Source organism: Pseudomonas sp. MF5691 (assembly GCF_016405645.1).
Lineage (GTDB): Bacteria > Pseudomonadota > Gammaproteobacteria > Pseudomonadales > Pseudomonadaceae > Aquipseudomonas > Aquipseudomonas shahriarae.
In genome coordinates this window covers 1-54,483 of sequence record NZ_JAEKDC010000017.1, presented here as the reverse complement: position 1 = coordinate 54,483, position 54,483 = coordinate 1, and the positions used below count along the sequence as shown (strand labels likewise).

Sequence of the window (54,483 nt, the reverse complement as noted above, 5' to 3'; positions counted from 1 at the left end):
GCGAACACCGTGCGTTGCTCAACCTCCTGCTTGAGGGTCGCATCGTCCATGGCTTCGATATCCACGCCGAGCAGCGGCTCGCCAGGCTCCAGGCCAACCTGGCGGCAGATGGTGCGGGTGACCACGGCGTTATCACCGGTCAGCACTTTGACCGCGACTCCGATCTCTTGCAGCGCAGCAATCGCCGGGCCGGCGGTTTCCTTCGGTGGATCGAGGAAAGTCAGGAAGCCGTGGATCACCAGGTTGCGTTCATCGGTGGGGGTGTATTGCTGGCGCGCCAGGGCCTTGGGAATGTTGCGGGTGGCCACCACCAGCACGCGGAAGCCGTCCTCGTTGAACTCGTTGGCGGTGTTCAGCAGTTCCTGGCGACGACGCTCGTCCAGGGCCACGGCGCTCGCGCCTTCCATCACATGGGTGGCAATAGCGAGCATTTCTTCCACGGCGCCCTTGCACACCAGCAGGTGATCGCCGTGGCTGTCCTTGACCACAATCGACAGGCGCCGACGAACAAAGTCGAAGGGCAGTTCATCGACCTTGCTGTAGGCAAACGGCACCTGGAACTTGGGGTTGTGCTGGGAAAACGCGAGCACCGCCTGGTCCATCAGGTTCTTCATGCCGCTTTGGTGATGGCTGTTGAGCCAGGCCAGGGACAGTACCTGGTCGTCCCGCTGGCCGAAGGCGTTGACGTGGTGCTCGAGGATGATTTTGTCCTGGGTCAGGGTGCCGGTCTTGTCGGTGCACAGCACGTCCATCGAACCGAAGTTCTGGATCGCGTTGAGGCGCTTGACCACCACTTTGCGCTTGGCCATGGCATTCGCGCCCTTGGCCAGGTTGGCGCTGACGATCATCGGCAGCATTTCCGGGGTCAGGCCCACGGCCACCGCCAGGGCAAACAGGAACGCGTCGCCCCAGTCGCCCTTGGAAAAGCCATTGAGGAAAAACACGATGGGCACCATCACCAGCATAAAGCGGATCAGCAGCCAACTGACGCTGTTCACCCCACGGTCAAAGGCGGTCTGCACCCGGGAGCCGACGATGGCCTTGGCCAGCGAGCCGAAATAGGTGCGTGGCCCGGTCGCCACCACCACTGCCTGGGCGCGGCCGCTGACCACGTTGGTGCCCATGAAGCAGATGTTGGGCAGATCCAGCAGGTTGCTCTGGTCGGCGGCGCTGAGGGTGGCGGATTTTTGCGTGACGTCGCCCAGGGTGTCGTATTTTTCCACGGGCAAGGCTTCGCCGGTCAGCACGGCCTGGCTGATAAACAGGTCGCGGGACTCGATCAGGCGGATATCGGCCGGGATCATGTCGCCGGCCGACAACTGCACGATATCGCCGGCCACCAGTTCACGCATCGGCACTTCGCGCAGGATGGGTTGGGCGCCGACCTGCTCGCGGCGCAGCACCGTGGCGGTGGTGCGCACCATGGCCTTCAGCGCCTCGGCGGATTTGGCCGAGCGATGCTCCTGCCAGAAGCGCAGCAGGCTGCTCAGGGCGACCATGGTCATGATGATAATGACCTTGGTCAGGTCGACGTCCTCACCGGCGCGCAGCGGCAGCCAGTAGTCGGTGACAAAACTGATCACCGCCAGGGTCAGCAGCACATAGATAAAAGGGTTGTTCAGGGCCTGGAGGAATTGCACGACAGCGTGTGGCGGCTTGTCGTGGGCCACTTCGTTATAGCCTTCGCGTTGCAGGCGGGCGCTGGCATCCAGTTCGGTCAGGCCGTCCTTGGTCGCCCGGACGTTGGCCAGGGTGGCCGCCAGGCCGTTTTGCGCTTCGCGGGCGGCACGCATCGACAGTTTGCTGTCATGGGTGGCGCGGTGCTTGTTGGGCAGTTGCGTGGTTTTTACGGCGCTCATAGTGTGTACTCCTGTCGACATACTCATTACTTGCCTGGTGGGCAGGCGAGCACGAACATGCCGAGTCGCAATTTTTTGCGATCAGTTCTAATAACTTTAAAGAGGTGAGTTAATTAACGGGCGCGCAGAAAACTGCCGCTGGCTTAGTTCGCAAAGAACGCCAGTTAATTAATTGACCAACTATCAGGAAGTTGCTGTTTCCAGTCGGCTTATGCCGCGTGCGCGCTCAACAACAGGCGCACGTGAACAGGCAGGCTGGAAACGTTCCGTCTCTGTGGATCTTGAGGGTCGGCATGGTCCCATTGCTGGACCAGGTGGCCGGTGGTGGGGCACAGGCGCCAGTGAGCACGCAGGTGCACCGGGCTGATACGCGGGGAGGGGCAGGCGAGGGCCGTGCGCGCGGGGGCAATGCCCCGGGAAACACGGCACGGCGTGGCACGCAGGGCTGAAGCCAGCGTGCGTACATCAGGTAGAACAAGGGTCTGGAAATTCATAACACACCTCGGGACCGGACTGGCGCCGGCTCAAGGCAGTTACGTTGGAGCATCAAGCTCTAGCGCAGCTAACCCGGCCTGGAAGGCGAGTCCCGTCTTTACTCTGGGTTTGGCGTCCGCCCCCTGTATTCACGGGGAGCGGACAGCGACTAGATACTGTGTCCATTGGCTTCTTTTGTGAGGTTGAAATAAGGCCCGAGTTGCAGGCACGGGCAATCTACTCAGGCAGGTAGGGGATGTCAATCAATAATGAACTTGTTTGGGCGCTTGTTCAGACTTCATTCAGATTGGCGTTATATATAAGTTCATACACTGTAGGCGGCCAATAACGCCAGATACATCAATACCAGGCCGCAGGCGCCATGGCTGATTCGCTGCCAAGTTGGCGAGGCGTTCTTTCGCAAGACATTCACCAAGCCCGCAATCAGAAAACACGACAGGATCGACGCCAGCATAAAACCGGCGAAAAACATCAGGGTCTGACCGTGACTCGGGGTGGTGCCGACGATGCCTGCCAGGGCACTGCCCAGGGCGCCCCAGTACACAATGTTCTTCGGGTTGGCCAAGGAGAGGGTTGCGCCGACCATCAGCGCGTTGCGCCCGGTGCTGGCCGGGGCGCTGTCGGGTTGCGGCAGGTGCCAGGCATCCAGCAGGCTGCGCAGACCGAGCCAGGCCAGGTACAGCGCGCAAACGGCGGTCAGGGGCACGCGTACCGCGTCGTGCTGGATCAGCAGGGCCATGCCGGTCAGGCCGATCACCGCCCAGGTCGCATCGCCCACCAGCGACCCGACCTGCACCAGCAATGCCGGGGCGAACCCATGCAGCAGGCCGCGGCGCAGGGTTTCTGCCAGCACTGCGCCAGGGGACAGGCAAAATACAAAGCCGAAGACCAGCGCGGAAAAAAAGATTGTCAGCATCACCCCCCCAAAATCAATCACGCACCTTCGCCGACACGTCGGCTGCTACAGGTCAGTTTGCGGCTGCGGGCGCTGAGTTGTCTTGGGCCGGATTGCGCTCTGATAACGGCCAGGGGTAATACCATACGCCGCACGGAAGTGCCGGTTGAGGTGGCTCTGGTCGGCAAAGCCCACTTCATGGGCGACTTCAGCGGCGCTCAGGCCGCTGCGCAGCAGGCCTTTTGCTCGGCGGGTACGCAACTGCATGGCCCACTGCCGGGGGCTCAGGCCGGTTTCTTTCTGAAAGGTGCGCAGGACGTGGAATTTCGACAGGCCCAACTCGTCGCCCAGGGTATCCAGCGCCACGCCTTGATGTAACTGCGCAGCGAGTAGTTCCTGAGCCTGGGCCACCATCCCCGACCCGGCGCTGGCGCTACTGGGCAGGCGCACACCACTGAGCCTGACCACTTCGCCCAGCAGCAACACCAGGGCGTCTTCACTCAGCCCGCAAACCAGTGGGTCGGCGCTTAATGCGCCCTTGGCGGCCTGGGCCAGTTGCGCCGCCAGTTCCGGGGCAAAGCACAGCGCACGATCGAACTCCAGGTGCGCCAGCCCAAGGTCGGTGGCCAGGCGATCGGCCCCGGCGTACAGGCTGACAAAGTGCCAGGGTGCCCCCTCGGCCGCGCCGCCGCCCTGGATCTGGCCGGGGTTGTACAGGGTGATACTGCCCGGCCCGGCCTCGAAGGTGCGCCGGTCCAGCCACACCTGCTCGGCGCCGACCAGGTTGACGCCAATCACGCACTCGTCGTGGCTATGCCGGGCAAAGGTCAGGCCGGTGCAGGTGGTGCTGCTGATTTCGTAAGGGCCCAGCCAGGCGTGGTGCAGGGAACTCATGGGGTGGGCTCAGTGGCATCGGGTGCAGCAAAGCATACGCGTTTACCTGCGTTCAGATCGACCGTTGATTGACCCGGTCAGAGAGCGATTGAGCATCTTCCTTGCGCTCAGAATAGCGCTGCACCAGTTCCGGATGCTCACGCACCAGCAGGGTGAACTTGACCAACTCTTCCATGACATCCACCACGCGATCATAGAGGGCTGAAGGTTTCATCCGGTCCTGATCGTCGAACTCCATGAAGGCCTTGGGCACAGATGACTGGTTGGGGATGGTCAGCATACGCATCCAGCGCCCCAGGACGCGCAGTTGGTTGACAGTGTTGAAAGACTGCGAGCCGCCGCAGACTTGCATCACCGCCAGGGTCTTGCCCTGGGTTGGGCGGATGGCACCCAGTGCCAGGGGTACCCAGTCGATTTGCGCCTTGAACACTGCTGACATCGAGCCGTGCCGTTCCGGTGAGCACCACACCTGGCCTTCGGACCATTGCATCAAGGCCAGTAGTTCCTGGACCTTGGGGTGATCGTTCGGAGCATCGTCCGGCATTGGCAGGCCGGCGGGGTTGAAGATCCGTGTCTCGGCGCCTAGATGCTGAAGCACGCGCGCCGCTTCTTCCACCAGGAGTCGGCTGAAAGAGCGCGTACGGTTGGAACCATAGAGCAGGAGAATCCGTGGCCGTTGTGCGGTGTCAGCGTGGAGTGGGGTGCTCAATGTGAGGTCGAGGTTGGGTAGGGTGGTCATGACATTCTCCGCTTATAACAAGCCAATACGATCCAGCTCAGCCTTGATCTGTGCCGCATCGAGGCGGTTGAACGGGAGGTCGAACAGCGCCCGGCAGCGGGTTTCGATGATCTGCAGGGTGGCCTGGAAGGCGGCGTCAATCTGCGCCTCGTCGCCGTGTAGGTCCGACGGGTCCTCAAGCCCCCAATGGGCCTTGATTGCCGGGCCAAAGTACACCGGGCAGGCTTCCTGGGCGGCTTTGTCGCACACGCTGATCACAATGTCGGGTGGGCTGTCTGCAAAGGCCTCATTGCCCTTGCTGTACAAACCGTCGGTGCTGATGCCCGCGGCCTGCAATGTACTCAGGCTGCGTGGCAGGACCTGGCCCTTGGGAAAGCTCCCGGCGCTGATGGCATGGAACCCTGGCGGGGCCAGGTGGTTGAACAGGGCTTCGCTGAGGATACTGCGGCAGCTGTTGGCGGTGCAGATGAACAGGACTTTCATGACAATTCTCCGTTAAACACTCAGGCGCAGGGCCAGCGCCGCCAGGGTAAGCAATAGCACCGGCAAGGTCAGGACGATGCCGACCTTGAAGTAGTACCCCCACGTAATACGGATGCCCTTGCGCGCCAGGATATGCAGCCAGAGCAACGTCGCCAGGCTGCCGATAGGGGTGATTTTCGGGCCCAGGTCGCTGCCGATCACGTTGGCGTAGATCATCGCCTCCTTGACCACGCCCACGGCATGGCTGGCCTCGATGGACAGCGCGCCGATCAGCACCGTCGGCAGGTTGTTCATCACCGAAGACAGCAGCGCCGTCAGCAACCCGGTGCCCAGGGCCGCGCCCCACACGCCGTAATCGGCGAAGGTGTTGAGCCAGGTGGCGAGGTAAGTGGTCAGTCCGGCGTTACGCAGGCCGTAGACCACCAGGTACATGCCCAGGGAGAAAATCACGATCTGCCAGGGCGCTTCCTTGAGCACCTTGCGTGTGGAAATCTTGTGGCCTTTGGCGGCGATCACCAGCAGGAGCAGGGCGCAGGCGGCCGAGATGGCGCTGATGGGAATACCCAGGGGTTCGAGGGCAAAGCAGCCGACCAGCAGGATGCCCAGCACCCACCAGGCCGCGTGGAAAGTTGCCGGGTCATGAATGGCACTGGCCGGTTCAGGCAGGTCGGCGGGGTCATAACTGTGCGGGATGTCACGACGGAAGAACCACAGCAGCACGGCCAGGGTAGCGGCGACGCTGACCAGGTTGACTGGCACCATCACTGCCGCGTACTGGTTGAAGCCGATGTTGAAGTAGTCCGCCGAGACGATATTCACCAGGTTGGAGACCACCAGCGGCAGGCTGGCGGTGTCGGCGATAAACCCTGCACCCATCACGAAGGCCAGGGTGGCGGCGGGTGAGAAGCGCAGGGCCAGAAGCATCGACATGACAATCGGCGTCAGGATCAGGGCCGCACCGTCATTGGCGAACAGTGCCGAGACCAGCGCCCCCAGCAGCACCATATAGGCGAACAGCCGGCGGCCACGGCCGCGCCCCCAGCGCGCGACATGCAGCGCGGCCCAGGCGAAGAAGCCGGCCTCGTCGAGGATCAGGCTGATGATGATCAGGGCGACGAAGGTGCCGGTGGCATTCCAGATGATCTGCCACACCACGGGGATATCCGCCAGGCTGATGACGCCGCAAGCCAGGGCCAGGATCGCGCCTATGGATGCGCTCCAGCCAACCCCCAGGCCTTTGGGTTGCCAGATGACCAAGACAATGGTGACGAGAAATATCGCGAAGGCGATCAGCATAAAAGTGTTCTCCAGGGGTCAGCAGCAGGTGCTGGCGCGTTGCGGTCGGTCACCCATTGCCGCCAGGCGCTGTGCGTCGCTTTGCAGCCAGGCTTGATTGGCTTGCAAGGTGGTCTCCAGCACCGTGCTCACCCATTGCGGCAACTGGGGATTTAGGCGGTAGTAAATCCACTGGCCCTGGCGACGGTCTACCAGCAGCGCGCAACTGCGCAGTTGTGCCAGGTGACGGGAAATTTTTGGCTGGCTGTCATCCAGGGCATGGATCAGCTCGCAGACGCACAGCTCGCCTTCGCGCAGGATCAACAAGATCAGCCTGATGCGTGTCGCATCGGCCAGGCATTTAAAAACGTCTGGGGGGGAGAACGGATCGCTCATGATCGGCGCCACTAAACATATGAGGATGCGAATATACGGATATCCATATGTAGTGTGCAACGAATATCCCGTTGATCCAGGTCAAGGGTCTGGGGATTGCCGGCAAGTGACTGAAATTAAAATGAAACACAACTGTCCTAAAGTGCCCGCCATTGATGAAAAAGGAAGTAACCGTGTGACCCGTGCCACTCGCAACCTGCGCAAGACCCTCGATTCCGTCGCGGACAACAACGAAACCGCGGCCTTCGATTTGATGCGCGCTGTCGAAAAACTCAGCGATGAAGTGCTGCGCCAGCGCCTGCTCAACACCATCCACCGGCTCAACCAGGATGCCCACGAACTGCGTGAGGCCAGGGATGCGGTGGAGCGGGTGTCGGTCAAGCTGGCCTGAATCGGCGGCTTAGCCGCGCGCAAGATCATTCAAGACAATCGCTGCGCTGGCAGGCATGCTTACGGGCTGTTTGCCGATGAGCCTGTTGTCCATGCCTACTGCCTTACCGCATTACGCTTTCGCCCGTGGCGCGATTGCGGTTATTCCCCTGTCGCTGGCCTGTGCCCCATGGGGCCTGTTGGCCGGTTCCCTGGCGATTGACGCCCAGTTCACCCCGCTGGAAAGCCAGGGTCTGTCGGCCATTGTGTTTGCCGGTGCGGCGCAGTTGGTGGCGATTGGCATGGTCAAGAGCGGCGCGAGCCTGATCGCCATTTTGCTCACCACCTTGCTGCTGACCTCTCAGCATCTGCTGTATGGCATGCATATGCGCAGCACCCTGTCGCCTTTGCCGGCGCGGTGGCGCATGAGCCTGGGCTTTTTGCTGACCGACGAGTTCTTTGCCCTGGTCAGCCAATACGACCGCCAGACCTTCAACCGCTGGTATGCCCTGGGCGTGGGCCTGACGTTCTACGTGGCCTGGAACCTGTTCACCCTGGCCGGCATCGTGCTCGGCAAGAGCATCCCCAACCTCGATCAACTGGGCCTGGAGTTCTCCATCGCCGCGACCTTTATCGCCTTGATCACCCCGGTGGTGCGTGATGTGCCGACGGTGGTGTGTGTGGCGGTGGCCCTGCTGTTTTCGGTACTGCTCAGCTACTGGCACTGGGAGTGGGCGGTGGTGGTCTCGGGGTTGTTGGGCATGAGTGCAGGCTATGCCTGCAAGCGCTTGGGAGTGGGGTAGCGATGATTTTTGTGATGATTATCGGCATGGGCCTGGCGGTGTTTTTCAACCGTTATCTGTTTCTTGAGCCGCGCTTGCCGGTTCGCCTGAATCGCGGCGCCCGGGAGTTTCTCGGTTTTGCGGTGCCCGGCATGTTGACGGCGATCTGCGGGCCGATCATTTTCCTGGCCGAGCACAAGCTCAACCTGAGCCCCACCAACCCCTACCTGCTGGCCGGTATCTGCGCGGTGGCCTTGATGTTCTGGACGCGCAGCGTCTTGACCACGGTGCTATCAAGCATGGCGCTGTTCTATCTGTTTCGCTGGTTGTTGTAGGCAGTGGTACAGTCGCGTTTTTTTCAAGGAAGCGATGGCATGCGGAAGGTGGTGATAGGTGCGTTGGTCCTGGCGGCGCTGGCCGGTTGCGCAGGTTCGAAGATGAAAGACGCACGCGCAGGCGCGCCCTATAAAACCCTGGCCTCTGACAAGGCCGCGCTGGTCGTTGCCCAGTGCATCCAGTTCGGTTGGCAGGACGAAGCGGTGTTCGGCGTTGATGCCGGGGGCTTTATGGAGCCGGCGCAAGGCGGTGGTCATACGGTCTACACCACGGGCGGTGACTACTTTGTCGATGTGCGCAGTGCCGGCGCCAGCACCACCGTCAGTTACTACGCAGCCGAAGATAATTTCGCTGCCAAGCGTCGCCTGGCGGCCTTGGCGACCTGTCTGTAGTTTGTTTCCTTAGATTTCTTCAGAAATGCCCGGCGGACACACCGCCGGCTTTGCCTTAATATTCTCGCGCTCGCCCAACATCATGGCTCTTTACCAGTACATGGACGTCGAGGCCTTGTGTTGGGCGGGCACCTTTTCAGCGTGGCATATAACCCAAGTGCCAACGCCGTGGGATCTTCAGCGACAGCAGACCCAGTAGCGCCGACAGCAGGCCGCTGACCAGCAGGGCGCGAATGCCCATCTGATGCTCCAGCAAAGCGCCGATCACCGCGCCGACAAACATCCCGGCCCAGGGAATCAACTGTACGCGCCAGCCATCGCGACGCTCCCCCAGCATCCAGCGCCCCAGCCCCCGACCGAACCGCGACAACGCGCCGGTCACGTAAGTCAGCCCCACGGGCAGGCCATTGACCTGTTCCACCGCCGCATTGAGCATGCCCATGGCAATGATCGCGGCCAGCACGGCAGGCAATTGTTCGGCCAGCGGCCACGCTGCTGCCCCGCACAATAGCGTGGCAATACATAGCAACAGCGGCAACGCGTGGCGCTTGCTGATCCGACTGATGATCACACCCAGGGCGTTCCCCAGAATAAACGTCGCCACCAGCAGCGTCAGACGTCCGGTCAGCCCCAGGTCGCCTTCACTGATCGCCACCGCCAGCCGCGTGGTGTTGCCGCTCATGAACGAGACAAAATCGCCACTGGCCATAAAGCCAATGGCGTCAGTCATGCCGGCCAGTACCGAGAGGCTGGCTACCAGCGTCAGGCCAATGCGCCCGCGCCATTTGTGCTGATGCTGCAGGACGGTATTGACCAAGGGTTTCGGGGAGGAGGGCAGCACGGCGGGAGGTTCCTCAATGAGATTATCCGGCCACTACCGTAGGACGCTTTCCTCTGAACTGCAATGACTTGGAACATCTTCAGTTCACCTCCAAGCGCCAGCCCATGGCGTCCCAGGTCAGGACGTGAGTCGGCTTGAGTGCCTGCAGAAATGCCGCGTCATGGGAGACCGCAATCAGCGCGCCGCTAAACCCTTGCAAAGCCTGTTCGAAGGCCATTACCGACTCCAGGTCCAAATGGTTGGTGGGCTCGTCCAGCAGCAGCAATTGCGCCGGGGTCTTGCGCCATAAGGCAATCGCCATGGCGGCCTTCAACCGCTCGCCGCCACTGAGCTGGCCGATGGGTTGGGTTACGCGCAATGCGTCCAGTTGCAACAGGGCCAGGCGGGTGCGCAGCTCGGCTTCGGCCAGGGGCGTGTCCATCAGTTTGAGTTGTTCGACGATCGACTGCCGGTCATCGAGCAGCGTCAACTGTTGATCGAGATAGGCACAGGGTACGTGCACCGTGCAGGCGCCGCTGACCGGTTGCCATTGGCCGGCCAGCAGCTTGAGCAGGGTGGACTTGCCGCAACCATTGGGACCGTGGACTGCGACCCGTATCGGCCCACACAGGCTTGCGTTGATAAAGGTGCTCGGCGCGTGGGGAGCGAGCCAGGGCAGTTGGCAGTCGGTCAGGGTTAGCACCTGGCGGCCAGCAGGCAGGAGGGTGCCGGGCAAGGCGAGGAAGGTCGGTGTTTCGTCCACCACCCGTTCGTGGGCCGAGCGCACGCGTTCGTTCAACACCTGTTTGTGTTGCACGTGGGCGCTGCGCACGTTGCTGACGATTTCGTTGGCGGCGCCTTTCCAGCGGGATTTGGTGAAGGCATCGACGTTGGCGGTCTCGGCATGTTTACGGGCGCTCGCGGCGTGGCGCTGGAAGCTGTCGAGGTCTTTTTTCAGGCGCTGGCGCTCGCGGCGCCGATCCAGCCGGGCATGTTCTAGGGCGGCCTGGGCGGCGTGCTGCTGGGCATCGCGCTGCGCCCGGTAGTCGTCGTAGTTGCCGCCGTAGAGCCGGGCCCCGAGGGGCGACAGCTCGATGATTCGCCCCAGGGTGTTGAGCAGGCGCCGGTCATGACTGACCACCACCAGGGCGCCGCGCCAGGCGTTGAGAGTCGCCAGCAGCCAGTCGCGACCGGCGCTGTCGAGGTGGTTGGTGGGCTCGTCGAGAATCAGCAATTGCGGGGCGCGAAGTAAAGCACCTATCAGCGCGACTCTGGCCAGTTGGCCGCCACTGAGCTGTTCGGCGGGCTGGTCGGGGCTGATCTCGGCCAGGCCAGCGGCGTCCAGTGCCTGGCGCAGGCGTTCGGCCAGGTCCCAGCGATCATCAATCAGTTCCAGGTCGTCAGCCTGCGCTTGACCCCTGGCCAGGCGTTCAAGGGCGGCCAGGGTTTGTGCGCAACCGCTGGCCTGGGCCACGGTCTGCCCCGGTAACAGCTCAATGGTTTGTGGGACATAGGCGATACGGGCCGACGATTTGATCACGCCACAGGACGGAGCAAGCACGCCGGCCAGCAGGCGCGCCAATACGCTCTTGCCCATGCCATTACGGCCGACAATCCCGGTAGGGGTGTAATCAATAGACAGGTTGAGGTCTTCCAGCAGAATCTCGCCATTGGCGAACTGAAAACCCACGTGATGCAAGGAAACAAGTACAGGCAGCCGGTTGACGTCAGTCATCAGCACCTCCAGAACAATGTGGCACAAGCCAACAAGCGCGCCAGGCGGCTCGTTGCGTTTACATGTTGGAAGGCTTAGTTGTTCACGTCGGCGGTCGTCCTGCGGTCGGAAAGGACCGGTAGCCTAGCGCAGTTGCGTCATTTTTCCTACATCGGTGATGCCGCCGTCTGCAGTTGCTCAAGAAACATCGCCAGCCCCACCTCTTCGGCTTTCAAGCCCTTGCGCACCCTGGGCCTGGGCAGTTTCGCCAGCCCGCCCTGGCTGAAGTGCTCCAGCACCGCCGGGTGGATGTAGCACTTGCGGCACACCGCCGGGGTGTTGCCCAGTTGCCGGGCGACGTTCTTGACCATCTCCACCACGTGCCTTTTGGCATCCGACTCCGGCTGCCACGCCAGCTCCCGCAACACCGCCAGGGCCAGGGCGCTGCCGGCCCAGGTGCGATAGTCCTTGGCGGTAAAGTCGGCGCCGGTGAGGCTGTGCAGGTAGGCGTTGACGTCGGTGGAGCTGACGGTACGCCGCTCGCCGTTTTCGTCCAGGTACTGGAACAGGTTCTGCCCCGGCAACTCCAGGCAGCGCTTGAGCACGGTGGCCAGGCGCCGGTCCTTGATGCTGACCTGATGCTCGACACCGCTCTTGCCACGGAACTGGAACTGGATTTCGCTGCCCTTGATATCCACGTGGCGGGTGCGCAGGGTGGTCAGGCCATAGGAGCGGTTATCGCGGGCGTATTGGCTGTTGCCGACGCGGATCAGCGTGGCATCGAGCAATAACACCACGGTGGCCAGGACCTTCTCCCGATTGAAGCCCGGTGCGTCGACTTGCGCTTGCAGTTGCTTGCGCAATTTGGGTAGCGCATTGCCGAACTGCTGCAGGCGCGAATACTTGTCACTGTCGCGCACCTCGCGCCAGCGTGGGTGATAACGGTATTGCTTGCGGCCGCGCGCATCGCGCCCGGTGGCCTGCAGATGGCCCTTGGGGTCGGCGCAGATCCACACGTCGTTATAGGCCGGCGGGATGGCGAGGGCGTTGATCCGCTGGATTTCGTCGGCGTCGGTCAGGCGTTGGCCGTGGCTGTCGAAATACTGGAACTTGCCCCGCAGTTTGCGGCGGCTCAGGCCCGGTTGGCTGTCATCAACGTAGTGCAGGTCACGGGGCAGGTCGGCAGGCACGGTGGAGTCGGGCATGGGGCAAAGTCCTTGGCAATAAATCAGGCCGGTATGGCTGATTGACCGCAGCGTTGCGCCGTCCGTTCAAGCCAGTACCGCGACCGCCTTGATCTGTGCCCACAGTGCCTGCCCTGGATGCACGTGCAACTGGTCCCGCGAGTAACGGGTGATCCGCGCCAGTAACGGCGTGCCCGCAGCATCCAGCCGCACCAGCACATGGGCACTGTTATCGGCAGGGATCTCCTGGATCACGGTCACGGGCAAGCAGTTGAGAATACTGCTGTGCTCCCCGGGTTGCAGGCTGAGGCTGACATCCCGGGCGCGGACCTTGAACCGCAAGTGTTTGCCCGGCGCCAGCGGTGTATGGGCCACGCGCATTTGCAATGGGCTGTCGGGCAATTGCAGGGTCAGCAACTGGTAGTGGGCGTCGTGGCTGCTGACCGTGCCGTTGATCACCACGCCGGCATCGTCGCCCAGGGCCAGCGGCAGGTCGAGCCGCGCCAGGGTTTCGCCAATCGGGCCGCTGGCCAGGGCCTTGCCCTCGCTGAGCAGGACAATGTGATCGGCCAGGCGCGCCACCTCATCCTGGGCATGGCTGACGTACAGCACCGGGATTTCCAGTTGGTCGTGCAGGCGCTCCAGATAGGGCAGGATCTCGCCTTTGCGCTGGCTGTCGAGGGCAGCCAGGGGTTCGTCCATCAGCAGCAATTGCGGGCTGGTGAGCAGGGCACGGGCGATGCCGACGCGCTGGCGCTCACCGCCGGACAAATGCTCGGGATGGCGATCCAGCAGGTGGCCAATGCCCAGCAGTTGCGTGGCCTGGATCATGTCCACGCGGCGCTGGGCCTTGGGTATACGCTTGAGGCCGAACTCCAGGTTGGCCAGCACCGACAGGTGGGGAAACAGGCTGGCCTCCTGGAATACATAACCGAGGGCACGTTTGTGCGGCGGTACAAACACCCCGTTACGGCTGTCTTGCCAGACCTGCTCGTTGATTTGCACAAACCCATCACCGGCCCGCTCCAACCCGGCAATGCAGCGCAGGCAGGTGGTCTTGCCCGAGCCGGAGTGCCCGTAGAGCGCGGTGACGCCACGCCCCGGCAGCCTCAGGTCCACGTCCAGGGCAAAGCCGGAATACTGCAGTTGCAGGCGCACCTCGATCATCGACATCAGCTCCAGCCCGCTTTGGTTTTACGGCTGGAGTAGAGCGCCAGCAACACCAGGAAAGAAAACACCACCATGGCCCCGGCCAGCCAGTGGGCTTGGGCGTATTCCATGGCTTCGACGTGATCGTAGATCTGCACCGAGACCACCCGGGTCTTGTCGGGAATATTGCCGCCGATCATCAGCACCACGCCAAACTCACCCACGGTATGGGCAAAACCGAGGATCGACGCGGTGATAAAACCGGGCCGGGCCAGGGGCAGGATCACCGTGAAAAAGGTATCCCAGGGGTTGGCCCGCAAGGTGGCGGCGACTTCCAGGGGGCGACTGCCGATGGCCGAGAACGCGTTCTGCAACGGTTGCACCACAAACGGCATGGAATAGATCACCGAGCCAATCACCAGGCCGGCGAAGCTGAAGGTCAGGGTGCCCAGGCCCAGCCATTGGGTGAACTGCCCGAGGTAGCCATGGGGGCCCATGGTCAGCAGCAGGTAGAAGCCAATCACCGTGGGCGGCAGCACCAGCGGCAGTGCCACGATCGCGCCGATGGGGCCGCGCCACCAGGAGCGGGTGCGCGATAGCCACAGGGCAATCGGAGTGCCGATGACCAGCAGAATCACGGTGGTCAGCGACGCCAGTTTCAGGGTCAACCAGATCGCAGAAAAATCGGCACTCGATAGGGGCATTTACAGTTGATAACCGTAGGATTTGATAATCGCGGCAGCTTTTGGCCCCTTGAGGTAGTCAACCAGCGCCTTGGCGGCCGGGTTGTCCTTGCCTTTATTGAGGATCACCGCGTCCTGTTTGATCGGGTCATGCATCTGGCCAGGAACGATCCACGCCGAGCCGCTGCTGACTTTGCCGTCTTTATAGATCTGCGACAAGGCGACAAAGCCCAACTCGGCATTGCCGGTGGACACAAACTGATAGGCCTGGGTGATGTTCTGGCCTTCGACCAGCTTGCTCTTGACCTGGTCGGTCAGGCCCAGCTTGGCCAGCACCTGGGTGGCTGCGAGGCCGTAGGGGGCGGCTTTCGGGTTGGCGATGGACAGGTGCTGGTATTGGTTTTTCTGCAGCACATCGCCCTTGGCATCCACATAACCTTCCTTGGCCGACCACAGCGCCAGGGTGCCGACGGCATAGGTGAAGCGCGAGCCCTTGACGGTGTCGCCTTCGCTCTCGAGCTTTTGCGGGGTGCTGTCGTCGGCACTGAGGAATACTTCAAACGGCGCGCCGTTCTTGATCTGGGCGTAGAACTGCCCGGTAGCCCCGTAGGCGGCGACCAGGGTGTGCCCGGTGTCTTGTTTGAAGTCGGCGGCGATGGCCTGTATAGGGGCGGTGAAGTTGGCGGCGACGGCTACCTGGACTTCATCGGCGTGGGCCGAGCCCAGGGTGAAGAGGGCAAGCAGGGTGGCCAGGCCTGGGGCGCGAATCATCATGCAGCAGCTCCTTGGGGTGCCGACGTGGCGGCTTGTCATAGGTAATCGCTATGTATGGGAATATATAGCGCTTCGCCATCGTCGGTACAGTGCAAAGTTGTCTCAGGGGCTCAGCGCTTATTAAGTTGCGCCAGGGCCTGCCGGGCCAGGTTCAGCGTCAGCTCGCGGGTCGACAGGTCCTGCCCCAGGCGCAGCGCCTGGCCGGCCCACAGGCTACTGAAGTCGGCTTCATCCAGGGCGCGCAAAGGCATCAAGGCACCGCCGGCCAATGGAAACGCCGGCGCCGCTGGGTTGATCGGCCCCAGTTCGCGCATCACCCGATTGACGATCCCCCGCGCCGGGCGCCCGGTGAACAGGTTGGTCAGGGCCGTTTCGCTGGCCTGGGCGCTGTGCAATGCCTGATGGTGGGCGGGGGTGATAGTGGCTTCGGGCGTGAACAGATAGGCCGTGCCGATCTGCACCGCCGAGGCGCCGAGGGCGAACGCGGCAACCATGCCCCGTGCATCGCCAATCCCACCGGCCGCGATCACCGGCACACTGACCGCATCGACGATCTGCGGCACCAGGGCCATTGTGCCAATCTGGCTGGTGAGGCGATCGCTGAGAAACATCCCGCGATGCCCACCGGCTTCATAGCCCATGGCAATGATTGCATCGCAGCCGTGCTGCTCCAGCCAGATCGCTTCTTCGACGGTGGTGGCCGATGACAGCACTTTTGCCCCGGTGGCCTTGACCCGGTCCAGCAGGGTTTTTTCCGGCAGGCCGAAGTGGAAACTGACTACCTCGGGGCGGAACTCTTCCACCACTTCGCAACTGGCAGTGTCGAACGGAGCGCGGTTGGAGACCGGGGTCGGTGCGTCAAAATCGGCCCCCAGTTCACGGTAGTAGGGCTCCAGCATCGCCTTCCACTGGCGGTCACGTTCGGGGGCAGGGGCTGGTGGCTGATGGCAGAAGAAATTGACGTTCAACGGTCGGGCACTGGCCTGGCGAATGGTGCTCAGCGCCTGGCGCAGTTGCTCGAGACTCAAGGTGGCCGCCGGCATTGAGCCGAGGGCGCCGGCCTGGCTTGCGGCAATCACCATCTGCGGGCTGGTGCTGCCGGCCATGGGGGCCTGGATGATCGGCAGGTCAATGCCCAAGAGGTCAATAATCCGCGTATCTGGCCAGGTGCTCATGGTTCGCTTCTCCAGTGGTGGAACGCCCGGGGAGGGCTGCCCGGCATTTTTAACAGGGGCGGCCAGGGCAAGGCCAGTCTGTATTATTCACTGGACGCAGGCGCCTGTTCATGCACGGTGCGGCGTTCGCGCTGGAGCAATTGCTGCTTGCGCTCCACCCCCCAGCGGTAGCCCGAAAGATGACCATCGCTGCGTACCACGCGGTGACAGGGAATCGCCACGGCCAGGCGATTGGCGCCGCACGCCTGGGCCACGGCGCGAAAGGCGCTGGGCGCGCCGATGCGTTGGGCAATCTCGGCATAGCTGGCCGTGCTGCCTAACGGAATGTCGCGCAGGGCCTGCCAGACACGCTCCTGGAACGCGGTGCCGCGCAGGTCCAGGGGCAGGTTCAGGCCCAGGGCAGGTGCTTCGATAAAACCCACCACCTGGGCGATCAACTGTTCAAAACCGGGGTCGGCGCCGATTAGATTGGCCTGCGGGAATTGGTCCTGCAGGTCGCGCGCCAGTTGGTCCGGGTCGTCGCCCAGGAGGATCGCGCAGACCCCGCGATTGCTTTGCGCCACCAGAATCGCCCCCAGGGAGCACTCGCCGATGGCAAAGTGGATATCGTTATGGATGCCGCCGGCCTTGTAGTCGCTGGGTGTCATGCCGAGCAACTGGTCGGCAGACGCATAGAAGCGGCTGTTGGAGTTGAAGCCTGCGTCGTACAGCGCGTCGGTCACCGACTGGTTGTCCTGCAGGTGAGCCCTGACCTTGCGTGAACGATGGGCCCGCGCATAGCCCCGTGGCGTCAGCCCGGTCAGGGTCTTGAATACCCGGTGGAAGTGGAAGGGGCTCAGGCCGGCGCCGTTGGCCAGGTCTTCCAGGGCCGGCAGGGTCTCGGCCTGTTCGATATGGCGGCAAGCGGCGGCGACCAGGTGCGCATGGCGTTGCGCGACCTGGGTCTGATCGGCCGAGGTGCGTTTATTGGGGCGGTACCCGGCGGCTTCGGCTTGCTGCGGGGTGTCGAAGAACTCGACGTTCTTGCGCAGCGGCTGGCGTGCGCTGCTGCTGGGACGGCAATACACCCCGGTGGTCTTGACCCCATAGACGAAGGTCAGGTCGGCGGTAGCGTCACGGGCAACAATGGCCGCCCAGCGCAGATCATCTTCAGTGCTCATGGCAGTAGCTCGGCAATGGATCAGTGGCCAGGATAATCACCGGGGAGGGGCCGCACACTCCGTTGCTTGCGGTTGAATTCACCGGGGTCAGCCGGCCGTGCGAAACGTCAGGTTGATCCGTTGTGGCCCCATGCGTGGGTGCGCGCCTTCCTTGATCGGCAGCACCCCATGAAAACGCAGGCGGTCAACGCCGCCCCAGACCGCCACGTCGCCATGGAACAGCGAGATCTTCTGCGTCTTGTCACTGCGTTGATGGCCACCAAACAGAAACACCGCCGGCAGGCCCAGGGACAGCGAGACCACCGGGGCGCTGTAGTCGCGCTCGTTTTTATCCTGGTGCAGGGACATCCTCGCACCCGGCACATAGCGGTTGATCAGGCAGGCGTCCGGCGCAAAACCGTCGAAGCCCGCTGCGCTGGCCGCGTTGATCGCCAGTTCGCGCAACACGGGCGGCATGCTCGGCCAGGGCTGCTGGCGCTCGGGGTCGAGGGAGCTGTAGCGATAGCCCTGGGGGCTGGTGGTCCAGCCCAGTGCGCCGCAACTGCTCAGGGCCGCCGACATGGTAAAACCACCGGGGGTGACCATATGCCGGAACGGGGACTGGACCAGGACGGCACGCAGCTCGGGCAAGACACGTTCAAGCCAGGGCAGGGCATAGCCCCTGAGGACGCAGGATTGTTCGCCGATTTGCTCGCGACGGGCCGGTTGCTGCAAGGCCTCGTCGCTGAACAGGTCGCCGGTGGAATGAGGGTCCATGTTGCACAATCACTCCGCTGCTGGTGATGGTTTACAGGGCCTTGCTCACGGTGATCTCAGTGATTTCGTCACTGGCATCGTGGATTTTCGCCAAGGCCGCCTGGGCTTCTTCGGTGCTGGCCGACTGCAGTTGGGCAAATTCAAAACGGCGTTCGCCGTTGAGCTTGTACTTGATGACGTATTTGGTGGTCTGGTTCACGGGCATTCCTGTGGTGTAAGGCAGCGCAATCAGCTGAGTTTGGTGCTGGTGCGGCGAACAATGCGGATTTTATGGGACAAGGCCGGCTTGCGGGTAACGCTGATGGCACGGCGTGTCACCACATCCAGGGTGATGTTCCAGAACCCGGTGCTTGGCGCGGTGATCTTGGCCGGGAATTTGTCGAACGCGCCACCGTGATACGTGTGGCGACCACCATTTTTGAAGCTGCGGAAATTCGCATCGCTCATCAGGCGGATATTGCAGGTCTGCGAGCATTCAATGACGACAATGTCCCCTTCGTTCAAGTGTTCGCGCTGGTGGATGAATTTCATGGGGGGTGTCTCCAGAAGGGCTTTTTCTGAAAAATCAGAACGATACGTGGGTTAAGATGGAGTTTATCAGCCCCAGCACGTTTATTATCGGGTCGTCGTCGGCGTCTTCGACAATTTAAAACAGTTATTTACCGATATATCAGGGATAAATCCTACGTGGGCGGGAGAAAAATACCATCTTCGCTGTCGTAGGGTCTTTATCGGAGGTTTTGTATGAAGTGGAGTGTATTGGTTCTGGCCCTGGCAATAGGTGGATGTGCTTCGGTTTCAGACATCAAGCAGACACCGCCAACCCTGGCGGTTATCTCCGGGAAAAAACCGCAGGAATACGCGGCGTGTGTGGTGCAGAAACTGTCGGCGACCCGTCGCCCGTCGCAGATCGAGCCGCTCAAGGAAGGTGTGCGGGTAATTGTGCCGCAGAAGTTTTCGGCTGACCCGTCGGCCATTTTCGAGATTGAAGACCGCTCCAGCGGTAGCAGCATCAAGCTCTACGAGAGCATGTCCAATGTGCCGATTCGTCCGGGTGATGTGAAGAAAGCTGCGGAAGACTGCATTTCCGGCTGAGTCCACCTCACCGCTCATACGCGATCAACTCCGATCAAGAAGCCTGGCCTGCGCTTGCAGTGCCGGGCTTTTTATTGCCTGAAATTTCTTACCCAGCGGTTGTGACTGTCAGCCCATTACCCTACCATTTGTAGGCTTATGCATTGTAGGTCTAAGCATATAACTATAAAAATGGAGTCGTGATGATGTCTGTGGAGAGAGTGTTGATGGGTGGCGCCCTGCTGCTCATGCTCGGCAGCGCGCAGGCGCTGGAGGGCAAAAAGGTGTTCAATGAAGGTGGCGCGCAGCCTGGCGCGGCGGCTTGCATGGCGTGCCATGGCGCCGATGGCCTGGGGCTGGCGGCTGCGGGGTTTCCGCGGCTGGCGGGGTTGCCGGAGGCTTACCTGAGCAAACAACTGCATGACTTCCAGAGTGGTGCGCGCAGCAACCCGGTGATGACGTCGCTGGCCAAGGCGCTTACCGATGAAGAAATCGCCGCAGTGACCCAGACGCTGGCGGCGATGCCGGCGCCGGCCGTGCAAACCGGCCATCGCAGCATGGCCCCGACCAATCCCACCGAAAAACTGGCACTGCAGGGGGCCTGGGAGCGGCAGATTCCTGCGTGTGTCAGTTGCCATGGCCCTGCAGGTGTCGGCGTTGGCGAGGCGTTCCCGCCGCTGTCCGGGCAATCTGCCGCCTACCTGGCCGCCCAGCTCAATGCCTGGCGCAGTGGCACCCGGCACAATGATCCCAATGACCTGATGGGCCATGTGGCCAAATCCCTCACGGATGACGAAGTGCAGGGGATTGCCGGTTATTTCGCCTCCTTGCCTGGCCAGGAGGTCAAGCCATGAAGAACCTGTCATTTGCACCCGTGCTGGTCGCGTTGATCAGTGTGCCGGCGTTGGCCGCACCGATAGCCATGGAAGATCAGTCGCAACTGCAGGTGCCGGCTGCGGTGCCTGCCACCACGGCGTTCCAGCCACCTCAGACAAGCGAGTTGCCCGACAATGCCTACGGCAAGTTGGTGATGCAGGGTTATGCGTTGTTCGTCGACACCAAGCGCCTGGCGCCGCAGTTTGTCGGCAACGGTCTCAATTGCAGCAACTGCCACCTGGATCAGGGGCGCCTGGCCAACTCCTCGCCGCTGTGGGGGGCTTACCCGATGTACCCGGCCTATCGAAAAAAGAATGACAAGGTCAACTCCTTCGCCGAACGCTTGCAGGGTTGCTTCCAGTTCAGCATGGACGGCGGCACGCCACCGGCAGCCGACAGCCCTGAGATTGCCGCGCTGTCGACCTACGCTTACTGGCTGGCGAGCAAGGCGCCGCTGGGCGTGGAGTTGCCTGGGCGTGGTTACCCTGATGTGCCACAACCGGCCAAAGGCTACAACCTGGCGCAAGGGGCCGAGGTGTACAAGGCACAGTGTGCGGTGTGCCATGGCGGCGAGGGGCAGGGGCAGAAGGTCGGTGATAGTTACGTGATGCCACCGTTGTGGGGCAAGGACTCCTATAACTGGGGCGCCGGTATGCACCGGATCAACACGGCGGCCTCCTTTATCAAGCACAACATGCCGCTGGGCAAGGGCGGTAGCTTGAGCGACCAGCAGGCCTGGGACGTGGCGGCCTACGTCAACCGCCATGAGCGCCCCCAGGATCCGCGCCTGGTGGACGGCTCGGTGGAGAAGACCCGCGTCAAGTTCCACGCCAATGATGGCGTGAATCTGTATGGGCAAACGGTTGATGGCGTACTGATTGGCCAAGGCATCCGTTAAACTATCGGCCGACCACAAAAAATGCCGCTCAAACCCCGGGGTTTGAGCGGCATTGTCATTCTGGAAAGCAATTATGAAACGTGAACGCGTCAGAGAGCGGCATGCAGAGGGTCACATCTCTGCGACCCATGTGATTCAAAATCCGGCCAATTCGGGGGAGTGGATTGTATTTTTCAAGAAAAGCGGCGGGCGCAGCTTTTTCCTGGTGGATGACCAGGACGAGGTCGAATCCTTTGCGAAACTGGATGACCTGATCGATACCATTCGTAGCCTGGGCATCAAGTTCGCCGAGATTCACATGTAACCGCCCGGGGTTACTTGCAGACCACCACCACACTGCGGCCCTTGAAATTGCCCACGTCCACGCCCAGGGTCTTGTCGCTGTCCTGCAAGGCCGGCGTGCCTTCGGTACCGACGATGCGGTAACCGGTGCCTGCGCAGGATGCATCGGCTTTTTCATAGCAACTGGCCCAAGAGTTGGCCTCGCCCGAGCAGTCGATGGTCAGGCCTTGTTCGCCATTTTTCAGATAGATATCAGATGTGGTGGTGCAGCCGGCAAGCGCCAGTACCGAGATCAGTGCCAGGATTTTGTTCATGAGTTGGGTCGTCGTCGAGGGTGTTGGAGGGGCGCTGACACTGTCGTGGGGCGTTGGCGCGAGAGTATAGCGAACTGCCACTTAATGCGCAGTCTCAGAAACAAAGTCTGTGACTGCGCCCCCGCGATGTGTCCAGCCCTGGCCTTCTGCGTGTGTCATGGCACACCCATCACGAGTACACCGCTGCCGCTGACGGGGCCTGGGGTGGGCAGGGATCCGGCTCGCCGGACGAGGGTAAACGTCACATCGTCGCCGCCCACGCTATTGGTAATACTGGACAGGAAGGCGCCGCCGACCTGGACGGCCGTTGCGCTCCTTACGAGTGCCGTGCCGACATCCGGGTTGCTCATCAGCAGTAGCCTGGAGTCGAACGATGACGGCGTACCTTTGTAGGTAATGGTGATCGGCGTGGTGATCCCCGGGTCCGGGCACGCGTAGGTGAGTCGGCGGTCACGGCGAACGGTGGTTGTCAGCGGGTCGGTGCCGATTGCCCTTTGGTGTACATCGCCGAAGTCGATCTCGATCGGGTTGTTATTGTTGATCGTGCAGGTTGACGGGGAAATGGTGAAGTCGTTGGCGGCGGTATAAGTGACCGTGAGTTGCGGTCGGGTGCCGTCGAAATTGTTCGAGCTGGTGAGGCGCAACAGGCCTAGGGTGTCTCCTGTGCGTACATCAATCGGATTGGAGGGATCGTTACGCACCAGAATATAGGGGGTGATATTGATCGGGTAGCCGATCCCGTTGTTGGGCATGGTGGCCACGCGGATACCCGCCGGAACCGGCGTATCGAGGAAGCTGCCATTGATGCGCAAACCGCTCCTTTCCCGGGTGAATTTGGGGCCGGACGTCCAGGGCGTTCCCGAGGCATTCCCGGTTGCCCAGTAATCCTCTCCCCAAACGGGGCCTGCGCCGGCGGTAAACCGACATTCGAGTCGGGCGCCCTCCATCAGAATCCTCACGCGATCTGTATCGAGCCGTACGTCTACGGGAACGGTCAGGTGGGTCACCCGCGCCCACTCCCCACCATTGATCCGACAATCGACAGCCAGCGCGGCCGAACTAACGCTAATCAGCAGGAGAAGCACCATGGCTTCATATAGTCGTTTCATCTTGATCTCTCGTTGCTTCTCTACGCAGGCGCTGTCCAGCGAACAATCAGTCGCTGTAAACCTGGTTGGCCTGAAAGCCTATGGGTATCAATCGGTTTTTTGAGCCTACGAATTACGGGTAGTCCAGGGTAAAAGTAGAGGTCGCGGTGTAGGCGCCATGGCCAATGCTCTGGTCCCTGATGGCATTCGGCTCACCCTGGACATAGGCTTTGAGCTCAATAACGTTGCTGCCATTACGCAACACCTGTTCGTCGCTGACTGTATTCAGCGGCAATGGCTTTTGGCTCGGTGTCTCGATACCGACGCCAATGCCTGAGGCACCGCTCCCTGCGTCCAGCGCGAGCAATCCGGGCAGCGCCGGGTTTTCCCTGCCGCCGAACGTGATGGTGACCGTGTTGCTGATTGTGGTGTTGCAATCTTCCAGGTGCAGCTTGAAACCCCGACCCTGGGAGCGGGTGTTGATGTAGAGATGCTTGCTGGTCAGGTCCCAGAGCTCCAATGTGATGGCCTCGTCGCCTGGACGGATAGTGCAGGCCTCTTCCACCAGGTTGCCCTTCAAGCGCAGGTTGTCCGCCGCTTGCCCCTCGGGGGGCAGGCCGGTGGTCAGCAGTAAGGCCAGCCCCGCACTTGGCCAGCCCTTATAAATCGTTTCGTGTCCCATGGACGGATCTCCTACTCGTATTCGGCCAGCAACGTTGCCACCGCCGTAAACTGTGCAGGGGACAGCGTGGTGCCTGGCTGTTTGACGGGAACAACCTCCAATGCCGGCGGTGACGACAGGCTGATGTCCAGCGGTGTGTTGAGTGGAAACGGCTGGTCATTCTGGAAAATCCGGATCCCCAGTGCAGGCACATTGGTTTGCAATGCGGCGCCGTCAAACCCTGTCGCCGTGCCCCTGATACTCAACTTAAGCTCCCACGGCAGCGTGGCGGGGGCACAATTGATGGTGTAGCCGAGCCCGCGACGGTACTTCACTCCGTCGACCCGCTTGACCCCGACATCCCCAAAATCGACTTCAATGCTATTGCCTGCGTTGATCGTGCAGGGCGGCGGCTCGTTCAGCGTGCCGCTGAATGTCAGGTTGGCCAGCGCATTGCTGCAAAGGCCGATGGAACACAAGGCGAGCAATGCTCGCTGCTGGCAACGGGTCATTGATCGCTCCTTTTCATTGGTACTCGATGACAAGGGTGGCGGCGGCATCAAACACCCCTCCTGTCAGACTGCTGCCCGTGCGTTTGACAGGCACGGCCTGCACGATCGGAAAGTTTGGATAGGTAAACCTCACAGCCGTATTCAGCGGCCAGTCGGCGTCATTCACGAACAGCTTTACCCCAAGGTCGGCCTTGCGGGTGCCGAGCACGCGACTGTCAAACGCCGCTCCGGTGCCCTTGAGTTCCAGGGTCATCGCGTTGCTAAAGGGCGAGTCGCATGTCACGGTGTAAGGCACGCTTCGACGATAATTGACCCCGTCAACCCGTGATGTCAGGAGGTTATTGCCAAACGGCACATCGAGCGTGCTCCCGCTGTTGATGACACACGGCGGCGGGGCGATGATTTGTGCCCGGATGATCAGATTGGTATCGGCCGACACTGCTTGGCCTGCCGCCCACACCAGGGCGCCGGTAAGAATGGCCTGCGCGCCGATTGACTTAGCCATTGTTTTGCCCTTAGTCATAATTGAGCCTGAAATCCACTACGGCGCGAAATGCCCCGCTGGTCAGTGGCGCAGAGGTGCGCGTAGGCTGAACATTCCAGGTCCGGGTACTGCTGCCCAATGCCAGAAACAGTGGTTCGCCCCTGGAGCCCAGCCGTACATCCCGCCCCACGTCATCGGTCAGCCGCAGGCCCATCCCGGTGATGCCTTGTACTTTGACCAGCCGCGGATCATCGTCATCGGCAGGGGCGACAAACGTCACCGACAGCACCGGTTGAAAGGCACTCCACGCCAGGTTCCCCGTACGTTCGCTACGGATGCTGCCGGCGGTGCGCTGGCAGTCGGTAAAATGCAGCTGGAATGCCACAGCTGTTGCCTGGTCGCCCGGCCGCTGCAATTGGCTGGTGGACACGGCGCCCAGGTCAATCGTCTGGTGCAGTGACGTCATCTCCAGGCTGCAAGGTGTCTCATGCATGGCCCCGTTAATGTTCAGCAGCCCATTCATGCCCTCGATATCATCCTCGGCGTGAGCGCCCCCCACCAAGGCAAAGGCCAGCAACAGGCCGCCCAAGACCTTCCCATTGTGCGACTTCATGATGTTCTCCCGCGGCAGGCGCTACTCATTTGGGCGGTGGGGTTTGTGAGCTGACCTTGCAGGTTTCACCACTGCAGGTGAAAGCCAGCAGTGGGCGACCACCGTAGTCGTTGACGTAGGAGAAGTAGGGTGTAGTACCGAGTGTGTCGGCCGATGGCCCCAGCGTCAGCGCGCCTTTGGGCGGTACCATCACCGGCTCGAAGCCCGGTACGGTTTTGCCGTCCCTGCTGCTGCGCGCATCCACCAGGGTCACGTAGTAAGGCGTTGGGTTATTCACCTGATAACTGGCGCCTATGCGGGTCAGGGTCAGCTTTTCCTGCCAGGGGGTGGATAGGTCTTGCTGGCTCGGCGCAATGGCCTGCGGCCGGTAGAACAGTTTGATTCGGGTCTGCAGGGCGATTTGCAGGGTATTGGATTTATCACTGCGCGGCGGGATCTCCCTCAAATTGAAGTAGTAGACCGTCTCGCGATCCTGCGGCAGCATTTTTGCCGCCGGCAATGCCTGGACTTTCACCTGGCTCTGTTTCCCCGGCTCCAAGCGCTGAACCGGCGGTAACACGATCAGGGGAGTGGTGATTTTCGTGCCCGCTTCATCCTCGATCCAGCCTTGGGCCAAATACGGCAATTGGGTGTTGTTATTGGTGATGTTCACGCTGGTGGCCTGTTTGCCACCATCGAAAATCACTCGGGTGCGGTCCAGGCCGATCGCGGCATTTACACTCGGGCTCAAGCCCAGTGCCAGCAGGGCGAAGGCCGGAAGAGGGAGGCGCGTCTTGAGCGTCATGAGGATGTGTTCTCCGTATCGGTAGGCTGCCCGCTCAGTACCGGCGGCACGGGCAAGGATTGATCAGTAGCGGTCTTGCGGCAGCTCAATTGCAGGGCATCGGTCAAGCCATCAGCAGGCAAAACGACAGGGAGCGTGAGGATGCACTGCTCGGCACCTCCCCAACTGACGGCCATCTGCCCGCCGGCCTGTATGCCGCTCAGATAGACATGGCCGTCGTCATTCACAATCCCGGTATCCTGCTGTTTCATGTTCTTGACCTGCGCGCCGAACGGCGGTGAGTTGCCATCCTCCAGGCGAAGAACCGCCATGGCTTTCTCGCCGGCAATCACGTCCAGTGAGCGGTAGCCGATAGCCCCTTCGGTCAGTGTCAGTTGCGTCACCGATTGAGTGGCTTCGACATTGTTCGGCAGGCTCTCCAGGTCGACGCTGGCCGCCGTACGCTGATAGCTGCTGATATCCGAGATAACCGCCTTGCCAAAGGCATTGCTGCGGCTTGGGCTGCCGTAACCCCGCACAGGCACATCAGGTACGCCGCCGGTGTCGACCATCAGGCGGGTTCCGCCCGTGCTGTTGGTCCGGTGCAGCGCAGCGCCGTGAGACGTAAGCGTGCCACCGCCGCGCGCAGACACGCCGAGGCTGCTGTTACCGGATTGTTGGCTGGCGCTGAGGTCGATATCGGCCTGATCGCCCATGTGGGTCAGATAGCCGCTGGCAGAGCTATCGCTTGCACGGAGTTGGTAGCTATTGCGCGCATCAAGGCGATCACTGAAGCGCGACGAAAAACTGTTATCGCCCGCGGCCCGGTAGGCATCCAGCGACAGCGTGCCGGTGCGCCCCAGCGGCAGGCTGACCGTTAGCGCCGCACCGTTATCCTTGTAGCTGTATTCCAGGGTGCGATAGATGTTCAGGGACAGGCTCATGTTTTTCACGGTGCCCACATTGAAATAACGTGACACGGACATGTTCCAGCGCTGCGTGTGTGGCCGGTCCCAATAGGTTTGTTTGTTGTAACTGGCGTAGACCGTGGCCCCAAGGTCGCGAAACTGCTTATTCACCGTGGCCGTATAAAGGGCCTTGCTCCCGCCGATAGGCTTCCAGTCATCAATGCGTTCACCGTCCTCGTTGTACCCCCCGCGCCCGCCGAGTTCGCCATTCAAACCGTAATGCCGAGCGTTGAGGTATTCACTCATGCTCAGGAAGCCCTTCTCGGAAAACCGGTAGCCGGCGAAGGTTATCTGGCTGTCGTACTGCTCAAAGTGCTTGGAGTATTGGAGGCGGTAGGATTTACCCGCGAGCCGCTCATTCCAGACGGTTGCCTGGGACTGGGTGACATCCAGCGACAGGGCCCCGAACGCGAGCAGGTCACGCCCAGCGCCGACGGACAGCGCATGGTAATTGTTATCCGTGATCCCGCCGCCAAACAGCGACCAGCCATTGCTGACCCCCCAGGAGAACTCGCCGGTCCCGAAAAAATCACCGTCACCGTTGTACTGGAGGTTGGACGGTCGTCCCGTTGCCAGCTTGTAGCGAACCTGGCCGGGGCGTGTCAGGTAGGGAACACCCGCCGTATCTAGCTGGAAGCTGTGGACCGAGCCGTCCTGTTCTTCCACCCGCACATCCAGCGAGCCGGACACGGCATCGTTAAGATCCTGAATGCGAAAGGGGCCTGCCGCGACCAGGGTTTCATACAGCACACGGCCTTGCTGGCTGACGACGACTTTTGCATTGGTTTTCGCCACTCCGACGACTTCCGGAGCGTAGCCACGCAAGTTGGGGGGCAGTTGGTTTTCATCCGAACTGAGTGCGGCGCCGGTAAAGCGGAAACTGTCGAACAGGTCCGAATACAGGTAGTTCTCTCCCACCACGAGGCGCGACTTCAGCGCAGGAATTGCGCGATAGGCGTAGTAGCGCGTCCAGTCCAGTTTCTGGTCCTTGGCTTCGCCCTCACGGCGTCTCTCGAAACGCCCCTGCCAGTCTGCCCTGAGGCGCCAGGCCCCGGCGTTCGCGCCGAGCGTTCCGTTCCCACTCAGGTTGTTGCGGTTGCCGCGATTGTTTTGATAGTTGGACTGCGCGGTGACGCTGTAATCCGCCAACAGCCCCGGCACACCTTCATCCCAGCGCGAGGGCGGGTCCCAATTGATGTCGCTGTATTCGAGATAAGCCTGGGGGAGGTTGATAGTCAGCGTCGAGGTGGCCAGATCCCCACTCACTTCCATGCCCGGCAGCCCTTGGATATCCAGGCACTGCCCGTTATTCCACCAGGTGAGTTTTGCCGCGCCGGACGCCTTGAGGCCAAGCTGCTCGACGAGATCTGGGGACAAACAGGCCTGGCTGCCCTTGGGATCATTATCGGGGGGATAGAACACCACCGACTGCTCAGCAATAGGCTGGGCATTGACCTGCACCACCATTGAGTAGGTGCCGGGCAGAATAAACCCGCTGCGCGCAAATCGGGACAAGTCAATATTGGTGCGATCATTCAGATCAAGAACATCCGTATTGAACTCGATATCCCCGCTGGCCATTGCAGTTCCAGCCAGTGACATCAACCCGCTAAATAGGCCTGGACGCAGCGAATATTTGACCTTCGACGTATTCAACATGAAAAAACGACTCATCAATGTTCAAAAATATTCCAGCTTGAACCGCACGGCGGCACCGTGAGCGCCAGGCATCAGCGGCAGCCCGTTGCCGACCAGGCGAAGCGTGTAGTGCAGTGTCATGTCGCCTTCTGCCAACGGCAGCAACGGCATCGGTTCACCCGGAATGCTCTCCTGGCCGGCCGCATCCCAAATGTGCAGGGCGACCCCCTGTGAACCACCAAAGGCAGCAAAGGAGCGACCGTCTCTATCGCGGGCACCGTCAAAGGTCACTTGCAGGTGCTGCCAATCCGGCAGGTTCACATCCGGGCGTGACGGGTCAGGGCGGGTCAAGGAGCAATTGACCAGGCGCAACTGGAAGGGGTGAGGTTCTCCTATCGCACTGCGCAGCAGCCGGCCTATGGGCTCGGGAGGCATCTCGATGGTTTGATCGGCACTGACCAGTTCCAGCCCGCAAGCGGAGTCAATGACTTCTCCTCCCAAGGTGACTAACCCCTCACCTTGCGCCGCCGCACTCGCGAAAACGCAGGGGCTGATGAGCACCGTCAATGAAGAGGCAATGGCGAAACTCAGGAATGTTTTCACCTGTATCTCCCGTCAGAGTCCCCCGCCACCCGAAGTGGCGGGGGCCGTACTTACTGATAGGCCAGGGTGAAATTGGTCACCGCACTGAAATCACCAGGCACGACCGTGCCGGTGGCGGCACCTTGTACATAGGCACCAAACTCCAGGGTGTTGTTACCGACGGCAATGGCTTGCGGGGTCGTTGCGACACCCAGCTCAATGGGCTGGCTGCCATGGGTCATCATGATGCCGATACCGCCCGCGCTACCCACTGTGCCCAACCCGCCCGGGACAACGCTTGAGGGCGCGCCCGTGAATGTAGTCGTCACCGTATTATCAGTCAGGCCTGCCAGGTCGCAGCCTTCAAGTTCAATCAGAACGCGCCTGGCTTCGGATTTCCCCCCTGTCTGCAATTGATGTTTGGCGATCGCGCCAAGATGAACGGTTTGATCTACGGAGTCAGGCTTAATGGAACAAGCACCCGAGTGGACCGATCCCTCGAATGTAACTGTCCCATCTGCCGCATGAGCGGCAGAGATCGCGCCAGCAAATAGTCCGATAGTTAGCAGTGCAGTTTTAAAATTATTTTTCATTTGCAGATACCTACAGAGTAAGTGTTATTGAGAAGTCCGGCCGCAACTGTGCGTAGGACCTATTAAAAAGCGGTTATGGAGAGTGCAGCTAAGTGTCCAGGTCTCAGTACTTTGGATTTCTCCTCTTCTTGAGGTATCAAAAGCTTGCGATTGAGTTCGCCGCTTTTTAGGCGCAGTCCAGGTTCGTACGACAAGCCGGAACGGGCCGACCAGTCGGTTCTTTGCCTCAGCGGAGGCGCGCAGAAAACTCAGCCCGAGTGCGGTTGAGTTGGTGTTCAGCGAAGTCCTGATTTTCCAACTATTTGTATTGCACTTCGGGAGAACATTCGAGGCGGGGCAATTATTAAGCTACTAGTTTTAGTAAGGAAGTCGTCCGGTTCCCTTGCTTGCGTAGTCTTTTGGTGGTGGGGCATATAGGAAAGTTATGGCTGTTTTCCAAGAATCGAGAAATGACCGTAAGACTTGGACTACATTTGGTGTGATGAAGAGGCGAGTTGCTATAAAAATAGGTTGGCTAGTGTTTGGAGGCAATAGTGTTTATTGATGAGGGCCAACTAATTTCCTCTCTCGCGAGTGAGTGCGCCGGCTCTCCCAGGGCGCAGATACAGGCAATGCAATGGGCAAACAAAAAAGCCCCGATCATCGGGGCTTTTTATGTGCAATCGTAGGGGCTTATTTCCCCTTTGGCCTTTTGCTCGATGCGTGACCGGCTTCGTCCACAAACACTTCGGCTACTGCAATAGCCTGGCTCTCGGTGGCGAATGCCCCGGCGACGCTGTCTCCGTGAAAATTGATCAGGTGCCAGCCGTCTGCTCGCTTAGTGATCAGGTAGCCGTTTACGCCTTTGGGTTCTGACATCGATTAACAATCTCGTGGTCTGGTTCAAGCGGGCTATGATAACGCCAAACGCGCAGGGCAAGCGCAAGTTGTTGCAGGTCAGTGCTCTGCGCCCAAAAGCGTGCTAAAACAACCGAAGCCCTTTCAAGTAGAGGGGTACGGTTTGTTTGGGCATGCCGTTGGTAGGGCCAATTGCATGATCGGTGGAACTAACGCCGACATTTTTTCTCTATGTTGACATCGCAACGCCAGCAGCGCCCATTGTAAGGTGGCTGCGGCCTGATTAGACTGCGCCGAATTTCGTATGCACAGCCCTTATTAAGGACTTTTATGATCAAGAAATGCTTGTTCCCAGCAGCCGGTTACGGTACTCGCTTCCTGCCAGCGACCAAGGCCATGCCTAAAGAAATGCTGCCGGTGGTAAACAAGCCACTGATCCAGTACGGCGTCGAAGAGGCACTGGATGCCGGCCTCAACGAAATCTCCATCGTCACCGGCCGTGGCAAGCGCGCACTGGAAGACCACTTCGATATCAGCTACGAGCTGGAAAACCAGATCAAGGGCACTGACAAGGAAAAATACCTGGTCGGTATCCGCAAGCTGCTCGACGAGTGCTCGTTCTCCTACACCCGTCAAACCCAGATGAAAGGCCTTGGCCACGCCATCCTTACCGGTCGCCCACTGATCGGTGACGAACCGTTTGCCGTGGTCCTGGCGGACGACCTGTGCGTCAACCTGGAAGGCGACGGCGTCTTGACCCAGATGGTCAAGCTCTACCAGAAGTACCGCTGCACCATCGTTGCGGTGCAGGAAGTCGACCCTGCGGAAACCAACAAGTACGGGGTGATCGCCGGTGATGACATCGGTGATGGCCTGATCCGCGTTCGCGACATGGTCGAGAAGCCGGCGCCGGAAGATGCCCCGTCGAACCTGGCAATCATTGGTCGCTACATTCTGACCCCGGATATCTTCAAGCTGATCGAAGAAACCGAGCCAGGCAAGGGCGGCGAAATCCAGATTACCGACGCTTTGCTGAAACAGGCCAAAGACGGTTGCGTGATTGCCTACAAGTTCAAGGGCCGTCGTTTTGACTGCGGTGGCGCTGAAGGCTACATCGAGGCGACCAACTTCTGCTACGAGCACTTCTACAAGACTGGCAAGGCTTACTGATTAAGCATCGCCTGTTGAGTCTCAAGAAAGCCACCTACGGGTGGCTTTCTGGTTTTTTGGGCGTAAGCGGGTATCCTGATGCCCTGCCGAGGAGAGTGAAATGGCCTACGATTTTGATCTTTATGTGATTGGCGCCGGTTCCGGTGGTGTACGGGCGGCGCGGTTCGCCGCAGGTTTTGGCGCGAAGGTGGCCGTGGCGGAAAGCCGCTACCTGGGCGGTACCTGTGTCAACGTTGGCTGCGTGCCGAAAAAACTGTTGGTGTATGGCGCGCACTTTGCCGAAGACTTCGAACAAGCCAGCGGCTTTGGCTGGTCCTTGGGCGAGGCGAACTTTGATTGGGCGACATTGATCGCCAACAAGGATCGCGAGATCAATCGCCTCAACGGTATTTACCGTAACTTGCTGGTGAACAGCGGGGTGACCCTGCACGAAGGCCATGCGCGTCTGACCGGCCCCCACGAGGTCGAGATCAACGGCGAGCGCTTCACGGCCAAGCACATCTTGATCGCCACGGGCGGCTGGCCGCAGATCCCCGAGATTCCGGGGCATGAGCATGCCATTGGTTCCAATGAGGCGTTCTTCCTGAAGCAACTGCCCAAGCGCGTACTGGTAGTGGGTGGTGGTTATATCGCGGTGGAATTTGCCGGGATTTTCCATGGTCTGGGCGCGCAGACGTCGTTGCTGTATCGCGGCGATCTGTTCCTGCGTGGCTTCGATGGCGCGGTGCGCAAGCACTTGCAGGAAGAGCTGACCAAGCGTGGCCTGGACCTGCAATTCAACGCTGATATCGCACGTATCGACAAGCAGGCCGATGGCAGCCTCAAGGCCACCCTGAAAGACGGTCGTGTATTGGAAGCCGATTGCGTGTTCTACGCCACGGGCCGGCGCCCGATGCTGGATAACCTGGGCCTGGAGCACACCGGGGTCAAGCTGGACAAGCGTGGCTTTGTCGAAGTTGACGATCTGTACCAGACCGCCGAGTCGTCGATCCTGGCCATTGGCGACGTGATTGGTCGCGTGCAACTGACGCCCGTGGCATTGGCTGAAGGCATGGCGGTGGCGCGGCGTCTATTCAAGCCTGAGCAGTACCGCCCGGTGGATTACGCGATGATCCCCACGGCAGTGTTCAGCTTGCCGAATATCGGTACCGTGGGCCTGAGCGAAGAGCAGGCGCGGGCCGATGGGCATAACGTGCAGGTTTTCGAAAGCCGCTTCCGGCCGATGAAACTGACCCTGACGGAGTGCCAGGAGCGCACGCTGATGAAGCTGGTGGTCGATGCCGATACCGACAAGGTGCTGGGTTGCCACATGGTCGGGCCGGATGCGGGTGAGATTGTCCAGGGCCTGGCGATCGCCCTCAAGGCGGGGGCGACCAAGCAGCATTTCGACGAGACCATCGGCGTGCACCCGACGGCGGCGGAAGAGTTTGTCACCATGCGCACGCCTGTCGCTGGCTGATCAGGTATTCCCTGTTGCCTCTGGCGCCGTTGCAACGACGGCGGCCAGGCGCAGCGCCTCAATGGTGGCCTGGGCCTTGAGCAGCTCCAGTTCCAGGGTTTTGCGGCTGTGCTGCTGCTCGGCCAGGGCCTCCTGCCGTGCTTGGTTGTCCAGCACGGCAACCCGCAGACGCTCCTGGAGCAGGGTGCGCTCGCTATCAATCAGGCTTACCTGTTCGCTCAGCTTGAGTTGCTGGGCCTGATCCTTGCGGTTTTGCTCTTGCAGAGTCGCCAACTCCTTCGCCGTGACCCGGTGCTCAATCAATAGCCGTTCATTGTCACGGTGCAACTGGGTGATTTCGTCCTGGCGCACCATGGCGCTCTGCTGGGCCTGACGCAGTTCGGCCTGCAGTTGCTGCAGTTGGCCTTCGTGGCGGCGTTGTTCCTGTTCGCGTTGGTCTTTGATCGCAGTGCGGTAGTGCTCAAGGGCGTCGCGGGCGTGCAGGTGTTTGTCTTCCAGCGAGCGAATCTGTTCGTCCTTGTCCGCGAGTCGTAGCTCGTAGTCGCTGCACGCCTGGCTGAGTCCGGCGTTACGGGTTTGCTCGGTTTGCAGGCTGGTGCTGGCGGTCTGCAGGGCTGCGCTTTCTTCCGCCAGGGCGGCGGCCTGAATATCAAATTGCTGCTGGAGCTGGTTGTGGGCTGCGGTCAGTGCCTCTGCCTGGGTGAGCAGGGCGGTTTTCTGCTGCTCGAACTGCGCCAGGGCCTGGTCGATGGGTTCCTGAGCCTTCTCTTTCAAGCGCTGGGCCAGGCGTGCGACCAGCTCGCCAAGCTCATCGTCGATGGGCGCCTCGGTAATGGCGAGGCGGGTTTCGCTCTCGTCCAGCTCCTTTAAATAGCGGTGGATGGTGGTTTTCGAGCCGGTATTGCCCATTTCGATGCGTACCGCATCAATGCTGGGGTTTTCGCCGCGGGCGAGGATTGCCAGGCGTGCCGTTTGAACTACTGCTTTATTGATGCCGCCGCGAGCCATGGGGTCTCCGTCGATTTAGTACTGTGGTATGTATTATGTATATACATACTGTATCACGAATAAAATTGCCTTTAAATTGATGATTTTACAGATGGGATATTGGCGTATTATCCCGTGTGATGACCCATTTGACGCAGATTCATCCCCTATGCCCGTACACCAACCCCTTGGCGATAGCGCTATGAGTGAACTTGATCGTTACCTGAACGCCGCCACCCGCGATAACACCCGACGCAGCTATCGCGCCGCCACCGAGCACTTTGAAGTGGGTTGGGGTGGCTTCCTGCCCGCCACCAGCGACAGCGTGGCCCGTTATCTGGTGGCTTACGCCGGGGTGTTGTCGGTCAATACCCTGAAATTGCGCTTGTCGGCGCTGGCGCAATGGCATTCCAGCCAGGGTTTCCCGGACCCGACCAAAGCGCCGGTGGTGCGCAAGGTGCTCAAGGGCATCCGCGCCGTGCACCCAGCCCAGGAAAAACAGGCCGAGCCCTTGCAGCTCCAGCACCTGGAGCAGGTGGTCAATTGGCTTGAGCGCGAAGCTGAGCAGGCGCGGGCAGAGGGCGATCGGCCGCGCTGGCTGCGCGCCAAGCGCGACGCGGCCTTGATCCTGCTGGGCTTCTGGCGTGGTTTTCGCAGTGATGAGCTGTGTCGGCTGCAGATCGAGCATGTGCAGGCGGTACCAGGCGCGGGCATCACCTTGTACTTGCCGCGCAGCAAGAGTGACCGCGAGAACCTCGGCCAGACCTATCAAACCCCGGCACTGCTGCGCTTGTGCCCGGTGCAGGCCTATACCGAATGGCTGAGTGCCTCGGCCCTGGTGCGCGGCCCGGTGTTTCGCGGGATCGATCGCTGGGGCAACCTGGGCGAGGAGGGGTTGCACGCCAATAGCGTGATCCCGCTGCTGCGCCAGGCCCTCGGGCGCGCGGGCATTGCTGCCGAGCAGTACACCAGCCACTCCTTGCGCCGGGGCTTCGCCACCTGGGCCCATCGCAGCGGTTGGGATTTGAAGTCGTTGATGAGTTACGTCGGCTGGAAGGACATGAAGTCCGCCATGCGCTATGTTGAAGCGACGCCCTTTCTTGGCATGACTCAGGCCCGCGATCCGCTGCTTTAAGATTTCTTCTATTAATACAGCTGGTTGATAGCCAAAACCAATCGGCGGCATCAGGTTTGGCAATGAGCCATCGGCGATGAGACTGGGTAGGATTCACCCATCAACTTACTAACCCCTGACGGAGAGTCAACGATGCCTATCATCAACAGCCAAGTAAAACCGTTCAAAGCCACCGCTTACAAAAACGGCAACTTCGTAGACGTGTCGGACGCTGACCTGAAAGGCAAGTGGTCTGTCGTGTTCTTCTACCCAGCCGACTTCACCTTCGTCTGCCCAACCGAACTGGAAGACCTGGCTGACAACTACGCCGAATTCCAGAAGCTGGGCGTCGAGATCTACAGCGTGTCCACCGACACCCACTTTGCCCACGCTGCCTGGCACAACACTTCGCCAGCCATCGGCAAAATCCAGTACACCATGATCGGCGACCCAACCCTGACCATCTCCCGCAACTTCGACGTGCTGATCGAAGAAGCTGGCCTGGCAGACCGTGGCACCTTCGTGATCAACCCTGAAGGCCAGATCAAGATCGTTGAACTGAACGACGGCGGTGTTGGCCGTGACGCTTCCGAGCTGCTGCGCAAAATCAAGGCCGCCCAGTACGTCGCTGCCCACCCAGGCGAAGTGTGCCCAGCCAAGTGGAAAGAAGGTGAGGCTACCCTGGCTCCGTCCCTGGACCTGGTCGGCAAGATCTAAGTCTGTGAAGTATCAAGGGCGGATTGCCGCACCTTAAGTAAGCCGCACCGCCCTCAAAAACGCCCGGGCGAGATTCGCTCGGGCGTTTTTTTTACCGAATTGATTTGAAATAGGAAATCGCCCGTATGTTGGACGCCAATCTTAAAGCTCAGTTGAAGTCATACCTGGAGCGGGTCACCCAGCCGATCGAGATCGTTGCCTCCCTCGACGACGGTGCGAAATCCCAGGAAATGCTTGCTCTTTTGCAGGACGTAACCAGCCTCACCACGCTGATTACCCTGAAAACCGATGGCAATGATGGGCGCAAACCGTCGTTCTCCATCAACCGCCCGGGTGCCGATATCAGCCTGCGTTTTGCCGGCATCCCCATGGGCCATGAATTCACTTCGTTGGTGCTGGCCCTGCTGCAAGTCGGTGGCCACCCGTCGAAGGCCAGTGTCGAAGTGATTGAACAGATTCGCAGCCTTAAAGGTGAGTTCAACTTCGAGACTTACTTCTCGCTGTCCTGCCAGAACTGCCCGGACGTGGTCCAGGCGCTGAACCTGATGGCCGTGCTCAACCCCAACATCCGCCACGTGGCCATTGATGGCGCACTGTTTCAGGCGGAAGTCGACGAGCGCCAGATCATGGCGGTGCCCAGCGTCTACCTCAACGGTGTGAACTTCGGCCAGGGTCGCATGGGGCTGGAAGAAATCCTCGCCAAGCTCGACACCAGCGGTATCGAAAAGGCCGCCGAGAAAATCAGCGCCAAGGACGCGTTCGATGTGCTGGTCGTCGGTGGTGGTCCGGCCGGTTCTGCCGCCGCGATCTACGCCGCGCGTAAAGGTATTCGTACCGGTGTGGCCGCCGAACGTTTTGGTGGGCAAGTACTGGACACCATGTCCATCGAGAACTTTATCTCGGTGCAGGAAACCGAAGGCCCGAAACTCGCCAGCGCCCTGGAAGCCCACGTGCGTCAGTACGACGTGGACATCATGAACCTGCAGCGCGCCAGCAGCCTGATCCCGGCGAAAAATCCCGGTGAGTTGCATGAAATTCGCTTTGAAAGCGGTGCGACCCTCAAGTCCAAGACCGTGATCCTGGCCACCGGTGCCCGCTGGCGCGAAATGGGGGTGCCGGGCGAGCAGGAATACAAGGCCAAGGGTGTGTGCTTCTGCCCGCACTGCGATGGTCCGCTGTTCAAGGGCAAGCGCGTGGCGGTGATCGGTGGCGGTAACTCCGGCGTTGAAGCAGCCATCGACCTGGCCGGTATTGTCAGCCACGTGACCTTGCTGGAGTTCGACAGCAAGTTGCGCGCCGACGCCGTATTGCAGCGCAAGCTCTACAGCCTGCCGAACGTTGACGTGATCACCAGTGCGCTGACCAGTGAAGTCAAAGGTGATGGCCAGAAGGTTACTGGCCTGGCGTACAAAGACCGCGATACCGGCGAGTTCAGGACCGTCGACCTGGAAGGTATCTTTGTACAGATCGGCCTGTTGCCTAACACCGATTGGCTCAAGGGCACCGTGGAGCTGTCGCCCCGTGGCGAGATCATTGTCGATGCCCGTGGCGAGACCTCACTGCCCGGCGTGTTTGCCGCCGGTGACGTCACCACCGTGCCGTACAAGCAGATCGTGATTGCGGTGGGCGAGGGCGCCAAGGCTTCCCTGAGTGCTTTTGATTACCTGATCCGAGCGTAAGGCCCGATACTAAAAAACCCATGAGTGATCATGGGTTTTTTGTGGGTGTTGCTTTTGTGGGAGCTGGCCTGCGAGGCAGGCGACTCGGCGCGACCGTTACACCACGGTGATACGCTCCTACAGGGGCAACAAACCGGTTTACAGCGGCGCTGGCTGAATGATCTCAACCCAGTACGCATCCGGATCCTTGATAAACGCCAGGCTTTTCATCCGCCCATCGGTCAGGCGCTTCTGGAAATCACAGCCCAGGGCTTCAAAGCGTTCGCAGGCCGCGACGATATCCGGCACCGAAATGCAGATATGGCCAAACCCGCGCGGGTCGGTGTTGCCATTGTGGTAGGCGAAGTCGGCATCGTTTTCGGTGCCGTGGTTGTGGGTCAGTTCCAGGATGCCCGGGATCGACTTCATCCACTGGGTGCGCGCGGCGGCATCGGCTGGAATCTGCGCCTTGTCGACCAGGGCGAGGAAGTACAGGCTGAATTCGGCTTCCGGGAAGTCGCGTTTTTCAACCAGGGAAAAACCCAGGACGCGGGTATAGAAGTCCAGGGACTTAGTGATGTCCTTGACCCGCAGCATGGTGTGGTTGAACACGAAGTTCGAAGTGGCGGTGTCGGGTTGGGCGGTGACGCCCGGGAAGGTGTTCAATTCGTGCAGGCTCATGGGCCCTCCAGAAAAAATGGGGCAGACGCAGCTCGTGATTTGAGCGATCCCTTGGCGTGCGGCAGATCCGTGTAGCCGGATCATGATACGCAAGCTGCACCGGCCGCGCCAAATGAAAAACGCACCCGGGCCTTGCGGCCATCCCCTCGGCGGGCTCAAACTTTGCGGCTTGAACTTCGAGTGTTTTTTGCAATGAGCCGATTGAACAAACCATTGTTGGCCGCCTTGTGGCTTGTCTTGGGCAGCACCGTTGCACTGGCGGCAGACCCCGAGATTCATTGGCCCAGCGGCTGGCAGGTGGAGGAGGTGGTGGCGGATGCCGATGCGCCAGCCACGCCGTCACCGGTGTCGCGCCAGCGCGCGATCAAGAACGATGAGAACGGCGAGACGCTGATGGTCATGGAGTTGACGGGTACGCCGATCGAGCCTGGGCATGTGGTCAATCTGCAAGGGGTGTTGCTGGAGATGCGCAAGTCCATCCAGAAGGACTTTGCCCGCAGTGGTTATCAAAGTGTCTGCAACAAGATTCACTCAAGCACCTTAAGTCATCTTGAGGCGCTGGAAACTACCTGCGTGATTACCGAGAACGGTCGGCATGTGCTCTCGCAAACACTGGTGGGTGCTGTCGATACGAATAAGGCCTATGTTTTTTCATATGCCGGGCAAGCCGCTGCCTATGAGTCGAGCAAGGAAGAAGTCAGCTCGGTACGTGCAAGCCTGAAACTTTGATCGGCGATGGCTAGATGCCTGACATGGCACATTGACAGAAAAACCCATAACTACAGGACTGCGGTGTACAGCGGCTGTTCGGCGAATGTCTTCGAAGTGGAGTGTATTTCAAAGTTCACTTTCGCACGCGGCAGCGTTTGAAATCGAGGCGCAAAAACAAAAAGCCCCGCATCAGCGGGGCTTTTTATTAGTGCGCCTGTATTAGCCGCGCAGCCAGGAATCTACAGTGGCAGCGCCATACTGTTCTTTCCAGGCCTTCAAGCCGCGGTGGTTGCCGCCCTTGGTTTCAATCAGTTCACCCGTATGCGGGTTGTGATACACCTTGACCACGCGTGCGCGGCGGGTTTTGGGGGCGGCTGCCACTTGGATCCCCGACTTGCCTGGGTTTGGATCAAGGATGGAGATGATGTCGCGCAGGCTCTTGCCGTAGGTTTTCATCAGCCCTTGAAGCTTTTCTTCAAATTCGATTTCTTTCTTCAGGCCAGCGTCGTTCTTCAGGGATTCCAGCTGGGCAAGCTGTTCTTGAAGGGCTTTTTCTGCGGCACGAAATTCGGCGAGTCTGGACAAAATATTTACTCCAATAGTGTATTTGGCTGATACCCACTGCAAACAAAGCTATAAGCCAAGAGCCTCAGCATGACTCGGTAAAAGTGGTTCTCCTGCCGATTCGGCGCAGGCAGGAAAAATTGTAGTAGTTAATGCGCCACGAGTAAATCACGTCTTTTGTATAAATAACAATTTTTCATCTGATGCTAGATGGATATTCAATCGCGCCGCAAAGATTTAATGAATGCGTCAAAAGGCTCCGGGCGACCAAACAGGTAGCCCTGCAAGAAGTCCACACCTTGCGCGGCCAGATAGTCACATTGCTCTTGGGTTTCCACGCCTTCGGCGACGATGCCCAAATCAAGCTTGCCGGATAACTCAATGATGCTGTCGAGTATATGCCGCGATAACGCATCGGCTCCGATCATGGCCACAAAGCTTTGATCAATCTTCAAGTAGTCAACATTGAAGTTGCGCAAATAACCCAGGCTGGAGTGGCCGGTGCCGAAGTCATCAATGGCGATCATCACGCCCAGTTCGTGCAGGGCCTGGAACAGCTGGCGGGTGACCTCGGTGGGTTCGATCAGTTCGCGCTCGGTCAACTCCAGCGTCAATAGTACCTGGCCCGGCTTGAAGGCGGCGAGGAACTCCCGGCAGTCCTGCACCAACACCAGATCCTGGCAATGCCGGGCGGTGATATTGATCCCCACATGGAAATTGCTGCCCAGGCGATCGGCATGGGGCGCCAGTTGTGTGGCGACCTGGCGCATCAAGGCGCGGGTCATGGGCACGATCAGCCCGGAGTGCTCGGCCAGGGGGATAAACAGGTCGGGGCGCACCAGGCCTTCCTTGGGGTGCTGCCAGCGCATCAGGACTTCACAGCCGGCCCATTGAAGGTTATCGCCACGAACCACCGGTTGGTAATACGGCACGAACTCATTGGCGCCCAGCGCCCGCTGCAGTTCGTGGGTGGGGGCGGAGGAGCGTTTTTGCACCCAGTGCGCCAGTACGCCGGCCAGCACGCCGAAAAACACCAGCAGGCTGAACAGCGCCGGGTAGCGGGCTTCCATATACCGCCAGACTTCCCCTTCGGGCATGCCGGCTTCCACGCTGTACGCGTAGCGCTGGGAGGCGAGGTGCTGGTGGGCCACGGGAAACTCCGGCGGCGCACTGTTTTTGACTTTTCCGTCGCTGCCCAACCAATTGGGGCCGACCTGCAACACCAGGTCCGCGTAGCGGCTGATCAGGCGCAGGGCATTGGTCAGGTGGTAACCGTCAATCGAAGCAAACGCAGCCTTGTCGCCCTCCACCAGCCGGTACACCAACAGGGCGGTATCGGGGGTGACCGGGTTGCCATTCATCAGCCACAGGCGACCCTCGACGTAGTCGTCAGGATTGACCGCAGACACGTGGGTGTCACCAAACAGCGAGGTGCAATAAATGGATTTTTTCCACGACAAGGTGGTTGCGCGTACAAAGGGGCGCCGTGTGACTTGCTCGCGCAGCGCCAGTTGCACCGCGTTGTCACAGGCCTTGCCCGCCAGCGGCAGCAGTTCCTGGGCGGCACGGGCGGTGTTGTCGAGCATCAGGTCGAATTGGCGCACGGCCTCGGTCGCCGTCTGCGACGTGCTGTGCTCCAGGGTGCGTTTGGCCTGGAGGTGCAGGATGGCCACTCCCAGCAGAATCGGCAGCAGGCCGCACAGGACCGTGATCAAGGAGCGGGCGGCGCGCTTGCGCGGACCTTTGAGGGTAAGTGGCATTTACGCAGCCTGTAGCAAAGTGAGGGAAGGGCCTGGTAGCGGCTACAGGCAGTACGTCTGAAGTAACAATGATAGTTGGTCTATGGCATTAGCAAAGCGTAGACCTAACGACTTGGTTAGTTGTGCGTGTTTTTTAATCTTGCCAAACTTTGCAACATATTTTGACGAGAAAAAATTGTTTGGTCTATTGCGTTGTTGCTTGGATCAGTGCCTGTCAGAAAAAACTTCAGTCTCGTGAAGAGGCTGCCATTCAAGAACCAACAGTTTTGCTGCATTGAGCTCGAACTCGGCGGGCGGGCTTGTGCCTGCGCGTCGTCTGACCGGGGCTCGCCTTAACCCTTAGGAACACGTGTATGAAAAACCATGTCCTGGCGATTGCCTTGCTGCTTGCTTGCGGGCTTGCCGTACCGTTGGCCACTGCCGCCGATGGCACCATCACCCTGACCGGCGAAATCACCGGCACCACCTGCACGATCAGTGGCGGGACCGGTGGTGTCGCGGGCTCCGGTGCGAACTTTCCGGTGGTCCTGGACAAAGTGCAAGCCAGCGCTCTGCCTGTGCCTGGTCTTCGGGCAGGCACAGGCCGGGGTGATCATCAGTGGCACCCGGCAGATTTACCCTGAGCCGCGCAGGGAAATCACCGTGCAGGTGAGCAACGATGACGCGCATGCCGCGCGCCTGGTGCAGGTGTGGCTGGATGGCGGTGATGCACGGCTGACTGCCGAGCACAGTGAGGTGCCGTTCACCCTCAGCCCGCCGGTGTTTCGCCTGGATCCGGGCAAGAGCCAGGCCATACGCCTGGCGTATACCCAGGAACCGCTGCCCAGGGACAGGGAATCGCTGTTCTGGCTCAACGTGCTGGAGGTGCCGCCCGCGACCCGCCAGCCGGAAGCATTCGCGGCTGCAGAGCGCCAGAACCAGTTGCGTTTCGCCTTTCGCATTCGCACCAAGGTGTTTTTCCGGCCCCAGGGCTTGTCGGGTAGCCCCCTGGATGCGCCGGGGCAACTGATCTGGACGCTGCACACCGGCAAACCGGCGGTCCTGCGTGTCTTCAACCCGTCGCCTTTCCGTGTGACGTTCCATGACGTCGCGTTGGTCGTGGGCGGGCAGGTAGTCCCCAGCGATCAGCAGGGCATGGTTGCCCCCCAGGCCAGCCTGGATCTTGCCCTGCCACCCCTGATGCAACCCGCGCCCGTTGATCCTGCCGGGCATCTATCTGGGCAATAAACCCCTTGCGCCCGCCTGGGCATAGGGATTTGATAAGGAATACGGACAAAGCTGTTTACGCTGTGTAGAATCGGTTTACGCATACAAGAATAAGCGCCTGTTTCCATGCAGGCCTCGTCCGTCAGAGACGCCCGTAAGAGAATGACTCAACCATGAAGCTACTCGGGTTCCAACTCATCTACGGTGACTTCCTCGCCCGCAGCGTGCGGGGCATTTCCTGTGCGCCACCTGCTCACCTCATCCTTGCTGGCAATTAATTTACTTAATTCTAAAAAAGATGATGAGGCGCCAAATCATGGCAGATCTATACGAAAACCCAATGGGCCTGATGGGCTTTGAATTTATCGAATTCGCATCGCCGACCCCGGGTACCCTGGAGCCGATCTTCGAGATCATGGGCTTCACCAAGGTGGCAACCCACCGCTCGAAAAACGTGCACCTGTACCGTCAGGGCGCGATCAACCTGATCCTCAACAACGAACCCCACAGCATCGCTTCGTACTTTGCCGCCGAGCACGGTCCGTCGGTGTGTGGCATGGCGTTCCGCGTCAAGGATTCGCAACAGGCCTATACCCGTGCCCTGGAGCTGGGTGCCCAGCCGATCCATATCGAAACCGGCCCGATGGAGCTGAACCTGCCGGCCATCAAGGGCATCGGCGGCTCGCCGCTGTACCTGATCGACCGTTTCGGTGAAGGCAACTCGATCTACGATATCGACTTCGTGTTTATCGAAGGCGTGGACCGCAACCCAGTGGGCGCCGGCCTGAAGGTCATCGACCACCTGACCCACAACGTCTATCGCGGGCGTATGGTCTATTGGGCCAACTTCTACGAGAAGCTGTTCAACTTCCGCGAAGCGCGCTACTTCGACATCAAGGGCGAATACACCGGCCTGACCTCCAAGGCCATGAGCGCCCCGGATGGCATGATCCGCATCCCGTTGAACGAAGAGTCGTCCAAAGGCGCCGGCCAGATCGAAGAGTTCCTGATGCAGTTCAACGGCGAGGGCATCCAGCACGTAGCCTTCCTCACCGACGACCTGATCAAGACCTGGGACGCGTTGAAGAAGATCGGCATGCGCTTCATGACCGCGCCGCCGGACACCTACTACGAGATGCTCGAAGGCCGCCTGCCAAACCACGGCGAACCGGTGGAGCAGTTGCAGTCGCGGGGTATCTTGCTGGACGGTTCGTCCGTGGCCGGCGACAAGCGCCTGCTGTTGCAGATCTTCTCGGAAACCCTGATGGGCCCGGTGTTCTTCGAATTCATCCAGCGCAAGGGTGATGACGGTTTCGGCGAAGGCAACTTCAAGGCCCTGTTCGAGTCGATCGAGCGTGACCAGGTTCGTCGTGGTGTGTTGACCACCGACTGATCCTAGCCCCCTGTAGGAGCCGGCTTGCCGGCTCCTACACCTTTCCCGTTCAAGCCCGGCGCTGACGCACCAGATGCTTGAACCCTTCGAACACCAGCACCATCACCGCCAGCCAGATCGGGATATAGGTCAGCCATTCACCCGGCCCGATGCTTTCCCCTAGCAGCAACGCCACCCCCAGCAACAGCACCGGTTCCACATAGCTGAGCAGGCCGAACAGGCTGAACGCCAACAGGCGGCTGGCGATGATGTAGCACACCAGCGCCGAAGCACTGATCAGCCCGAGCATCGGGATCAATCCATACAGCCCTTTGTGTGCATCCAGCACGGCGAAGCCCTGTTCGCCACTTTGAACAAACCACAAGGCCACCGGCAGCATCAGCGCCATATCCAGCCACAGGCCGCCCAGCTGATCGGTGCCCAGGCGTTTGCGCAGCACGAAGTAGATCGGGTAACCGATGATCACCAGCAGCGTCGCCCAGGAAAAACCACCCACCTGGTACAACTCGTTAAGCACGCCAATCGCCGCAAACACCACTGCGATCAGCTGCAATCGCGAGAGTTTTTCGCCATACACCAGGCGCCCGGTCAGGACCATGGTCAGCGGCAGCAGGAAGTAGCCCAGGGACACATCCAGGCTGCGGCCATTGAGCGGCGCCCACATAAACAGCCACAGTTGCACCCCCAGCAGCACCGACGACAGCACAATCCCACCGATCAGCCGTGGCTTGCCCGCAAGCAATCGCAGCAATTGCCACACCTGACGCCACTCGCCGCTGACCACCATAAATACCGTCATGCACGGCACGGTCAGCAGCATGCGCCAGCCGAAAATTTCCAGGCCACTCAAGGGCGCAAGCAGTGATGTGAAGTAATACATCACGGCAAACAACACCGAGGCCGCTACCGATAAAACAACACCTTTAGACACACAGTCCTCGCCAAACCGATTCAAACAAAAGAGGGGGGGAATTTCAGGTGGGAATATATTGCTTTTGAGGTGAGACGTTTGCTCTGTTTTACGGCATCTTATGGGAAATTTTCTCACCTCCAAGGTTCGCCAGCATGCCCGTCAGCCCCCAGCCGCCCCTGGATGATTTCGACCGCGCGATTCTCAAGCACCTGCAACGCGACAACACCACCGCGCTGCGTGTGATTGGCGAACAGGTCAACCTGTCGACCGCCGCCGTGCAGCGGCGCATCAAGCGCATGGAGCAGAGCGGGGCGATCAGCGCGAATACGGCGGTGGTCAATCAGGATGCAGTGGGCAAGCCGATCACGATCCTGGTGGAGGTGCACGCCGAACGCACCCACATCGAGGACCTCGATGTGCTCAAGGTGCAGATGTCGATCCCCGAGGTGCAGCAGTGCTATTACGTCACCGGCGATGCGGACTTTATGCTGGTGATTGTGGTGGAGACCATGAAGGCCTACGAAACCCTGGCCCGCACGCTGTTCTACGAGAACCGCAATATCAAATGGTTTCGCAGCATCGTGGTGATGGACCGGGTCAAGGTCAGCCTGGATGTGCCGCTGGGCTGATGTGGGAGCAGGCAGCCAGCTCCCACAGGGGCTCAGGGGCGGTGGATGCGCCCGGAAACAAAATGCCCCACATCATTGAATCCCGGTGTCGACGCATGCCCCGGCGTCACCAGTGAGTCAATAAACGCCTCATCCTCAGCACTGATCTTCACATCGAGCGCCCCGGTATAGGCATCCCACTGCGCCTCAGTGCGCGGCCCGACAATCGCCGAGCTGACCGCCTGGTTGTTCAAAACCCAGGCAATCGCAAACTCGACAATCCCCACGCCACGGCCTTGGGTGTATTGCTGGATCTGCTGGGCAATGCGCAGCGATTCCACGCGCCATTCGGTTTCCAGGATGCGTTTGTCCTGGCGCGCAGCGCGGCTGCCGGCTTCGGGGCTGATATCCGGCGCGTACTTGCCACTGAGCACCCCGCGGGCCAGCGGGCTGTAGGGCACCACGCCCAGGCCATAGGCGGCTGCGGCGGTGATCTGCTCCACCTCGGCCTGGCGGTTGACGATGTTGTACAGCGGCTGGCTGATGATCGGCCGGTCGACCCCCAGGCGTTCGGCCACGCGCACCACTTCGGCGATGCGCCAGCCGCGGTAGTTGGACAGCCCCCAGTAACGGATCTTGCCCTGGCGGATCAGGTCGCCGATCGCCGAAATCGTGACGTCCAGTGGGGTGTCGTGGTCTTCGCGGTGCAGGTAGTAGATGTCCAGGTAGTCGGTGTCGAGCCGGGTGAGGCTGGCTTCCAGCGCGTTGAAAATGCGCTTGCGGTTCAGGCCGCTGCGGTTGGGCAGGCCATCCGGCGGGCCGAAGCCGACTTTGGAAGCGACGACCCAATCGACGCGATGGCGGCTGATGGCTTCACCGACGATTTCTTCCGAACGCCCGCCGGTGTAGACGTCGGCGCTGTCGATAAAGTTGATGCCCTGGTCCCAGGCCTTGTCGATGATACGCAGCGAGTCTTCGGTGTTGGTCTGTTCGCCAAACATCATGGTGCCCAGGGTCAAGGCGCTGACCTTGAGCCCGGACTGGCCCAGTGTGCGGTAAATCATGGAGGACTCCTCAAAAGCGCAGACAGTTGCTATGCAATACCAGAGAGCAAGGCTCTAGAACAAGCCCGACGTCGGTGGCTCGGTGCCTACCACCGCGTTGGCCACAGCGTTTTTGTGCCGTGTTCCGCTTATTCGGCGAGCAGTTCGCCAGCGCGCGCCTGCAAGAAGCGATGCAGCACTTTGACCCGCTCCGACACTTGCAGGCGATGGGGGCACATCAGGTTGAAGGGCGTGGGCTCGCCTTGCCATTCGCCGAACAACGGCACCAGGCGCCCGGCCTTGATATCACCGGCTACATCCAGGTTGGCCTTGTAGGCAATACCGTGGCCGGCCAGGGCCCAGCGCCGCACGATTTCCCCGTCATCACTGAGGTAGTCGCCGCCCACTTCGACCTCTTCCAGCAACGTGCCCTGGCGAAAATACCAGGTGCTGTTGGCCCGGCCCTGGCGCATGTAGCGCAGGGTGCTGTGCTGCGTCAGCTCGGCCGGCACCTGGGGTGTGCCGTGGCGTGCCAGGTACGCGGGGCTGGCGCAGGCGATACGGCGGTGATCGGCGACCACCGGCAGCGCCACCAGGCTGGAATCCCTTGGCACGCCAAAGCGCAGGGCGATGTCCACGGTTTCGCGGAACAGGTCGGCGTTGCTGTCGTTAAGCAGCAATTGCAGGCGGATATTCGGGTGTTCGCGCTTGAACTGGTCCAGCCAACCGAGCAGTACATTGCGTCCGAAATCCGAGGGCGCGGACAGTTGCAGCAAGCCGCTGAGGCTCTGGCCGTGTTGCTTGATCGCCTGTTCGCCTTCCGCCAGGGCTTCCAGGGCCACCCGCACGCTGTCCAGGTAGCGCCGGCCTTCTTCGGTGAGGCGCATGCTGCGGGTGGAGCGGGCCAGCAGGCGCATGCCCAGGCGGGTCTCCAAGCGTTTGAGGGCAATGCTGGCGGCGGCCGGGGTCAGGCTAAGGCTGCGGGCGGCCGCCGAGAGGCTGCCACTGTCGGCGGTGCGCACAAACACTTCCAGGTCAAGGATTGAGCTCATTTGTAAAAATCCTTTAAAGATCCTGTCGTTTTACCGGGATTTTTCCATGATTGCCAAGCTGGGAAGATGAACGCTCATTTTTTCAGGACGAGGCAGTTCCCATGACATCTCCCCTCAAGGGCCAAACCGTGGTGGTGATTGGCGGTAGCAGCGGCATTGGTGCCGAAGTCGCCCGACAGGCGGCATCCCGTGGCGCGCACGTGGTACTGGCCGGGCGACGCCTGTCGTCGACGGTCGACAACGGCGTGCGCAGCGAGCCGGTGGACGTCACCGACAGCGCCGCCCTGCAGCGCCTGTTCGAAGCGGTGGGGCGTTTTGATCACCTGGTGTTCACCTCGGGTCCGGCGGTCCAGGCCAAACACCTGCAGGACACCGACCTGCAACTGGCCCAGGACAACTTCAATGTGAAGCTCTGGGGCGCCTTGCGCGCAATCCAGCAGGCGCTGCCTTTTCTCGACGAGCGCGGCAGCATCGTCCTCACCTCGGGGCAGCTCGGGCGCAAGCTGGTGCCGGGGCAATTTATCAAGGTCGGCATCAATGCCGCGACCGAAGCGTTGGGCAAGCAGTTGGCCAAGGAACTGGCGCCACGGCGGGTCAATGTGGTCAGCCCAGGGGTGATCGACACGCCGGCATACGCGGGGATGCCTGAGGAACAGCGTCAGGGCATGTTCGCCAAGGCGGGTGGGGCGTTGCCGGTAGGGCGTGTGGGGCAGGCGGAGGAGGTGGCGGCGGGTTATTTGATGGCCATGGAAAATGGCTTTATGACCGGCAGCGTGATCGACATCGACGGCGGCGGTTTGCTGTAAACACCGAACCCAATGTGGCAGCGGGCTTGCCCGCGATGGCGGCGTGTCAGTCAATATATAGGACTGATCCACCGCTATCGCGGGCAAGCCCGCTCCCACATTTTTTGTGCCGTGTCAGGCCTTCAGGGTCCGGGTCATGCGCAACGCCAGCACACTACCCGCGACGATCACCGCCGCCAGCAGGTACAGCGCCAGGTCGGTGGACCCGGTGGCGTCTTTCACAAACCCCACCACATACGGGCTCAAGAAGCCCGCCATCTGGCCCATGGAGTTGATCAAAGCCAGGCCGCCCGCGGCCGCGCCGGCGCTGAGCATGGCGGTAGGCACCGGCCAAAACATCGGCAGGCCGGTGAGGGCGCCCATGGTGGCGATGGTCAGGCCAAGGATCGCAATGGCTGGGGTGGTGGCGAAGTTCACCGCGATGATCAGGCCCACAGCGCCCATCAGCATCGGCACCACCAGGTGCCAGCGGCGCTCTTTGCGCAGGTCGGCGGAGCGGCCCACCAGCAACATGAACACCGCCGCCAGCAGATAAGGGATCGCACTCAGCCAGCCGATCACCAGGTTATCGCTAAAGCCCATGTTCTTGATGATCGACGGCAGCCAGAAGTTGATGGCGTACACGCCGCTCTGGATGCAGAAGTAGATCAGGCCGAACGCCCAGATCGCCGGGTTCTTGAACACTTCCAGCAGCGAATCAGTGGTGGTCTTGGGCTTGTTGGCCAGGTCGGTGGCCTGGTCGGCCTCGAGCACTGCGCGCTCATGGGCGGTCAGCCATTTGGCGTTGGCGAAGCTGTCGCTGAGCAGGAAGTAGGCGAGGGCGCCGAGGATGACCGTCGGCACACCTTGCAGCAGGAACATCCACTGCCAGCCCGCGAGGCCACCCTGGCCCGCCGCGAAGTGGTTGAGGATCCAGCCGGAGAACGGGCTGCCGAGCAGGCCGGACACCGGGATTGCCGACATGAACAGCGCCATGATCCGCCCACGGCGGAAGGTCGGGAACCACTGCGAGAGGTACAGCACCACGCCTGGGAAAAAGCCCGCTTCAGCGGCACCGGTAAACAGGCGCAAGGTGTAGAAGTGCGTCGGCGTGGTCACAAACAGCAGGCAGGTGGACAGGGTGCCCCAGGTGATCATCATCAGCGCAATCCAGCGCCGTGGACCGAACTTGGTCAACGCCAGGTTGCTCGGCACGCCGCACAGCACGTAGCCGATAAAGAAGATCCCGGCCCCGAGGCCGTACACGGTCTCACTGAACTTCAAGGCGTCGAGCATCTGCAACTTGGCGAAGCCGACGTTGACGCGGTCCAGGTAGTTGAACAGGTAGCAGATGAAAATGAAGGGGATCAAGCGCAGGGTGATGCGCTTGTAGACGGCGTTTTTGTCGTCATCGTTGGCCAGGGTAGCGGCGGCGCTCTGTGACATGGCGTTCTCTCTTTATTATGATTTTTCGCGATGCGCGGGTAACGTTGATCGCCCCAAGAGTCTCGGTCACGGGACGGTGCCATGTCTTTGTGCCCCCGCACAGCGATCCATCCATTGCGCTGTGCCTTTGAACAATCGCGTAATGCAGCGCTTTCAAGGAATTTAGCCCCATGTTCGAACTCGATCATGACTTGGCGCAGGATATCGTCAATCGCACGATGGCCATTTTGCCCTATAACGTCAACGTCATGGACAGCCAGGGCCTGATCCTCGGCAGCGGCGAGCCGGAGCGCATCAACACCCGCCATGAAGGCGCGCAATTGGTCCTGGCCAACGGTCGCGTGGTGGAAATCGACAGCCAGACCGCCAAGCACCTCAAGGGTGTGGCGCCGGGGATCAACCTGCCGCTGCTGCATGATCAGCGCCTGATCGGCGTGCTGGGCATCAGTGGTGAACCGCAGTTGCTGCGCACCTATGCCGAACTGGTGCGCATGACCGCCGAGATGCTGGTCAGCCAGCGCCATCAACAGGCGGAGCAGCAATGGCGACGTCAACGTTGTGATGATCTGCTGGCGTTGCTGCTGGCCGACAGCGGCGAATCGCCGCGCCTGGTGGATGAGGCCCAGCAACTGGGGCTCAAGCCGCAGTTGCCGCGCACCCCCTATCTGTTTGAACTGGGCCCGGGGCAGACCGCCGAAGCCCTGGCAGCCTGGCTGGCCTCCCGATACCCGGACAGTTGGTGCGTCAGCTCCGCAGAGTTTTCGTTGCTGTGGTGCCGCCCGGCGGCGGTGCCGATGGACAACCCGCGCCTGCTGGAAAAACTCGAGGCCTCGGGCTGGAACATCCTGCGGGTCGCCGTGGGTGGCCAGGCCGATGGGTTGGCCGGCTTGCGCCGCTGTTATCGGCGGGTGGCGGACTTGCTCGCCTATGGCCGCGACGTACTGCCCCAGTCACGCCTGCTGACCCTCAACCGCTATCGGTTGCCGGTGATGCTCTGGCGCCATCGCAACGACGACGCCCTCGACGAACTGCTCAACCCGTTACGCAAGGTCCTGGCCAAGGACGCCAACGGCCAACTGCAGGCAACGCTGCGCAGCTGGTGCGAACACGACGGGCAAAGCCAAGCGTGCGCCGACGCCCTGGGCATCCACCGCAACAGCCTGCGCTACCGCATGGAGCGCATTGCCGAATTGAGCGGTGTCGATCCCCTGACCTTGGATGGCATGCTCGCGCTGTACCTGGGGGTGCAACTGCTGCCGCAAACCCTGTAGGAGGCGCTTTTGTAGAAATGAACAACAAACCCCTGCCACGCTTGTGCATTGGACAGGCGTCATTGCCGGTGCCAACTGGCAGCATGGGCGTCATAAAAACCGGAGAAAGCCCATGAAAGTCATCATCGCCCCCGACTCGTTCAAGGACAGCCTGAGTGCCGAAGGCGTGGCCCAGGCCATTGCCCAAGGGTTGGCCCAGGTCTGGCCGGATGCCGAACTGATCCAGTGCCCGATGGCGGACGGTGGTGAAGGCACGGTGGAGTCGGTGCTCGCGGCCTGCCACGGGCAATTGCGCAGTTGCACCGTGCAAGGCCCGTTGGGCGGCACCGTTGAGGCGCACTGGGGCTGGTTGGCTGAAAGTGCCACGGCAATCATCGAAATGGCCGAAGCCAGCGGCCTGCAACGGGTCCCGCCGGGGCAGCGTGATGCCTGCTCCAGCAGCACCTTCGGTACGGGTGAGCTGGTCCGCGCCGCCCTGGACGCCGGGGCCCAGCGGATCATCCTGGCGATCGGCGGCAGCGCCACCAATGACGGCGGCGCCGGAGCCATGCAGGCCCTGGGCGTGCAACTGCTCGACGCCCAAGGCACACCCCTTGCGCGCGGCGGCCTGGCCCTGGCGCAGCTGGCGCGGATCAAACTTGAGCAGTTGGACCCGCGCCTGGCCCAGGTGCGTTTCGACATCGCCGCCGACGTCAACAACCCCCTGTGCGGCCCCCACGGTGCCTCAGCGATTTTCGGCCCGCAAAAAGGCGCCAACCCACACCAAGTCGAGCAACTGGACCAGGCCCTCGGACACTTTGCCGACCACTGCGCCGAGGTGCTGCCCCGAGACGTGCGCGACGAGCCGGGCAGCGGCGCGGCCGGTGGTCTGGGCTTTGCCGCCAAGGCCTTCCTCGGCGCGCAGTTTTGCCCGGGTGTGGAGGTGGTCGCCGAACTGGTGGGCCTGGAACACGCCGTGCGCGGCGCCGACCTGGTGATCACCGGCGAAGGCCGCTTCGACGCACAGACCCTGCGCGGCAAAACCCCGTTTGGCGTGGCGCGGGTGGCCAAGCTGCACGGTGTTCCGGTGATCGTGATCGCTGGCACGCTGGGCGAGGGCTACGAGCAGATGTACGCCCATGGCGTCGACGCCGCGTTTGCTTTGCCTGGCGGGCCGATGAGCCTGGAGCAGGCCTGTAGCGAAGCACCGCGGTTGCTGCGTGAGCGGGCGGCGGATATTGCGCGGGTGTGGCGCTTGGGCGCGCAACGTAGCCGCGGATGACAGCGCTTGCTGTCGCCGCCTACACTGCTCGGCCACTTGTCTTTCAAAGGATGAAACACAATGCCTACACCTGATTCCACGATCGTGATCCAGCGCTTTGCCGAAAGCCATCTCGAAGGCATGCGTGCGCTCTACAACGACCCGGCCGTGTGCCGTCAGGTGCTGCAGATGCCGTTCCAGTCGCTGGAGGTGTGGCGCAAGCGCCTGGCCGATACCAATGAGCGACTGCTCAGGCTGGTGGCGGTGCAGGCGGGCGAGGTCATTGGTAACTGCACCCTGGAGCAATATGCGCGCAGTCGGCAAAGCCATGTCGGCAGTATCGGCATGGGGGTGGCCGTGGCCTGGCAGGGCAAGGGCGTGGGCACCCAACTGCTGGGCGCGGCGCTGGAGGTGGCCGACAACTGGATGAACCTGCACCGGGTGGAACTGACGGTGTATGTCGACAACGAGCCGGCCCAGGCGTTGTACCGCAAGTTCGGTTTCGAGACTGAAGGCCGGCTGCGCGATTACGCCGTGCGTGACGGCGTATTTGTCGACGCCCTGAGCATGGCCCGCCTGCGTCAGACCGCCTGATCCCCCAGGGCAAACGCCACCGCAGCCTGTGCATGCAGCTCGGTGGTGTCGAGCAACGGCAGGTGGCTGTGCTCGGGTTTGATCAGCAGGCCAATTTCGGTACACCCCAGGATAATCGCCTGGGCACCACGGGCTGCGAGGTTGGCAATGGCCTGCTGGTAAACCTGGCGTGAGGTCTCGCTAATCACCCCGACGCACAGCTCTTCATAAATGATCCGGTGCACGGCGTGGCGTTCTGCTGCGTCGGGCACCAGCACGTTCAAGCCCTGGGCTGCCAGGCGCGCCTTGAGAAAATCCTGTTCCATGGTAAACGCGGTGCCCAGCAGGCCGACGGTCAGGGTATCGGCCTTGACCGCCGCCGCGCCGGCCGCATCGGCAATATGCAGAAACGGCAGCGATACGGCGGCTTCGATCTGTGGCGCCAGCAGATGCATGGTGTTGGTACACAGCACGATGCAGTCGGCGCCACCGGCTTGCAGGCGGCGCGCGGCGTCTTGCAGGATCAGCGCCGCGTCATCCCAGCGCCCGGCGTGCTGGGCCTGTTCCACCGGACCGAAGTCGACGCTGTACAGCAGGATTTGTGCCGAGCGCAGCGGCCCCAACCGGTCGCGTACCTGCTGGTTGATGATCCGGTAATACTCGGCGCTGGACTCCCAGCTCATGCCGCCGATTAGGCCGATGGTGCGCATGCAAAGCTCCTCAAGCGAATAGGCGAAAGCCACACCTTACCCAACCAGTGAGCGTTAGTCATACGCGGCGCTGCTGCATCTGCCATGATCGTTGTTTGCAGTCCCCGAGGAACACCGCAATGGACGATGTACAGCAATTGGGCGAGATGCTTCGTCACTACGCCGACAGCGAAGCGCACAAGCGCCAGCAGTTCGAGGTGCAGTCAGCCCGCTGGACCCAGAAAATCACTGAGCTGTACGGCGAGATCGAGCAGTGGTTGGCGCCGGTCAAGCGTGATGGTTTGCTGGAGGTGCAGCGTGAGGCTTATGTGGCGTCTGGCCCAAGCGTGCCGGTGGAGACGTCGACTTTCAAGACCGAGAAACTGACCATTCATATCGCAGGCAAACCGGTGGAGTTTGTGCCGGATGTGATGGGGGCGGGTGGGTTGATTTCGTTGTCGGTCATGGGGCTGACTGCTGCTCGCTACGGCAGTATTTCGCTGGTGTTGTTGCCGGGGAATGATGATTGGCTGTGGAAGAAAACCAATGGTTTGAAAGACCCGGACACGTTCACCTTTGATGCCAATTTTCTGGCCTTGCAGTTGCAGAGCCTGATTCCGCGCGAACGGGGCTGATCCCCGGGCAAATGTGGTAGCGGGCTTTTGTGGGCTTGTGTGGGAGCGGGCTTGCCCGCGATAGCGGTGTGTCAGGCAAGTGTTCCTAACCTGAGATACCGCCATCGCGGCGTGAGTCTCTACACCACTCTTTTCTGGGTTTGTGTACATATCCGTTGCTGCGGTCACGGCGGCTATTGGTTCCGCCCTTACGTGAACTGCCCCCCGAATGTTGGACACCTGACCCCTCGGGAGGGTGTTCCATGACGAAATACAACCTAGCGCTCAAGCAATCACTGATTGAAGAGTGTCTGTC

At 60.9% G+C, this 54,483-nt stretch carries 62 protein-coding genes (1 of these 62 only partly in view); 23 read left to right on the top strand and 39 right to left on the bottom strand.

The genetic code is table 11. The features are described 5' to 3' along the window. The 8 genes from mgtA to JFT44_RS21340 all read right to left on the bottom strand — a co-directional run. Positions 1–1,859, bottom strand: partial view of a magnesium-translocating P-type ATPase gene (gene mgtA / locus JFT44_RS21375; protein ID WP_169990244.1) — the 5' portion only. The gene continues 856 nt to the left of window position 1, outside the view; 1,859 of the gene's 2,715 nt are visible here — the first part of the coding sequence; its start codon is at positions 1,857–1,859; its stop codon lies beyond the left edge, outside the window. Between the two features lie 209 nt (positions 1,860–2,068). Continuing rightward, entirely contained in the window at positions 2,069–2,353 is a 285-nt protein-coding gene (locus JFT44_RS21370) for a hypothetical protein (RefSeq protein ID WP_081044239.1), read from the bottom strand. 305 nt (positions 2,354–2,658) lie between these two features. After that, on the bottom strand, positions 2,659–3,270 hold the full coding sequence (locus JFT44_RS21365; protein WP_128593754.1) for a LysE family transporter: 612 nt from the start codon (positions 3,268–3,270) through the stop codon (positions 2,659–2,661). 45 nt (positions 3,271–3,315) lie between these two features. Beyond that, positions 3,316–4,143 carry an AraC family transcriptional regulator gene (locus tag JFT44_RS21360; protein ID WP_198831110.1) on the bottom strand — a complete coding sequence of 276 codons (828 nt, stop codon included), beginning with the start codon at positions 4,141–4,143 and terminating at the stop codon, positions 3,316–3,318. Between the two features lie 52 nt (positions 4,144–4,195). Beyond that, positions 4,196–4,882: an arsenical resistance protein ArsH gene (gene arsH / locus JFT44_RS21355; RefSeq protein WP_198792546.1), complete on the bottom strand. Its 687-nt coding sequence runs from the start codon at positions 4,880–4,882 to the stop codon at positions 4,196–4,198. 12 nt (positions 4,883–4,894) lie between these two features. Then, positions 4,895–5,365 (bottom strand): arsenate reductase ArsC, encoded by a 471-nt coding sequence (locus JFT44_RS21350; protein ID WP_057440034.1) that lies wholly within the window; start codon positions 5,363–5,365, stop codon positions 4,895–4,897. A 12-nt stretch (positions 5,366–5,377) separates the two neighbouring features. After that, entirely contained in the window at positions 5,378–6,661 is a 1,284-nt protein-coding gene (locus JFT44_RS21345) for an arsenic transporter (RefSeq protein ID WP_057440035.1), read from the bottom strand. Positions 6,662–6,679: 18 nt separating this feature from the next. After that, positions 6,680–7,036, bottom strand: a complete 357-nt coding sequence (locus tag JFT44_RS21340; protein WP_057444819.1) for a metalloregulator ArsR/SmtB family transcription factor — start codon at positions 7,034–7,036, stop codon at positions 6,680–6,682. A gap of 175 nt (positions 7,037–7,211) precedes the next feature. Between JFT44_RS21340 and JFT44_RS21335 the strand changes: the two genes are divergently transcribed. The 4 genes from JFT44_RS21335 (at position 7,212) to JFT44_RS21320 (ending at position 8,915) form a co-directional block, all read left to right on the top strand. Further along, complete coding sequence (locus JFT44_RS21335; RefSeq protein ID WP_003212603.1) at positions 7,212–7,427, top strand: hypothetical protein; 216 nt, start codon at positions 7,212–7,214, stop codon at positions 7,425–7,427. A gap of 91 nt (positions 7,428–7,518) precedes the next feature. After that, on the top strand, positions 7,519–8,208 hold the full coding sequence (locus JFT44_RS21330) for an AzlC family ABC transporter permease (protein ID WP_198831109.1): 690 nt from the start codon (positions 7,519–7,521) through the stop codon (positions 8,206–8,208). A gap of 2 nt (positions 8,209–8,210) precedes the next feature. Then, complete coding sequence (locus tag JFT44_RS21325; RefSeq protein WP_057440036.1) at positions 8,211–8,522, top strand: AzlD domain-containing protein; 312 nt, start codon at positions 8,211–8,213, stop codon at positions 8,520–8,522. A gap of 39 nt (positions 8,523–8,561) precedes the next feature. Continuing rightward, complete coding sequence (locus tag JFT44_RS21320) at positions 8,562–8,915, top strand: hypothetical protein (RefSeq protein WP_057440037.1); 354 nt, start codon at positions 8,562–8,564, stop codon at positions 8,913–8,915. Between the two features lie 136 nt (positions 8,916–9,051). On the opposite strand, the gene JFT44_RS21315 is transcribed toward JFT44_RS21320, so the two are convergent. The 11 genes from JFT44_RS21315 to JFT44_RS21265 all read right to left on the bottom strand — a co-directional run bounded on the left by JFT44_RS21315 (position 9,052) and on the right by JFT44_RS21265 (position 18,861). After that, positions 9,052–9,756 (bottom strand): YoaK family protein, encoded by a 705-nt coding sequence (locus JFT44_RS21315; protein WP_057959594.1) that lies wholly within the window; start codon positions 9,754–9,756, stop codon positions 9,052–9,054. Positions 9,757–9,835: 79 nt separating this feature from the next. Then, positions 9,836–11,470: an ABC-F family ATP-binding cassette domain-containing protein gene (locus JFT44_RS21310; protein ID WP_198817434.1), complete on the bottom strand. Its 1,635-nt coding sequence runs from the start codon at positions 11,468–11,470 to the stop codon at positions 9,836–9,838. A gap of 146 nt (positions 11,471–11,616) precedes the next feature. Beyond that, on the bottom strand, positions 11,617–12,654 hold the full coding sequence (locus JFT44_RS21305) for a DNA topoisomerase IB (RefSeq protein WP_198817433.1): 1,038 nt from the start codon (positions 12,652–12,654) through the stop codon (positions 11,617–11,619). A gap of 66 nt (positions 12,655–12,720) precedes the next feature. Then, positions 12,721–13,800 (bottom strand): molybdenum ABC transporter ATP-binding protein, encoded by a 1,080-nt coding sequence (modC, locus tag JFT44_RS21300; protein ID WP_120734425.1) that lies wholly within the window; start codon positions 13,798–13,800, stop codon positions 12,721–12,723. Positions 13,801–13,805: 5 nt separating this feature from the next. Further along, the gene (gene modB / locus JFT44_RS21295; RefSeq protein WP_057440041.1) at positions 13,806–14,486 is read right to left on the bottom strand and encodes a molybdate ABC transporter permease subunit; all 681 of its coding nucleotides are present in this window, start codon (positions 14,484–14,486) and stop codon (positions 13,806–13,808) included. Further along, positions 14,487–15,239, bottom strand: coding sequence for a molybdate ABC transporter substrate-binding protein (gene modA, locus JFT44_RS21290; protein WP_169990248.1), 753 nt, complete (start codon positions 15,237–15,239; stop codon positions 14,487–14,489). Positions 15,240–15,349: 110 nt separating this feature from the next. Beyond that, entirely contained in the window at positions 15,350–16,414 is a 1,065-nt protein-coding gene (locus JFT44_RS21285) for a nitronate monooxygenase family protein (RefSeq protein WP_120732880.1), read from the bottom strand. An 83-nt stretch (positions 16,415–16,497) separates the two neighbouring features. Then, on the bottom strand, positions 16,498–17,574 hold the full coding sequence (ada, locus tag JFT44_RS21280; RefSeq protein ID WP_057959599.1) for a bifunctional DNA-binding transcriptional regulator/O6-methylguanine-DNA methyltransferase Ada: 1,077 nt from the start codon (positions 17,572–17,574) through the stop codon (positions 16,498–16,500). 87 nt (positions 17,575–17,661) lie between these two features. Further along, entirely contained in the window at positions 17,662–18,330 is a 669-nt protein-coding gene (gene alkB, locus JFT44_RS21275; RefSeq protein WP_120732882.1) for a DNA oxidative demethylase AlkB, read from the bottom strand. A gap of 31 nt (positions 18,331–18,361) precedes the next feature. Continuing rightward, positions 18,362–18,529, bottom strand: a complete 168-nt coding sequence (locus JFT44_RS21270; RefSeq protein WP_162947682.1) for a hypothetical protein — start codon at positions 18,527–18,529, stop codon at positions 18,362–18,364. 29 nt (positions 18,530–18,558) lie between these two features. Continuing rightward, positions 18,559–18,861 (bottom strand): DUF1883 domain-containing protein, encoded by a 303-nt coding sequence (locus JFT44_RS21265; RefSeq protein WP_003173824.1) that lies wholly within the window; start codon positions 18,859–18,861, stop codon positions 18,559–18,561. Between the two features lie 213 nt (positions 18,862–19,074). On the opposite strand from JFT44_RS21265, the gene JFT44_RS21260 reads away from it, so the two are divergent. From JFT44_RS21260 to JFT44_RS21245, 4 genes are all read left to right on the top strand, one after another. Further along, complete coding sequence (locus JFT44_RS21260; protein ID WP_057440046.1) at positions 19,075–19,425, top strand: hypothetical protein; 351 nt, start codon at positions 19,075–19,077, stop codon at positions 19,423–19,425. Positions 19,426–19,607: 182 nt separating this feature from the next. Beyond that, positions 19,608–20,258 carry a cytochrome c gene (locus JFT44_RS21255; RefSeq protein WP_057959601.1) on the top strand — a complete coding sequence of 217 codons (651 nt, stop codon included), beginning with the start codon at positions 19,608–19,610 and terminating at the stop codon, positions 20,256–20,258. After that, entirely contained in the window at positions 20,255–21,178 is a 924-nt protein-coding gene (locus tag JFT44_RS21250; protein WP_057959602.1) for a c-type cytochrome, read from the top strand. The genes JFT44_RS21255 and JFT44_RS21250 overlap by 4 nt, the downstream gene beginning before the upstream one ends. 73 nt (positions 21,179–21,251) lie before the next feature. Next, positions 21,252–21,482, top strand: a complete 231-nt coding sequence (locus JFT44_RS21245; RefSeq protein ID WP_057440048.1) for a hypothetical protein — start codon at positions 21,252–21,254, stop codon at positions 21,480–21,482. Between the two features lie 10 nt (positions 21,483–21,492). Here the strand turns inward: JFT44_RS21245 and JFT44_RS21240 are convergent, their stop codons facing one another. The 11 genes from JFT44_RS21240 to JFT44_RS21190 all read right to left on the bottom strand — a co-directional run bounded on the left by JFT44_RS21240 (position 21,493) and on the right by JFT44_RS21190 (position 30,534). After that, positions 21,493–21,774 (bottom strand): hypothetical protein, encoded by a 282-nt coding sequence (locus JFT44_RS21240; RefSeq protein ID WP_057440049.1) that lies wholly within the window; start codon positions 21,772–21,774, stop codon positions 21,493–21,495. A 155-nt stretch (positions 21,775–21,929) separates the two neighbouring features. Further along, positions 21,930–22,883, bottom strand: coding sequence for a fimbrial protein (locus JFT44_RS21235; protein ID WP_057959603.1), 954 nt, complete (start codon positions 22,881–22,883; stop codon positions 21,930–21,932). 112 nt (positions 22,884–22,995) lie between these two features. Next, complete coding sequence (locus tag JFT44_RS21230; protein WP_057959604.1) at positions 22,996–23,544, bottom strand: fimbrial protein; 549 nt, start codon at positions 23,542–23,544, stop codon at positions 22,996–22,998. Between the two features lie 11 nt (positions 23,545–23,555). Next, the gene (locus JFT44_RS21225) at positions 23,556–24,035 is read right to left on the bottom strand and encodes a fimbrial protein (protein WP_057959605.1); all 480 of its coding nucleotides are present in this window, start codon (positions 24,033–24,035) and stop codon (positions 23,556–23,558) included. Between the two features lie 13 nt (positions 24,036–24,048). Continuing rightward, positions 24,049–24,540, bottom strand: a complete 492-nt coding sequence (locus JFT44_RS21220; protein WP_057959606.1) for a fimbrial protein — start codon at positions 24,538–24,540, stop codon at positions 24,049–24,051. 10 nt (positions 24,541–24,550) lie between these two features. Further along, positions 24,551–25,132, bottom strand: coding sequence for a fimbrial protein (locus JFT44_RS21215; protein WP_057959607.1), 582 nt, complete (start codon positions 25,130–25,132; stop codon positions 24,551–24,553). Positions 25,133–25,157: 25 nt separating this feature from the next. Further along, positions 25,158–25,916 (bottom strand): fimbria/pilus periplasmic chaperone, encoded by a 759-nt coding sequence (locus JFT44_RS21210; protein WP_169990253.1) that lies wholly within the window; start codon positions 25,914–25,916, stop codon positions 25,158–25,160. Continuing rightward, entirely contained in the window at positions 25,913–28,522 is a 2,610-nt protein-coding gene (locus JFT44_RS21205; protein ID WP_152987941.1) for an outer membrane usher protein, read from the bottom strand. Before JFT44_RS21205 ends, JFT44_RS21210 begins: the two co-directional genes overlap by 4 nt. A 21-nt stretch (positions 28,523–28,543) precedes the next feature. Continuing rightward, entirely contained in the window at positions 28,544–29,104 is a 561-nt protein-coding gene (locus JFT44_RS21200; RefSeq protein ID WP_057959610.1) for a fimbrial protein, read from the bottom strand. Between the two features lie 50 nt (positions 29,105–29,154). Further along, positions 29,155–29,676: a fimbrial protein gene (locus JFT44_RS21195; protein WP_057959611.1), complete on the bottom strand. Its 522-nt coding sequence runs from the start codon at positions 29,674–29,676 to the stop codon at positions 29,155–29,157. Positions 29,677–30,348: 672 nt separating this feature from the next. Next, the gene (locus tag JFT44_RS21190; RefSeq protein ID WP_029294643.1) at positions 30,349–30,534 is read right to left on the bottom strand and encodes a hypothetical protein; all 186 of its coding nucleotides are present in this window, start codon (positions 30,532–30,534) and stop codon (positions 30,349–30,351) included. Between the two features lie 309 nt (positions 30,535–30,843). On the opposite strand from JFT44_RS21190, the gene galU reads away from it, so the two are divergent. Continuing rightward, positions 30,844–31,683, top strand: a complete 840-nt coding sequence (gene galU, locus JFT44_RS21185) for a UTP--glucose-1-phosphate uridylyltransferase GalU (RefSeq protein ID WP_057440057.1) — start codon at positions 30,844–30,846, stop codon at positions 31,681–31,683. A gap of 100 nt (positions 31,684–31,783) precedes the next feature. Beyond that, positions 31,784–33,142, top strand: coding sequence for a glutathione-disulfide reductase (gene gorA / locus JFT44_RS21180; protein WP_057959612.1), 1,359 nt, complete (start codon positions 31,784–31,786; stop codon positions 33,140–33,142). On the opposite strand, the gene JFT44_RS21175 is transcribed toward gorA, so the two are convergent. Beyond that, positions 33,143–34,150: a DNA-binding protein gene (locus JFT44_RS21175; protein ID WP_057959613.1), complete on the bottom strand. Its 1,008-nt coding sequence runs from the start codon at positions 34,148–34,150 to the stop codon at positions 33,143–33,145. 181 nt (positions 34,151–34,331) lie between these two features. Between JFT44_RS21175 and JFT44_RS21170 the strand changes: the two genes are divergently transcribed. The 3 genes from JFT44_RS21170 to ahpF all read left to right on the top strand — a co-directional run bounded on the left by JFT44_RS21170 (position 34,332) and on the right by ahpF (position 37,639). Then, positions 34,332–35,264 carry a site-specific integrase gene (locus tag JFT44_RS21170; RefSeq protein WP_198831108.1) on the top strand — a complete coding sequence of 311 codons (933 nt, stop codon included), beginning with the start codon at positions 34,332–34,334 and terminating at the stop codon, positions 35,262–35,264. 132 nt (positions 35,265–35,396) lie between these two features. Further along, positions 35,397–35,960, top strand: a complete 564-nt coding sequence (ahpC, locus tag JFT44_RS21165; RefSeq protein WP_010210361.1) for an alkyl hydroperoxide reductase subunit C — start codon at positions 35,397–35,399, stop codon at positions 35,958–35,960. A gap of 125 nt (positions 35,961–36,085) precedes the next feature. Further along, complete coding sequence (ahpF, locus tag JFT44_RS21160) at positions 36,086–37,639, top strand: alkyl hydroperoxide reductase subunit F (RefSeq protein WP_198831107.1); 1,554 nt, start codon at positions 36,086–36,088, stop codon at positions 37,637–37,639. Positions 37,640–37,777: 138 nt separating this feature from the next. Here the strand turns inward: ahpF and gloA are convergent, their stop codons facing one another. After that, on the bottom strand, positions 37,778–38,299 hold the full coding sequence (gene gloA, locus JFT44_RS21155; RefSeq protein WP_057440061.1) for a lactoylglutathione lyase: 522 nt from the start codon (positions 38,297–38,299) through the stop codon (positions 37,778–37,780). A 192-nt stretch (positions 38,300–38,491) separates the two neighbouring features. On the opposite strand from gloA, the gene JFT44_RS21150 reads away from it, so the two are divergent. Further along, a complete protein-coding gene (locus JFT44_RS21150) occupies positions 38,492–39,028 on the top strand; it encodes a DUF4946 domain-containing protein (protein ID WP_120732894.1) in 537 nt (178 codons plus the stop codon). A gap of 201 nt (positions 39,029–39,229) precedes the next feature. Here the strand turns inward: JFT44_RS21150 and JFT44_RS21145 are convergent, their stop codons facing one another. Continuing rightward, positions 39,230–39,595, bottom strand: coding sequence for a histone-like nucleoid-structuring protein, MvaT/MvaU family (locus JFT44_RS21145; RefSeq protein ID WP_029294664.1), 366 nt, complete (start codon positions 39,593–39,595; stop codon positions 39,230–39,232). A 197-nt stretch (positions 39,596–39,792) separates the two neighbouring features. Further along, on the bottom strand, positions 39,793–41,334 hold the full coding sequence (locus JFT44_RS21140) for an EAL domain-containing protein (RefSeq protein WP_169990256.1): 1,542 nt from the start codon (positions 41,332–41,334) through the stop codon (positions 39,793–39,795). A 353-nt stretch (positions 41,335–41,687) separates the two neighbouring features. Here JFT44_RS21140 and JFT44_RS21135 point away from each other — a divergent pair, with 353 nt between their 5' ends. The 3 genes from JFT44_RS21135 to hppD all read left to right on the top strand — a co-directional run bounded on the left by JFT44_RS21135 (position 41,688) and on the right by hppD (position 43,933). After that, entirely contained in the window at positions 41,688–41,957 is a 270-nt protein-coding gene (locus JFT44_RS21135) for a fimbrial protein (RefSeq protein WP_162947726.1), read from the top strand. Then, the gene (locus tag JFT44_RS21130) at positions 41,923–42,561 is read left to right on the top strand and encodes a fimbria/pilus periplasmic chaperone (RefSeq protein WP_307830399.1); all 639 of its coding nucleotides are present in this window, start codon (positions 41,923–41,925) and stop codon (positions 42,559–42,561) included. The genes JFT44_RS21135 and JFT44_RS21130 overlap by 35 nt, the downstream gene beginning before the upstream one ends. Before the next feature lie 295 nt (positions 42,562–42,856). Further along, complete coding sequence (gene hppD, locus JFT44_RS21125) at positions 42,857–43,933, top strand: 4-hydroxyphenylpyruvate dioxygenase (protein WP_057440066.1); 1,077 nt, start codon at positions 42,857–42,859, stop codon at positions 43,931–43,933. A gap of 49 nt (positions 43,934–43,982) precedes the next feature. Here hppD and rarD read toward each other — a convergent pair whose 3' ends face one another. Further along, on the bottom strand, positions 43,983–44,864 hold the full coding sequence (gene rarD / locus JFT44_RS21120; protein WP_057440120.1) for an EamA family transporter RarD: 882 nt from the start codon (positions 44,862–44,864) through the stop codon (positions 43,983–43,985). 134 nt (positions 44,865–44,998) lie between these two features. Between rarD and JFT44_RS21115 the strand changes: the two genes are divergently transcribed. Beyond that, complete coding sequence (locus JFT44_RS21115; protein ID WP_120732899.1) at positions 44,999–45,475, top strand: Lrp/AsnC family transcriptional regulator; 477 nt, start codon at positions 44,999–45,001, stop codon at positions 45,473–45,475. A gap of 32 nt (positions 45,476–45,507) precedes the next feature. Here JFT44_RS21115 and JFT44_RS21110 read toward each other — a convergent pair whose 3' ends face one another. Then, the gene (locus JFT44_RS21110; protein WP_198831106.1) at positions 45,508–46,518 is read right to left on the bottom strand and encodes an aldo/keto reductase; all 1,011 of its coding nucleotides are present in this window, start codon (positions 46,516–46,518) and stop codon (positions 45,508–45,510) included. A gap of 128 nt (positions 46,519–46,646) precedes the next feature. After that, on the bottom strand, positions 46,647–47,549 hold the full coding sequence (locus tag JFT44_RS21105; RefSeq protein WP_120732901.1) for a LysR family transcriptional regulator: 903 nt from the start codon (positions 47,547–47,549) through the stop codon (positions 46,647–46,649). A gap of 101 nt (positions 47,550–47,650) precedes the next feature. Between JFT44_RS21105 and JFT44_RS21100 the strand changes: the two genes are divergently transcribed. Continuing rightward, the gene (locus tag JFT44_RS21100; RefSeq protein WP_169990260.1) at positions 47,651–48,355 is read left to right on the top strand and encodes an SDR family oxidoreductase; all 705 of its coding nucleotides are present in this window, start codon (positions 47,651–47,653) and stop codon (positions 48,353–48,355) included. 114 nt (positions 48,356–48,469) lie between these two features. Here JFT44_RS21100 and JFT44_RS21095 read toward each other — a convergent pair whose 3' ends face one another. Next, positions 48,470–49,780, bottom strand: coding sequence for an MFS transporter (locus tag JFT44_RS21095; RefSeq protein ID WP_032860575.1), 1,311 nt, complete (start codon positions 49,778–49,780; stop codon positions 48,470–48,472). A gap of 170 nt (positions 49,781–49,950) precedes the next feature. Here JFT44_RS21095 and JFT44_RS21090 point away from each other — a divergent pair, with 170 nt between their 5' ends. The 3 genes from JFT44_RS21090 to JFT44_RS21080 all read left to right on the top strand — a co-directional run bounded on the left by JFT44_RS21090 (position 49,951) and on the right by JFT44_RS21080 (position 52,885). Beyond that, complete coding sequence (locus tag JFT44_RS21090) at positions 49,951–51,051, top strand: sugar diacid recognition domain-containing protein (RefSeq protein WP_057959635.1); 1,101 nt, start codon at positions 49,951–49,953, stop codon at positions 51,049–51,051. Between the two features lie 112 nt (positions 51,052–51,163). Further along, complete coding sequence (locus JFT44_RS21085) at positions 51,164–52,312, top strand: glycerate kinase (protein WP_169990273.1); 1,149 nt, start codon at positions 51,164–51,166, stop codon at positions 52,310–52,312. 60 nt (positions 52,313–52,372) lie between these two features. Beyond that, entirely contained in the window at positions 52,373–52,885 is a 513-nt protein-coding gene (locus tag JFT44_RS21080; RefSeq protein WP_115128132.1) for a GNAT family N-acetyltransferase, read from the top strand. Here the strand turns inward: JFT44_RS21080 and JFT44_RS21075 are convergent. Next, positions 52,873–53,574 carry an aspartate/glutamate racemase family protein gene (locus tag JFT44_RS21075; RefSeq protein ID WP_128593739.1) on the bottom strand — a complete coding sequence of 234 codons (702 nt, stop codon included), beginning with the start codon at positions 53,572–53,574 and terminating at the stop codon, positions 52,873–52,875. The two genes, JFT44_RS21080 and JFT44_RS21075, sit on opposite strands and share 13 nt — an antisense overlap. Positions 53,575–53,693: 119 nt before the next feature. On the opposite strand from JFT44_RS21075, the gene JFT44_RS21070 reads away from it, so the two are divergent. Continuing rightward, on the top strand, positions 53,694–54,188 hold the full coding sequence (locus JFT44_RS21070; protein WP_057440074.1) for a hypothetical protein: 495 nt from the start codon (positions 53,694–53,696) through the stop codon (positions 54,186–54,188). Positions 54,189–54,483 lie beyond the last annotated feature (295 nt).

Excerpts from the sequence above, each read along its gene's own strand:
- JFT44_RS21105 (WP_120732901.1), bottom strand. The coding sequence starts at position 47,549 with ATGAGCTCAATCCTTGACCTGGAAGTGTTTGTGCGCACCGCCGACAGT.
- gorA (WP_057959612.1), top strand. The coding sequence starts at position 31,784 with ATGGCCTACGATTTTGATCTTTATGTGATTGGCGCCGGTTCCGGTGGT.
- JFT44_RS21215 (WP_057959607.1), bottom strand. The coding sequence starts at position 25,132 with ATGAAGTCGCACAATGGGAAGGTCTTGGGCGGCCTGTTGCTGGCCTTT.
- JFT44_RS21305 (WP_198817433.1), bottom strand. The coding sequence starts at position 12,654 with ATGCCCGACTCCACCGTGCCTGCCGACCTGCCCCGTGACCTGCACTAC.
- JFT44_RS21140 (WP_169990256.1), bottom strand. The coding sequence starts at position 41,334 with ATGCCACTTACCCTCAAAGGTCCGCGCAAGCGCGCCGCCCGCTCCTTG.
- JFT44_RS21370 (WP_081044239.1), bottom strand. The coding sequence starts at position 2,353 with ATGAATTTCCAGACCCTTGTTCTACCTGATGTACGCACGCTGGCTTCA.
- JFT44_RS21260 (WP_057440046.1), top strand. The coding sequence starts at position 19,075 with ATGAAGTGGAGTGTATTGGTTCTGGCCCTGGCAATAGGTGGATGTGCT.
- JFT44_RS21175 (WP_057959613.1), bottom strand. The coding sequence starts at position 34,150 with ATGGCTCGCGGCGGCATCAATAAAGCAGTAGTTCAAACGGCACGCCTG.
- JFT44_RS21230 (WP_057959604.1), bottom strand. The coding sequence starts at position 23,544 with ATGGGACACGAAACGATTTATAAGGGCTGGCCAAGTGCGGGGCTGGCC.
- JFT44_RS21285 (WP_120732880.1), bottom strand. The coding sequence starts at position 16,414 with ATGAGCACCTGGCCAGATACGCGGATTATTGACCTCTTGGGCATTGAC.
- JFT44_RS21075 (WP_128593739.1), bottom strand. The coding sequence starts at position 53,574 with ATGCGCACCATCGGCCTAATCGGCGGCATGAGCTGGGAGTCCAGCGCC.
- JFT44_RS21190 (WP_029294643.1), bottom strand. The coding sequence starts at position 30,534 with ATGTCAGAACCCAAAGGCGTAAACGGCTACCTGATCACTAAGCGAGCA.
- modB (WP_057440041.1), bottom strand. The coding sequence starts at position 14,486 with ATGCCCCTATCGAGTGCCGATTTTTCTGCGATCTGGTTGACCCTGAAA.
- JFT44_RS21100 (WP_169990260.1), top strand. The coding sequence starts at position 47,651 with ATGACATCTCCCCTCAAGGGCCAAACCGTGGTGGTGATTGGCGGTAGC.
- JFT44_RS21320 (WP_057440037.1), top strand. The coding sequence starts at position 8,562 with ATGCGGAAGGTGGTGATAGGTGCGTTGGTCCTGGCGGCGCTGGCCGGT.
- JFT44_RS21325 (WP_057440036.1), top strand. The coding sequence starts at position 8,211 with ATGATTTTTGTGATGATTATCGGCATGGGCCTGGCGGTGTTTTTCAAC.
- ahpF (WP_198831107.1), top strand. The coding sequence starts at position 36,086 with ATGTTGGACGCCAATCTTAAAGCTCAGTTGAAGTCATACCTGGAGCGG.
- JFT44_RS21205 (WP_152987941.1), bottom strand. The coding sequence starts at position 28,522 with ATGTTGAATACGTCGAAGGTCAAATATTCGCTGCGTCCAGGCCTATTT.
- hppD (WP_057440066.1), top strand. The coding sequence starts at position 42,857 with ATGGCAGATCTATACGAAAACCCAATGGGCCTGATGGGCTTTGAATTT.
- JFT44_RS21240 (WP_057440049.1), bottom strand. The coding sequence starts at position 21,774 with ATGAACAAAATCCTGGCACTGATCTCGGTACTGGCGCTTGCCGGCTGC.
- JFT44_RS21070 (WP_057440074.1), top strand. The coding sequence starts at position 53,694 with ATGGACGATGTACAGCAATTGGGCGAGATGCTTCGTCACTACGCCGAC.
- JFT44_RS21225 (WP_057959605.1), bottom strand. The coding sequence starts at position 24,035 with ATGACCCGTTGCCAGCAGCGAGCATTGCTCGCCTTGTGTTCCATCGGC.
- JFT44_RS21095 (WP_032860575.1), bottom strand. The coding sequence starts at position 49,780 with ATGTCACAGAGCGCCGCCGCTACCCTGGCCAACGATGACGACAAAAAC.
- JFT44_RS21265 (WP_003173824.1), bottom strand. The coding sequence starts at position 18,861 with ATGAAATTCATCCACCAGCGCGAACACTTGAACGAAGGGGACATTGTC.
- JFT44_RS21235 (WP_057959603.1), bottom strand. The coding sequence starts at position 22,883 with ATGAAACGACTATATGAAGCCATGGTGCTTCTCCTGCTGATTAGCGTT.
- JFT44_RS21250 (WP_057959602.1), top strand. The coding sequence starts at position 20,255 with ATGAAGAACCTGTCATTTGCACCCGTGCTGGTCGCGTTGATCAGTGTG.
- alkB (WP_120732882.1), bottom strand. The coding sequence starts at position 18,330 with ATGGACCCTCATTCCACCGGCGACCTGTTCAGCGACGAGGCCTTGCAG.
- JFT44_RS21085 (WP_169990273.1), top strand. The coding sequence starts at position 51,164 with ATGAAAGTCATCATCGCCCCCGACTCGTTCAAGGACAGCCTGAGTGCC.
- ahpC (WP_010210361.1), top strand. The coding sequence starts at position 35,397 with ATGCCTATCATCAACAGCCAAGTAAAACCGTTCAAAGCCACCGCTTAC.
- JFT44_RS21090 (WP_057959635.1), top strand. The coding sequence starts at position 49,951 with ATGTTCGAACTCGATCATGACTTGGCGCAGGATATCGTCAATCGCACG.
- modC (WP_120734425.1), bottom strand. The coding sequence starts at position 13,800 with ATGATCGAGGTGCGCCTGCAACTGCAGTATTCCGGCTTTGCCCTGGAC.
- modA (WP_169990248.1), bottom strand. The coding sequence starts at position 15,239 with ATGATGATTCGCGCCCCAGGCCTGGCCACCCTGCTTGCCCTCTTCACC.
- JFT44_RS21365 (WP_128593754.1), bottom strand. The coding sequence starts at position 3,270 with ATGCTGACAATCTTTTTTTCCGCGCTGGTCTTCGGCTTTGTATTTTGC.
- JFT44_RS21150 (WP_120732894.1), top strand. The coding sequence starts at position 38,492 with ATGAGCCGATTGAACAAACCATTGTTGGCCGCCTTGTGGCTTGTCTTG.
- JFT44_RS21195 (WP_057959611.1), bottom strand. The coding sequence starts at position 29,676 with ATGAAAAATAATTTTAAAACTGCACTGCTAACTATCGGACTATTTGCT.
- JFT44_RS21350 (WP_057440034.1), bottom strand. The coding sequence starts at position 5,365 with ATGAAAGTCCTGTTCATCTGCACCGCCAACAGCTGCCGCAGTATCCTC.
- JFT44_RS21080 (WP_115128132.1), top strand. The coding sequence starts at position 52,373 with ATGCCTACACCTGATTCCACGATCGTGATCCAGCGCTTTGCCGAAAGC.
- gloA (WP_057440061.1), bottom strand. The coding sequence starts at position 38,299 with ATGAGCCTGCACGAATTGAACACCTTCCCGGGCGTCACCGCCCAACCC.
- JFT44_RS21135 (WP_162947726.1), top strand. The coding sequence starts at position 41,688 with ATGAAAAACCATGTCCTGGCGATTGCCTTGCTGCTTGCTTGCGGGCTT.
- JFT44_RS21340 (WP_057444819.1), bottom strand. The coding sequence starts at position 7,036 with ATGAGCGATCCGTTCTCCCCCCCAGACGTTTTTAAATGCCTGGCCGAT.
- JFT44_RS21220 (WP_057959606.1), bottom strand. The coding sequence starts at position 24,540 with ATGGCTAAGTCAATCGGCGCGCAGGCCATTCTTACCGGCGCCCTGGTG.
- JFT44_RS21115 (WP_120732899.1), top strand. The coding sequence starts at position 44,999 with ATGCCCGTCAGCCCCCAGCCGCCCCTGGATGATTTCGACCGCGCGATT.
- JFT44_RS21360 (WP_198831110.1), bottom strand. The coding sequence starts at position 4,143 with ATGAGTTCCCTGCACCACGCCTGGCTGGGCCCTTACGAAATCAGCAGC.
- JFT44_RS21310 (WP_198817434.1), bottom strand. The coding sequence starts at position 11,470 with ATGACTGACGTCAACCGGCTGCCTGTACTTGTTTCCTTGCATCACGTG.
- JFT44_RS21255 (WP_057959601.1), top strand. The coding sequence starts at position 19,608 with ATGATGTCTGTGGAGAGAGTGTTGATGGGTGGCGCCCTGCTGCTCATG.
- ada (WP_057959599.1), bottom strand. The coding sequence starts at position 17,574 with ATGAGCACTGAAGATGATCTGCGCTGGGCGGCCATTGTTGCCCGTGAC.
- JFT44_RS21330 (WP_198831109.1), top strand. The coding sequence starts at position 7,519 with ATGCCTACTGCCTTACCGCATTACGCTTTCGCCCGTGGCGCGATTGCG.
- arsH (WP_198792546.1), bottom strand. The coding sequence starts at position 4,882 with ATGACCACCCTACCCAACCTCGACCTCACATTGAGCACCCCACTCCAC.
- galU (WP_057440057.1), top strand. The coding sequence starts at position 30,844 with ATGATCAAGAAATGCTTGTTCCCAGCAGCCGGTTACGGTACTCGCTTC.
- JFT44_RS21170 (WP_198831108.1), top strand. The coding sequence starts at position 34,332 with ATGAGTGAACTTGATCGTTACCTGAACGCCGCCACCCGCGATAACACC.
- JFT44_RS21110 (WP_198831106.1), bottom strand. The coding sequence starts at position 46,518 with ATGATTTACCGCACACTGGGCCAGTCCGGGCTCAAGGTCAGCGCCTTG.
- JFT44_RS21245 (WP_057440048.1), top strand. The coding sequence starts at position 21,252 with ATGAAACGTGAACGCGTCAGAGAGCGGCATGCAGAGGGTCACATCTCT.
- JFT44_RS21345 (WP_057440035.1), bottom strand. The coding sequence starts at position 6,661 with ATGCTGATCGCCTTCGCGATATTTCTCGTCACCATTGTCTTGGTCATC.
- JFT44_RS21210 (WP_169990253.1), bottom strand. The coding sequence starts at position 25,916 with ATGACGCTCAAGACGCGCCTCCCTCTTCCGGCCTTCGCCCTGCTGGCA.